General features: G+C 61.5%; 50 protein-coding genes and 1 other RNA gene (1 of these 51 running past the window's edge). 1 reads left to right on the forward strand and 50 read right to left on the reverse strand.

Going from position 1 to position 57,671, the window contains the following annotated elements; genetic code table 11:
- The 5 genes from ssrA to rnr form a co-directional block, all read right to left on the reverse strand.
- Positions 1–310, reverse strand: a transfer-messenger RNA (tmRNA) gene (gene ssrA, locus KGZ40_09065); the annotation flags it as partial.
- Positions 311–450: 140 nt separating this feature from the next.
- Positions 451–921, reverse strand: a complete 471-nt coding sequence (gene smpB / locus KGZ40_09070) for an SsrA-binding protein SmpB (GenBank protein MBS3957656.1) — start codon at positions 919–921, stop codon at positions 451–453.
- Between the two features lie 12 nt (positions 922–933).
- The gene (locus tag KGZ40_09075) at positions 934–2,010 is read right to left on the reverse strand and encodes a M42 family metallopeptidase (GenBank protein ID MBS3957657.1); all 1,077 of its coding nucleotides are present in this window, start codon (positions 2,008–2,010) and stop codon (positions 934–936) included.
- Positions 2,011–2,121: 111 nt separating this feature from the next.
- The gene (gene hemW / locus KGZ40_09080; protein MBS3957658.1) at positions 2,122–3,408 is read right to left on the reverse strand and encodes a radical SAM family heme chaperone HemW; all 1,287 of its coding nucleotides are present in this window, start codon (positions 3,406–3,408) and stop codon (positions 2,122–2,124) included.
- A complete protein-coding gene (gene rnr / locus KGZ40_09085; protein ID MBS3957659.1) occupies positions 3,405–5,399 on the reverse strand; it encodes a ribonuclease R in 1,995 nt (664 codons plus the stop codon). The genes hemW and rnr overlap by 4 nt, the downstream gene beginning before the upstream one ends.
- A 131-nt stretch (positions 5,400–5,530) precedes the next feature.
- Here rnr and KGZ40_09090 point away from each other — a divergent pair, with 131 nt between their 5' ends.
- On the forward strand, positions 5,531–5,956 hold the full coding sequence (locus tag KGZ40_09090) for a hypothetical protein (GenBank protein MBS3957660.1): 426 nt from the start codon (positions 5,531–5,533) through the stop codon (positions 5,954–5,956).
- 85 nt (positions 5,957–6,041) lie between these two features.
- On the opposite strand, the gene KGZ40_09095 is transcribed toward KGZ40_09090, so the two are convergent.
- From KGZ40_09095 to KGZ40_09315, 45 genes are all read right to left on the reverse strand, one after another.
- Positions 6,042–7,229 carry a S41 family peptidase gene (locus KGZ40_09095; protein MBS3957661.1) on the reverse strand — a complete coding sequence of 396 codons (1,188 nt, stop codon included), beginning with the start codon at positions 7,227–7,229 and terminating at the stop codon, positions 6,042–6,044.
- 30 nt (positions 7,230–7,259) lie between these two features.
- Positions 7,260–8,174: a permease-like cell division protein FtsX gene (gene ftsX / locus KGZ40_09100; protein MBS3957662.1), complete on the reverse strand. Its 915-nt coding sequence runs from the start codon at positions 8,172–8,174 to the stop codon at positions 7,260–7,262.
- Complete coding sequence (ftsE, locus tag KGZ40_09105) at positions 8,164–8,850, reverse strand: cell division ATP-binding protein FtsE (GenBank protein ID MBS3957663.1); 687 nt, start codon at positions 8,848–8,850, stop codon at positions 8,164–8,166. The genes ftsX and ftsE overlap by 11 nt, the downstream gene beginning before the upstream one ends.
- A gap of 127 nt (positions 8,851–8,977) precedes the next feature.
- Positions 8,978–9,919, reverse strand: coding sequence for a transketolase family protein (locus KGZ40_09110; protein ID MBS3957664.1), 942 nt, complete (start codon positions 9,917–9,919; stop codon positions 8,978–8,980).
- Positions 9,916–10,773 (reverse strand): transketolase, encoded by an 858-nt coding sequence (locus tag KGZ40_09115; protein MBS3957665.1) that lies wholly within the window; start codon positions 10,771–10,773, stop codon positions 9,916–9,918. The genes KGZ40_09110 and KGZ40_09115 overlap by 4 nt, the downstream gene beginning before the upstream one ends.
- A complete protein-coding gene (locus tag KGZ40_09120; protein MBS3957666.1) occupies positions 10,773–11,672 on the reverse strand; it encodes a YitT family protein in 900 nt (299 codons plus the stop codon). The genes KGZ40_09115 and KGZ40_09120 overlap by 1 nt, the downstream gene beginning before the upstream one ends.
- A 42-nt stretch (positions 11,673–11,714) precedes the next feature.
- Positions 11,715–12,845, reverse strand: coding sequence for a peptide chain release factor 2 (prfB, locus tag KGZ40_09125; protein MBS3957667.1), 1,131 nt, complete (start codon positions 12,843–12,845; stop codon positions 11,715–11,717).
- Complete coding sequence (gene secA, locus KGZ40_09130; GenBank protein ID MBS3957668.1) at positions 12,846–15,611, reverse strand: preprotein translocase subunit SecA; 2,766 nt, start codon at positions 15,609–15,611, stop codon at positions 12,846–12,848. It lies immediately after the preceding gene.
- 384 nt (positions 15,612–15,995) lie between these two features.
- Entirely contained in the window at positions 15,996–19,316 is a 3,321-nt protein-coding gene (locus KGZ40_09135; protein ID MBS3957669.1) for a hypothetical protein, read from the reverse strand.
- Positions 19,317–19,440: 124 nt separating this feature from the next.
- Positions 19,441–20,019, reverse strand: a complete 579-nt coding sequence (locus KGZ40_09140; protein ID MBS3957670.1) for a DUF5317 domain-containing protein — start codon at positions 20,017–20,019, stop codon at positions 19,441–19,443.
- Positions 20,016–21,176 (reverse strand): hypothetical protein, encoded by a 1,161-nt coding sequence (locus tag KGZ40_09145; protein ID MBS3957671.1) that lies wholly within the window; start codon positions 21,174–21,176, stop codon positions 20,016–20,018. Before KGZ40_09145 ends, KGZ40_09140 begins: the two co-directional genes overlap by 4 nt.
- A complete protein-coding gene (locus KGZ40_09150; GenBank protein MBS3957672.1) occupies positions 21,173–22,456 on the reverse strand; it encodes an HD-GYP domain-containing protein in 1,284 nt (427 codons plus the stop codon). The genes KGZ40_09145 and KGZ40_09150 overlap by 4 nt, the downstream gene beginning before the upstream one ends.
- A 266-nt stretch (positions 22,457–22,722) precedes the next feature.
- Positions 22,723–23,403, reverse strand: coding sequence for a hypothetical protein (locus tag KGZ40_09155; GenBank protein ID MBS3957673.1), 681 nt, complete (start codon positions 23,401–23,403; stop codon positions 22,723–22,725).
- Positions 23,404–23,536: 133 nt separating this feature from the next.
- Entirely contained in the window at positions 23,537–24,088 is a 552-nt protein-coding gene (raiA, locus tag KGZ40_09160) for a ribosome-associated translation inhibitor RaiA (GenBank protein ID MBS3957674.1), read from the reverse strand.
- A 108-nt stretch (positions 24,089–24,196) separates the two neighbouring features.
- Positions 24,197–24,919, reverse strand: a complete 723-nt coding sequence (locus KGZ40_09165) for an amino acid ABC transporter ATP-binding protein (protein MBS3957675.1) — start codon at positions 24,917–24,919, stop codon at positions 24,197–24,199.
- A gap of 75 nt (positions 24,920–24,994) precedes the next feature.
- Entirely contained in the window at positions 24,995–25,852 is an 858-nt protein-coding gene (locus tag KGZ40_09170) for an amino acid ABC transporter permease (GenBank protein ID MBS3957676.1), read from the reverse strand.
- 79 nt (positions 25,853–25,931) lie between these two features.
- Positions 25,932–26,780, reverse strand: coding sequence for a transporter substrate-binding domain-containing protein (locus tag KGZ40_09175; GenBank protein MBS3957677.1), 849 nt, complete (start codon positions 26,778–26,780; stop codon positions 25,932–25,934).
- Between the two features lie 130 nt (positions 26,781–26,910).
- A complete protein-coding gene (locus KGZ40_09180) occupies positions 26,911–27,729 on the reverse strand; it encodes a transporter substrate-binding domain-containing protein (protein MBS3957678.1) in 819 nt (272 codons plus the stop codon).
- A 265-nt stretch (positions 27,730–27,994) separates the two neighbouring features.
- The gene (locus tag KGZ40_09185; GenBank protein MBS3957679.1) at positions 27,995–28,672 is read right to left on the reverse strand and encodes a ComF family protein; all 678 of its coding nucleotides are present in this window, start codon (positions 28,670–28,672) and stop codon (positions 27,995–27,997) included.
- A gap of 31 nt (positions 28,673–28,703) precedes the next feature.
- Positions 28,704–29,618 (reverse strand): AEC family transporter, encoded by a 915-nt coding sequence (locus tag KGZ40_09190; protein ID MBS3957680.1) that lies wholly within the window; start codon positions 29,616–29,618, stop codon positions 28,704–28,706.
- Positions 29,619–29,627: 9 nt separating this feature from the next.
- On the reverse strand, positions 29,628–30,863 hold the full coding sequence (gene mtnA, locus KGZ40_09195; protein MBS3957681.1) for an S-methyl-5-thioribose-1-phosphate isomerase: 1,236 nt from the start codon (positions 30,861–30,863) through the stop codon (positions 29,628–29,630).
- 1 nt (position 30,864) lies between these two features.
- On the reverse strand, positions 30,865–32,124 hold the full coding sequence (locus tag KGZ40_09200; GenBank protein MBS3957682.1) for an adenosylhomocysteinase: 1,260 nt from the start codon (positions 32,122–32,124) through the stop codon (positions 30,865–30,867).
- 61 nt (positions 32,125–32,185) lie between these two features.
- Positions 32,186–33,019 (reverse strand): purine-nucleoside phosphorylase, encoded by an 834-nt coding sequence (locus tag KGZ40_09205; GenBank protein ID MBS3957683.1) that lies wholly within the window; start codon positions 33,017–33,019, stop codon positions 32,186–32,188.
- Positions 33,020–33,024: 5 nt separating this feature from the next.
- Positions 33,025–34,038, reverse strand: a complete 1,014-nt coding sequence (locus KGZ40_09210; GenBank protein MBS3957684.1) for a DUF354 domain-containing protein — start codon at positions 34,036–34,038, stop codon at positions 33,025–33,027.
- A gap of 81 nt (positions 34,039–34,119) precedes the next feature.
- The gene (locus KGZ40_09215; GenBank protein MBS3957685.1) at positions 34,120–35,178 is read right to left on the reverse strand and encodes a hypothetical protein; all 1,059 of its coding nucleotides are present in this window, start codon (positions 35,176–35,178) and stop codon (positions 34,120–34,122) included.
- Between the two features lie 99 nt (positions 35,179–35,277).
- Positions 35,278–37,689, reverse strand: coding sequence for a cell wall-binding repeat-containing protein (locus KGZ40_09220; GenBank protein ID MBS3957686.1), 2,412 nt, complete (start codon positions 37,687–37,689; stop codon positions 35,278–35,280).
- Positions 37,690–37,796: 107 nt separating this feature from the next.
- Positions 37,797–38,816 (reverse strand): glycosyltransferase, encoded by a 1,020-nt coding sequence (locus KGZ40_09225; GenBank protein MBS3957687.1) that lies wholly within the window; start codon positions 38,814–38,816, stop codon positions 37,797–37,799.
- A 71-nt stretch (positions 38,817–38,887) separates the two neighbouring features.
- Complete coding sequence (locus KGZ40_09230; protein ID MBS3957688.1) at positions 38,888–39,328, reverse strand: DUF4330 domain-containing protein; 441 nt, start codon at positions 39,326–39,328, stop codon at positions 38,888–38,890.
- Between the two features lie 5 nt (positions 39,329–39,333).
- Positions 39,334–40,641, reverse strand: coding sequence for a hypothetical protein (locus tag KGZ40_09235; GenBank protein MBS3957689.1), 1,308 nt, complete (start codon positions 40,639–40,641; stop codon positions 39,334–39,336).
- Positions 40,631–41,092, reverse strand: coding sequence for a DUF4330 domain-containing protein (locus KGZ40_09240; protein MBS3957690.1), 462 nt, complete (start codon positions 41,090–41,092; stop codon positions 40,631–40,633). Before KGZ40_09240 ends, KGZ40_09235 begins: the two co-directional genes overlap by 11 nt.
- Positions 41,093–41,182: 90 nt before the next feature.
- Positions 41,183–43,477, reverse strand: a complete 2,295-nt coding sequence (locus KGZ40_09245; GenBank protein MBS3957691.1) for a SpoIID/LytB domain-containing protein — start codon at positions 43,475–43,477, stop codon at positions 41,183–41,185.
- A 124-nt stretch (positions 43,478–43,601) separates the two neighbouring features.
- Complete coding sequence (locus tag KGZ40_09250; GenBank protein ID MBS3957692.1) at positions 43,602–44,867, reverse strand: LCP family protein; 1,266 nt, start codon at positions 44,865–44,867, stop codon at positions 43,602–43,604.
- A 233-nt stretch (positions 44,868–45,100) separates the two neighbouring features.
- Positions 45,101–46,366 (reverse strand): LCP family protein, encoded by a 1,266-nt coding sequence (locus tag KGZ40_09255; GenBank protein MBS3957693.1) that lies wholly within the window; start codon positions 46,364–46,366, stop codon positions 45,101–45,103.
- A gap of 106 nt (positions 46,367–46,472) precedes the next feature.
- On the reverse strand, positions 46,473–47,768 hold the full coding sequence (locus tag KGZ40_09260) for a nucleotide sugar dehydrogenase (protein MBS3957694.1): 1,296 nt from the start codon (positions 47,766–47,768) through the stop codon (positions 46,473–46,475).
- A 55-nt stretch (positions 47,769–47,823) separates the two neighbouring features.
- Positions 47,824–48,246 (reverse strand): 3-hydroxyacyl-ACP dehydratase FabZ, encoded by a 423-nt coding sequence (gene fabZ / locus KGZ40_09265; GenBank protein ID MBS3957695.1) that lies wholly within the window; start codon positions 48,244–48,246, stop codon positions 47,824–47,826.
- A 14-nt stretch (positions 48,247–48,260) separates the two neighbouring features.
- Complete coding sequence (gene murA, locus KGZ40_09270; GenBank protein ID MBS3957696.1) at positions 48,261–49,514, reverse strand: UDP-N-acetylglucosamine 1-carboxyvinyltransferase; 1,254 nt, start codon at positions 49,512–49,514, stop codon at positions 48,261–48,263.
- Positions 49,515–49,688: 174 nt separating this feature from the next.
- Positions 49,689–50,105: an ATP synthase F1 subunit epsilon gene (gene atpC, locus KGZ40_09275; protein MBS3957697.1), complete on the reverse strand. Its 417-nt coding sequence runs from the start codon at positions 50,103–50,105 to the stop codon at positions 49,689–49,691.
- 17 nt (positions 50,106–50,122) lie between these two features.
- The gene (gene atpD / locus KGZ40_09280; protein ID MBS3957698.1) at positions 50,123–51,529 is read right to left on the reverse strand and encodes a F0F1 ATP synthase subunit beta; all 1,407 of its coding nucleotides are present in this window, start codon (positions 51,527–51,529) and stop codon (positions 50,123–50,125) included.
- 30 nt (positions 51,530–51,559) lie between these two features.
- The gene (gene atpG / locus KGZ40_09285; protein ID MBS3957699.1) at positions 51,560–52,441 is read right to left on the reverse strand and encodes an ATP synthase F1 subunit gamma; all 882 of its coding nucleotides are present in this window, start codon (positions 52,439–52,441) and stop codon (positions 51,560–51,562) included.
- Between the two features lie 9 nt (positions 52,442–52,450).
- Positions 52,451–54,139 carry a F0F1 ATP synthase subunit alpha gene (atpA, locus tag KGZ40_09290; protein ID MBS3957700.1) on the reverse strand — a complete coding sequence of 563 codons (1,689 nt, stop codon included), beginning with the start codon at positions 54,137–54,139 and terminating at the stop codon, positions 52,451–52,453.
- 422 nt (positions 54,140–54,561) lie between these two features.
- Positions 54,562–55,104: a F0F1 ATP synthase subunit B gene (gene atpF / locus KGZ40_09295; GenBank protein MBS3957701.1), complete on the reverse strand. Its 543-nt coding sequence runs from the start codon at positions 55,102–55,104 to the stop codon at positions 54,562–54,564.
- A 36-nt stretch (positions 55,105–55,140) separates the two neighbouring features.
- A complete protein-coding gene (gene atpE / locus KGZ40_09300) occupies positions 55,141–55,350 on the reverse strand; it encodes an ATP synthase F0 subunit C (GenBank protein ID MBS3957702.1) in 210 nt (69 codons plus the stop codon).
- A 105-nt stretch (positions 55,351–55,455) separates the two neighbouring features.
- Positions 55,456–56,262 (reverse strand): F0F1 ATP synthase subunit A, encoded by an 807-nt coding sequence (gene atpB / locus KGZ40_09305; protein ID MBS3957703.1) that lies wholly within the window; start codon positions 56,260–56,262, stop codon positions 55,456–55,458.
- Between the two features lie 16 nt (positions 56,263–56,278).
- Positions 56,279–56,581, reverse strand: coding sequence for a hypothetical protein (locus KGZ40_09310; protein ID MBS3957704.1), 303 nt, complete (start codon positions 56,579–56,581; stop codon positions 56,279–56,281).
- 241 nt (positions 56,582–56,822) lie between these two features.
- On the reverse strand, positions 56,823–57,671 hold the 3' portion of the coding sequence (locus KGZ40_09315) for an undecaprenyl/decaprenyl-phosphate alpha-N-acetylglucosaminyl 1-phosphate transferase (GenBank protein MBS3957705.1). It continues 315 nt past the right edge of the window; 849 of the gene's 1,164 nt are visible here — the last part of the coding sequence; its start codon lies off the right edge, out of view; the stop codon is at positions 56,823–56,825.

Genomic DNA, 57,671 nt, shown 5'->3' on the forward strand with positions numbered 1-57,671 from the left:
CTGGGAAGCATCTCCAGGCTCAGTCACCGATTAGCATTCGGTCGGGACGTCGCACGGTGACCCGCGAGTCCCTTCCTAGACGGCTTGAGTGTCCCTTGCAAAGCGCCATCAGGCTCCGCTTCGGTAAGTCTCCTTAGTGGCGCCGGGGCCGGTGTCGGAGACACACACCGGGCGGCGTCGCTGCTCTATTTAGGCAGCGAGTGCAAGATCATTGTTGACGCTTATTGGCGTCTTACCCCTGTTTAACGAGGCGAGGAGACCTCGACCTGCTTCTTCCCTCAGAACTATCGTGTCGAAACCAGTCGCCCCCACGGTTGAGTGGGCACGTGTTCCAGCGCTGTCAAGGTGCCCGTGGCGCGGTTGCCGTGTGACCGCTTCGTCAGTATACCCGTGTCGTGCAAGCTCCGTGCCGAAGAGGACACAACGCGGCCGCCGCGAGGACGCGTGGCGCTATCCTTTCTGACGCTCCCTCAGTTCGCGCTGCACGTCACGCTTGTGGTCGCGCTCGGCAATCGACTGCCGCTTGTCATGCAACTTCTTGCCGCGAGCCAGTCCGAGTTCGACCTTCACGAGATTGCGCGCCGAAAAGTAGATCTTGAGCGGAACGATCGTCGCGCCCTTCTCGGCAGTCTTGCCGATCAGGTAGCGGATCTCTTTCTTATGGAGCAACAGCTTGCGCACCCGGTCGGGATCGACGTTTTCCCGATTACCGTGGCTATACGCCGAGATATGCACATGGTGGAGCCACGCCTCCCCGCGCCGGATGAGCGCGAAAGCGTCGCGCAGGGTAGCCTTGTTCTGACGCAGCGACTTGACCTCAGTACCCGTGAGCTCGATGCCCGCCTCGAACGTCTCGTCGATGAAGTAGTCGTGGTACGCCTTTTTGTTTGTGGCGATGATCTTTTCGGTGCGCCCGGCCATCACTCGACCGCCCTAGGGCGTGAAATCGGTGTCCGGGTCGAGCGAGCACACAAACTCAGTGAGGATCGCTATCGCCGCCTCGACATCCGCGAGCGCGAGCACCTCTACCGGCGTGTGCATGTAGCGTAGCGGTACGCTCACAAGAGCGGTCGCTTTGCCGCCCCTGGCCAGCTGAATCGCGCTCGCGTCGGTACCGGTCGCGCGCGGCTGCCCGTCGAACTGGTGGGGCACGCCGGCACGTTCGGCCGCTTCGACGAGAAGCGCGAAAAGTCGCGGGTTGATGTTCGCGCCGCGGCTGATAATCGGGCCCTTTCCGCAGACCGCTTCACCGTGCTTGCGTTTGTCGACATCCGGGTAGTCCGTCGCGTGACCGACTTCAATCGCAATCCCTATGGTCGGATCGACGCCGTAGGCGCTCGTAACACCGCCTCGCAATCCGATTTCCTCCTGAACGGTTCCCGCAGCGACCAGGTCTACTCGCACATCACCCCGTGTTCGGACCTCACGCATGACCTCGGCACAGATGAACGCGCCCATCTTGTCGTCGAACGCACGAGACACGACCATTCCCTCGCCAAACTCCTCGAAACCAACGTCAAAGGTCACCGGGTCGCCCACCCTTACAACCTCCGTCACGCGTTCCGCGCTCATCCCGAGGTCGATGAAGAGCTTGTGGGTCTTGGCAACCTGTTTGCGCTCGTCTTCTTCGAGCAGGTGTATCGGCATCCGGCCCAAAACCCCGAGAAGCGCGCCGTCACGCGTGTGCACGCGCACCCGGCTTCCCGGCATGATCGCCTCATCGACGCCACCAATCTGCTGGAACGCGATGAACCCCTCGGCGGTGATGTAGGTGACCATGAGGCCGATCTCGTCGATATGACCGGCGAGCATGATGCTCACCCTGCGAGCATCACGCTGAGCGTCCGAACCGCGCAAGAGCGCGTGCACCGAGCCCATGACGTTGGTCGTGACCTCGTCCGCGAACTCACTCACGTACTCGCGGAAGACGCGTGCCGCTGGCTGCTCGTATCCGGATGGCGACGGCGCCTCGACAAGTTGCTTGAAGAACGCAAGGGACTCTGGACGCATAGATGATCCTCCTGGACGCATACCATATGTGGAAGGCTCAGTGTACTGCCACGGAAGCCCAGATGCCACAAGCCCTACCGGGATGAACGTGCGCGGTGTGCGCGTGTCCGCTCAGCTGTCCGCGTTCCACACCTCGGCGAATACCTCATTGCCGAGCAACCACCCCGCATCCGTAAGCCGATATCGCCGCTCACCGTCATCGACCGCTTCGACCAGCCCCGTCCCGACCATCCGCGCGAGAACCGCCGCAACGCCCGCCTCTTCGGCCAGAGAGCATTCGATCCCTTCAGCAAGGCGAAGACCGAGCATGGCGTCTTCTCGAGCGGCCTCCCTGCCGCGTAAGTACTCGATCTCTTCGGGCGCTCCGGCGGGGAACCGGACAAAGGCGACGGTGTCGGCGGCTCGTGTGAAGCGAACCCGCGCGGTATCGTGCGGCACGGCGTCAACAACCCTCCCGACACCGGCGACGAGCGGATCGGTCCACGACCGGCACGCGGCGGCGGCCAGAAACATCTCCACGGGGAGCATGCTTGATGACGAGGGTCCAATACCTATGTAGGGACGGCCGTTCCAGTAACCGACATTGTGGATGCACCGCTGGCCAGGACGCGCGTAACTCGCCACCTCGTAGCGCTCAAGACCGTGCGCCGTAAGTTCCGAGTGAGCCAGCTCCATCATCTCTGCCGCCGCGTCCGGCTCCGGAGAAACCATGTGACCAGCACGAATACGCCGCGCGAGCGGCGTGTCATCCTCAACGATCAACGGGTAGACGCTCACGTGCCCAACACCAAATCCTACTGCCCGCTTGACCGTTGACAGCCACGAAGCTTGCGACTGACCCGGAACTCCGCACATGAGATCGAGCGAGACGCGTGCACCGGTCGCCATGCACGCCCGCACCGCGCTTTCCGCCGCCGCCGCGTCGTGACAACGCCCCAGCATCTCGAGCACAGCGTCGTCGAGACTCTGGACGCCCACCGAGAACCTGTTGACGCCCGCATCCACAAGGCGTGCGATCAGGGCTGAGTCTGTCGTATCGGGATTAGTCTCGACAGTCACCTCCACGTCGCCCCGAGACTTGCACGTCCCCAGCACCGCCGTGACTAAATCGACCAGACCGTCCCCGAGCGCTGTCGGGGTGCCTCCGCCGATGTAGACCGAAAGCACGTCTTCGAGAACGGCGAGCTCGCTCCAGTGAGCCACCGCCTCACTGACAGCCCAGCCATAATGCGCGAGCAGCCCCGGCTCTTGCGCCGAAATCGCTCCCGAATGAAAGTCGCAGTAGGCACACTTGCGCACACAGAACGGCACGTGGACGTAGAGGGAGACCGGCCCGCGATCACCTCGGCGAGTGTAAGCCTTGGCCTGATCAGCGGCGCTGTTTGTCAACCGTGTCACGCGCGCCCTTTGTGCTGTGACGCTTTGGTTCGTGCCGGCGCATGGCGGCGTGAAGACGCAGGTTCGAGATCGATGCGGCCCTCAGCAACGTTCACGTCGACGAGACGCACGCGGATTCTCTCGCCGAGACGAAATCCCCGCTCGTGCTTTTCGCCGATGAGCATGAACCGCTCGGGGTCGAGGTGGTAGTAGTCGTCGTCCATCATTGAGACATGGACGAGGCCCTCCGCCGTGTTGTCGAGTTGGACAAACAAACCAAATGAGTGGACTCCTGTGATGATGCCGTCGAACTCCTCGCCGATCCGTGCCGCCATCAGCTGCGCGAGCTTGATGCGAACCGACTCGTCCTCGGCCGCCTCGGCCTCACGCTCCATCTCCGAGCAGTGCTCAGCAAGCCATTCGAGCTCTGGCGCAAGCAAGGCAGCGGGGTCGCGATCGAGCTCACCCGCCAGCTGCGCTTTGAGCAGCCGGTGGACGATGAGGTCGGGATAGCGGCGGATCGGACTCGTGAAGTGGGTGTACGCGTTGCTTGCCAGGCCAAAGTGGGAGTCCAGGTAGTTGACGTAGCGCGCACGCTGCAAAGCTCTCAGCATGAGTGCGTTGATCAGGAGCTTCTCCGGACGGTCGTGGGCGTACGCGATGATCTTTTGGAACGTCACAGGCGACGCGCCGTGCACGTCTTTGATCGGATAGTCGAACTCCTTCAGGATGACCGCAACCTGCGCGAGCGCATCCGGATCGGGATTCTCGTGGATTCTGTAGACCATCGGTGCTTCCGCCCGGGTCATGTGTCCCGCGACCACCTCGTTGGCGAGAATCATCGCCTCCTCGATCATATTGGTAGCTTCGGTCCGCTGGCGGACCCGCACCTCGACCGGGGTAACGTTGTCCTCGGCGAGGATGACCTTGGCCTCCACAGTCTCGAAATCGAGCCCTCCTCGCGCTTGACGGTTCTTACCGATCAAACGGGCGAGGCGAACGAACTCGCCGATGAGCCGCTCGCTTTCCGCGTCGGGATACGCAGCGACCCCGTCGAGCCACGACTGCACCGTGTCGTAGTCGAAGCGGCGATCCGAACGGATCACCGAAGGGGTCAGCGTGTACGCCTCGACGTGGCCACCGTTGGAAATATCCATGATGACCGAGAACGCGAGGCGGTCCTCACCGGGCTTGAGCGAGCAGATCTCGTTTGAGATTCGCTCGGGGAGCATCGGCAAGACCCGGTCGACAAGGTAGACGCTCGTCGCGCGACGGCGAGCCTCAGCGTCGAGCGCCGAGTCCCACGGCACGTAATGGGACACATCGGCGATATGAACCCCGAGACGCACCTCGCCGTCGACACGTTCTACGCTGATCGCGTCATCGAAATCGCGCGCGTCGGCAGGGTCGATCGTGATGGTGAAGATGTCGCGGAGGTCTTTTCTGCCACCTGGCGCCAGCGCAGACTCTATGTCGATTCGAGTCGCTTCCGCCTCATCGAGCGCCTCGCGGGCGAACGAGGTCGCCAGTGCGTGTCCGCGGATGATGACTTCGATGTCGATGCCGGGCTCGCCCTCACGGCCAAGAACCTCCTCGACCACGCCTTGCGCAGCGTTTCGACGGGACGGGTACGCGGTCAGCCGAGTGACGACGATGTCCCCGTCTGAGGCATCTGCTGTCTCACGAGCTGGAACGAAGACCTCGGTACGGATGCGTGGGTCGGTGGGCACCACGATGCCCAGCCGCCCGTGGCGTTCAAACCGGCCAACCACGGTCGTGTTCGCTCGTTCGATGACCTTCATAACCGCCCCCGAGGCCCCGTGCCGTCCGCGAGTCACGCCCACCTTGACTCCCACAACGTCCCGGTGCATCGCGCCGCCGACGTCGCGAGCGGCCACGTAGATGTCGCCCTCCTCGGCTTCAACGAAACCGTACCCGCGCCGATTGATGGTGATGCGGCCAATCACGAGCCCGCCACTGCGGACCTTCTTCATTCGCTTCAAACGAGCCACGCGCGCTCCTTCCGTCAACCCGACACGCTTTCTACCTTACCCGGCCTCAGCGCGTTGGGCCTGTGGTTCGTTTTGACCGTGTCGCGCTATCGATGTATGCTCCTGCTTCACCATCTGACTTGGAGAGTTTCATGCGACACAATCGACCGCTCGCCCCCTGCTTTATCGGCAGCGGAATCGTGGCGAGTCCCCGCGACATGATCCGCGTACTTGAGACGCTGGAATCTGTGTTCTTCTCCTACTCGATCGACGACGATGTGGTTGCCGAAGGCGAGGCTACCCTCGTCAAGATCATGGCGGACAGCGAATCGGCGACCATGGCCGTGAACGGGTGCCTGTTCCTGAACGTGTCGAGTTTCCGCTACCTGGAGTTCGAGACCATCGAGGACGACTTGTGCTCCGTCCGTCTCCACGGTGACGGCGCTGTGTTGCGCTTGCTCGCCGTTCGAGACGCCGAAACGCCTGGAATCACGGTCGGTCAGATGCGGCTCATCGAAGAGTCGGAGTTCGAGCTGTCCAGCTTCGTCGGCGCCGATGACGAGGAAGACGACGACTGACGCTACGCTGTTCGCTCGGTGATCGCTCGGCACGGCGCTCCGCCTCTCACACGCGCGGCACAGGTTGCGCACGACACGGCACCCTCTAGGGAAGCTGCCTCTTCGCCTCCTCGATGGCGCGTTGCAGCTGGATGTCGTTAGCCTCATCCGACTGGACCTCTGGTTCCATCTCCACCACGATGTCGGGCTCAATGCCCTCGGCGTCAATGTTCCGCCCGTGAGGGGTCAGGTAGTGGGCGATCGTGAACTTCATCGCACCGCCAAAGCTTAGTTCCTCGATCGTCTGCACACTTCCCTTGCCAAAGGTCTTCATGCCCACAATCACCGCGCGATCGTAGTCCTGAAGCGCGCCGGCGAGCACTTCGCTCGCGGACGCCGAATTCTCGTTCACAAGCAAGACGAGCGGCGCGTCTGTGATGAACCGTCCGCTCGCGTGGTGCTCATACCGGGGGCTGTCGCGCTCCTCAACGAGCACGATGGGGCCTTCCTGCACGAACAGCGACGCGACATCGACCGATGAGTCGAGCAGTCCTCCGGGATTGTCCCTGACGTCGATGATGAACGCCCGCACGCCCTCAGCTTTAAGCCCCTCGATCTCCTCGGCAAGAACATCGGCCGAGCGCTGATTGAACGTGAGGAGCCGAACGTAGCCAATCTCCCCGTCGATCACGCGCGACATGACGTTGGGAATCTCAATCATCGCCCGCTCGATGGTGAAGTATATGACCTTCTCCGCGCCCTCACGCCGCACACCGATCTTGACGGTCGTGCCTTCCTCTCCGCGTACTCGCTTGACCACCTCATCACTCGTCCAGCGTTCCCGCTTCACGCCGTCGATGCTCACGAACACGTCGTCTGCTTGGACACCGGCCTTTTCGGCGGGCGTTCCCTCAATGACCGAGACAACGAGCACTTCCCCGTCGCGCTCGGAGATGTTGACGCCGATACCGCCGAAGTCGCCCTCAGTGTGCTCGTTGAAGAACTTGAAGTGCTCCTCGTCGAAGTAGAGTGCGTATGGGTCGTCGAGTGAATCGAGGATGCCCTGGATGGCGCCGGCTGTCATCGAGGTGTCAGTGGCGGGCATCAACGCCTGGCGGCTCAGTATCCGGGCGGCTTCACTCACGTGCTGGGCCACGCTCGGCCTGGGCTCAGGAATCTTCCTGAACGCACCCTGATAACCCACTGCCTGCGAGAACACGATGCCGCCGATGAACGCGGCTGCTAGCAGAAGTAGGGCGATGACTGAAGCTCCAGCAATGGTTGCGCGATTCATGATAGTGACCGTCTCTAACGCGAGGGTGGACTAGACTCTGAGGTAGCGGCGCAAAGCGAATCCGGAACCGATGAGGCCGATCAGGATCCCGGCTCCCACGAGCACCGCAGAGAACTGCAGTATCGTCACGGCGCCGATCTCGAACGGCAAGAACGGAAGCGATTCTTGAAGGCGCGGCATGACCGCGGCACGCATGAGCAGGATTGTCCCAATGGCGAGCGCGGCGCCTATGAGGCTTTGCAATACACCTTCAAGCAGAAACGGTGCCCGAATGAATGAGTTCGACGCGCCCACCAACCTCATGATCGCGATCTCCTTGCGCCGTGCGTAGATCGCCAAGCGGATGGTGTTGTTGATGAAGATGAGGCTCACGGCGCCGAGCATCGCCACGAACACCCCACCGATGATTCGCACCATGCGCGTCAGCGCGAAGAGGCGGTCAACTATCTGCTCGCCGTACTTGAGCGACTGATCGGGCTCGTCGGGCCGGTCGCACACCTTCATGAAGAGTTCCTGTGCCTTGATGCGCGACACCATCTCTTGCACGGTGCGCGGATCCTTGAGAGTGACATCGAGGGACGCTGGCAACGGGTTGTCGCGTAGCGAGTCGATCATCGCTGGACTGCTGGCGTACTCCTCCTTGAAGCGTTCGAGCGCTTCTTCCTTCGATACGTAATCGACCGCATCGATAAGTTCATCGCTGAGCAACCACGCCTGTAGCGCCTCAACGTCTTCAGTGGCGGCGCCATCTTTGAGGAAAATCTGTATGGACACCTTGCTCTCTACGTCACGCACGATGCCGGACATTATGTATCCCGTGAGCATCGATACGCCGACAAGGAGGAGCGACAGGTAGATGGTTATGACCGCGCCCAGACTCATGACCCAGTTACGCCGGAAGTTGGTCACCGACTCCCGAATAAAGTAGCCAACGTTAATCGCCATAACCGTAGACTCCTCGATGCTGGTCGCGGACGACACTTCCGTTCTCGAGGGCGATCACGCGCTTGCGCATCGAGTCGACCATCTCCCGATCGTGGGTGGCGACAAGAACCGTCGTCCCCGTCTTGTTGATGCGGTTGAACAGACTCATGATTCCCAGCGACGTCGCCGGATCGAGGTTCCCTGTGGGCTCATCGGCAAGCAGGATCGGGGGTCTGTTGACAAACGCGCGCGCGATCGAGACGCGCTGCTGCTCGCCACCGGAAAGCTCATCAGGGTACGACCCCACCTTGTCCTCAAGCCCGACAAGCCGCAACACCTCGGGCACCTGGGTCCTGATCACGTGCCTCGACTTGCCGATGACCTCGAGCGCGAACGCCACGTTCTCATAGGAGGTCTTGTTGGGGAGCAGTTTGAAGTCCTGAAACACGCACCCGATATTGCGTCGCAGATAGGGCACCTTCCAGCTCTTGAGCTTTACGACGTCTTGCCCGGCAACGATGATCTGGCCCCTTGTGGGCAGCAGCTCACGCTGGAGCAAGCGGATAAACGTGGACTTGCCTGAACCGGAGTGTCCGACCAGGAACACGAACTCGCCCTGTTCGATTTCCACATCAACATCGTGAAGCGCAGGCCGGTCAGCGTTGTAGCTCTTGCTGACGTTGCGCATGGTAATCATAAAAGCTCCTTGCCATTCGTGTGGGCGTACGGCTCACGTCCCGACGGCACATCTTAGCAGACACGAGGCCAAGTGGGCTGGGCCGGACGGTCACTACACGAGAAGGTCACAATCACCGTCCAAAGCCTCACGGAGCACGCGCATCCAAAATCGCGCGCGCCTCAGATGCGATATCTGAACCGGTAAGCCCAAAATGGACCATCAGATCCCTCGGCTCACCCGACGTCCCAAACACATCCCGCACGCCTACTCTGCGAACGGGAACCGGTGCGCTCTCGGAAAGCAGCTCACACACCGCCGAGCCGAGCCCACCAACCACCGAGTGCTCCTCGCACGTGACCACCGCCCCCGTCTTGCGCGCGGATGCGACTATCGTGGCGGCATCGATCGGTTTGACGCTCGTAACGTCGATCACCTCCGCACTCACGCCGTCTTCGGCGAGCTGAGCGGCTGCCGCAAGCGCCTCGGCAACCATCACGCCGCACGCCGCCAGGGTGATGTCCGAACCTTCGCGCAGGACGTAGGCGCGACCGAGCTCAAGCTCGAAGCCCTCCGGATGAATGAGGGGCACCGCCGCCCTGCCGAGACGGACATAGAATGGACCGGGCGTCCGTGCCGCGAGCCTCAAGGCGGCTCGCGCGGCATGGTAGTCGGCAGGGACGAGTACGCGCATGCCAGGGAGAACCCGCATGAGGGCGATGTCTTCGAGCATCTGGTGGCTTCCGCCGTCCGGACCCACCGTGACACCTGAGTGGGTCGGTGCCAGCTTGACGTTGAGGGCCGAGTAACACACGGTGTTTCGAACCTGATCGTACGCCCGGCCGGTCGCAAAGACCGCGAACGAGCCCGTGAACACTACGTTGCCCGCTACCGCGAGACCTGAAGCGACGCCGATCATGTTTTGCTCCGCGACGCCAGCGTTATAGAACCTCTCCGGGAACGAATCGGCAAACGTCGCCGTGGTAGTCGACTTTGAGAGATCAGCCTCCACGGCGGCCACGTTGAGTCCCTCAGCCGCCAGTTCGACGAGCGTCTCCCCAAACGCCTCCCGTGTCGCCCGGCCGCTCACAGGTTCGCTCCTTTCTGAACAGCGGCGGCAGTAAGCTCCTCGATCGCCGCCTGAGCCTGCTCGGGTGTGGGCGCCCTACCGTGCCATCCAGCGTCACCCTCCATGAACGACACACCCCTGCCTTTTACTGTATGGGCGATGAGCGCACCGGGACGAACCGGATCGCGGCGAACGCGCGTGAGCGCCGTCACGATGGCGTCGATGTCGTGCCCGTCGCACTCGTCCACCTCCCAGCCAAACGCTGCGAACTTATCGGCAATCGTGCCGAGGCACATGACTTCACTACAGGCGCCATCGATCTGGAGTCCGTTGTGATCCACAATCGCGACAAGGTTGCCGAGGCGGTAGTGCGCCGCGAACATCGCGGCCTCCCAGACCTGCCCTTCCTGGCACTCCCCATCGCCGAGAAGACAGTAAACGGTACGGGCGTCTGCTGACCCGCCGCGAAGACCGAGCGCGATGCCGCATGCGACGGACAGCCCCTGCCCGAGTGATCCCGTAGATATCTCTACACCCGGAGTCTTCTTGCTGTCGGGATGACCCTGAAGCATAGAGCCGAGTGCTCGAAGCGTACCTAGATGCTCGCGCCCAAAGTAGCCCGCCTCGGCAAGCGCCGCGTAAAGCACTGGCGCCGCGTGGCCTTTCGAGAGCACGAAACGATCACGATCAGGGTCGCCAGGCTGTGCCGGGTCATGCTTTAGCAGGCCGAAGTACAACGTGGCAACGATGTCCGCCGCCGAGAGTGAACCGCCTGGATGACCCGATCCCGCAGCGGCGATCATCTCGACGATGTCGATCCGCATGCGAGTGGCGGCCGCAATCACCCGTGCACGGTCGATGGTGCGCGCACTCATTAGACTCCCATCTCTTTGAAGCCCTCACCAATCGTCTCATGCACATCGGAGATGATGAGCATCGCTCCACGATCGATGTTGTTTACGAGCTGCTTTAGCGTGTCGATCTCCTTACGAGAGACGACCACGAAGATCATCTCCCGCGGAGTGCCAGAGTACATGCCGCGGGCCGCGATCGCTGTTGCGCCCCTGCCCATCTCGTGCAAGATCGCCTCCCCGATACGCCCCGAGTGCTCCGAAATGATGAATGCCGCCTTCTCAACTGACACGCCCTCAAGGACCAAATCGATGGTCGAACCCATCACGAACACGGCGACGGCACCGTACAAGGCCAGTTCGGGGCCGAATTGGAGCGCCGCCAACATAATGACGAACGCGTCGACGGCAAGTAGCAGTTGACCCTGACCGAGAGAGATCCTGCGCGACAACAGCTGCGCGACGATATCCGTCCCGCCGGTATTGCCACCCGCCTTGAACACCATCCCTATGCCCAACCCAGTGAGGGCGCCGCCGTAGAGCGCTGCGAGCAGGTAATCACTCTTGGCGAGGTGCGGTGTGACCGGCGCGAGCAGATCGACGCACACAGACAGCACTACGATTCCGTAGATCGTCTTGGCCGCGTACCGCCAGCCGCGCACACGCAGCGCGAACACCAACAGGCCAGCGTTCATGACGAGCATCATCATCCCGATCGGAAGAGCGATACCCGATTCGAGCACAGCGTAGTGGATGACGGTGGCAAGACCTGACACCCCGCCCGCAGCGAGCTTGTTTGGAATGAGAAACGCGTTGAGCGCCCATGCCGTCAGAACCAGGCCTGCCGTCATCCACGTGTAATCGCGGACCGGCCGATGCTTGAGAACTCGCCCAGGGTGCATGCGATCGAGTGCGGGAACCACTCTACGATGCTCCAACCCGCGCTGTCGTGCGCCGCAACGCGGTCACGATCCGGACCCTGCGGCCACACGCTGCTCTCTGCCGACGCGCCATCGGTGATAGCCAACGACGAACCCGTCGAGGCTCCCATCGAGAACGGCATCGACATTGCCGGTCTCGATCTCGGTTCTGTGATCCTTCACCATCTGATACGGGTACAGCACGTAGCTGCGGATCTGGCTGCCAAAGGTGATGTCACGCTTCTCGCCGCGAAGCGTCTCGAGTTCCTCGCGACGCTTCTGCTCCTCGATCTCGTACAGACGCGATCTTAAGATCGTCATCGCTGTTTCTTTGTTCTTAGTTTGACTCTTCTCGTTTTGGCATGTGACGACGGTGCCCGTGGGGATGTGTGTTATCCGAACCGCCGAGTCGGTCGTGTTCACCGACTGCCCGCCGGGCCCGCTGGAACGGTAGACATCTACGCGGATATCCTCGTCGCGCACGTCGACCTCGATATCTTGGGGCAGTACCGGCAAGACCTCTACGCCAGCGAAAGTCGTCTGCCTTCGTTTCTTTTCGTCTGTAGGACTGATCCGCACGAGTCGATGCACACCGGCCTCCGCCGAGAACATACCGTATGCGTTGCGTCCATGTACCGTGAACACGGCACGGTCGATCCCGAGTTCCACGCCTTCCGGCGCGTCGTGTATATCGATCTTCCAGCGCTTCGACTCGGCGTACTTGAGATACATCTTGAGCAGCATCTCGCTCCAGTCTTGAGCTTCGAGGCCGCCTTGCCCAGGAGTGATCGTCACGATCGCGTCGCCGGAATCAAACTCGCCGGTGAACCACGATGAAACCTCGAGGGACACCATGTCTCGCTCGACACCGGCGATCGCCCGGTCCACCTCGGCGGCCATCTCCCGGTCACCTTCGGAGAGCGCCAGCTCGTTAGCGGCCTGCGCGTCTTCCACCGCGGCGAGAAGATCCTCGTACGTCTTGACCTCCTCGCGAAGCTCCGAGGCGCGCGCCATGACACCCTGCGCCTCGTTTTGGTCGTCCCAGAATCCAGGCTCCGCGGCGCGCGCCTCGAGTTTCACGACATCAGCGCGCTTCGCGTCGATGTTGAGGTACTCCGCCATCGTGGTGACCCGTTCCCGCAGGGTCGCAATCTCATGTGTGCGGTCCTGGATCATCTATGCGTTCGCCCCGTGGCACTTCTTGTATTTCTTTCCGCTCCCGCACGGACAAGGATCGTTACGGCCCACGTTCGCGTACGGATCCTCCTTGTCCTTGACCACCGTGGCGACCTTGGCGCCGCCTCCGGCCGCGGCGCTTGCCGCCGCTATGGCGTCCGGTGAAGGACCAGCGGGGCCCGCGGCCATCGCGGCCGCCTGTGCCGCGCCAGAGAAGATCGTCGACTCCGATGGAGCCGAGTACGAAACGTCCCTAACCGCCGAGTCATCCGCTATCTGCTCGAGCGGGCGCATCACCTGGATGCGGAAGAGAGTCCGCAGAAAGTCCTCGTTGATGCTCGCCACGAGCGCGGTGAACATGTGATAGGCCTCGTTCTTGTACTCGACGAGAGGATCACGCTGCCCCATGGCCCTCAAGCCAATGCCATCTTTGAGGTAATCCATCTCAAGGAGATGCTCCATCCAGCGTGTGTCGATGACGCGCAACATCACCTGCCGCTCGAGCTCACGCAGGTTCTCCGGACCAAGATCAACCTCTCTCGCCTGGAAGACGGCGAGCGCCTCCTCGATCAGCTCCTCGGCAAGCTCGTGGGGATTCTCGATCACACCCTTGTGGCGCAGCGCGGTGTCGACCCCGGTGAGGTCCCGGTACCACGTGGCCATCCCGTCCCACTCCCACTCCTCGGCGTACGCCGCCTCGGGGCAGTACTCGAGCACGCCGGCTAGCACGACCTCGCGCACCATCTCCTCAACCCTGCCGTGGATGTCCTTGCCGTCCAGGATCCGGTTGCGCTCCTGGTAGATCACCTCACGCTGCTTGTTCATGACGTCGTCGTATTCCAAGACGTGCTTGCGAGCAGCGAAGTTCATCGCTTCAACCTGACGCTGGGCGCTCTCAATGGCCTTACTCACGAGCCCCGCCTGTATCGGCATGTCGTCTGGAATGTCGGTCTTCTCCATGAACCGCGAGATGCGATCCATCCGGTCACCGCCAAACAGGCGCATCAGATCATCGCCGAGTGACAGGTAGAACTGCGACAACCCCGGGTCACCTTGGCGTCCTGAGCGGCCCCGAAGCTGGTTGTCGATTCGGCGGGAGTCGTGACGCTCGGTGCCGATAACCGCCAGACCGCCCGCGGCGACCACCTGGTCGTGCTCCGCGGCGGTGATCGTCTTGGCGGCGCGCAGCGCATCAGCGCGCTGCTCATCGCTCGCGTCCTCCGGCTGAACTCCTCGCTCTCGCAATACCTCATCAACTAAGTACTCGGGATTCCCGCCAAGTATGATGTCGGTTCCTCGGCCAGCCATGTTGGTGGCTATCGTGACCGAGCGGAGTCTTCCGGCCTGCGCGATGATTTGAGCCTCACGCTCATGGTGTTTCGCGTTGAGTACCTCATGCTTAATGCCTTGTTTCGCCAGAAGCCGAGAGAGGCGCTCTGAGTTCTCGATCGATATCGTGCCAACGAGACACGGTTGTCCGACACGGTTGCGCTCGGCTATCTCATCTGCGACTGCGGAGAATTTCGCCTCAACCGTGCGGTAGATCAAATCGTCGCGATCATCGCGAACCATTGGCATGTTGGTAGGCACCACCATGACCGGCAACTTGTAAATCTCACGGAACTCGGAGTCCTCGGTCACCGCGGTGCCGGTCATTCCGGCAAGCTTCTCGTACATGCGGAAGTAGTTTTGCAGCGTGATCGTCGCGAGGGTCTGGTTCTCCTCACGGACGTGCTGCTTTTCCTTTGCCTCGATGGCCTGGTGCAAGCCTTCCGAGTAACGGCGACCGTACATCAGGCGGCCAGTGAACTCGTCGACGATCATTACTTCGCCATCCTTGACGACGTAATCAACGTCCTTCTTGAAGAGAAACTGCGCCTTGAGCGCTTGCTGGAGGTGGTTGACCAGCTTGCCGCTCGGGTCATCGTAGATGTTCTCGATGCCGATGGCTTGCTCGATCTTGTTGATGCCTTCCTCAGTAGGAGCAACCGTTCGCTTGGCTTCATCAAGTTCGAAATCGACGTCAGGACGAAGCCGTGGCACCACCCGTGCAAACTGCTTGTACGTATCGGCGGACTTGGTGCCCGCGCCCGAGATGATGAGCGGCGTCCTTGCCTCGTCGATGAGAATCGAGTCGACTTCGTCGACGATGGCGAAATGGCGACCTCGCTGCACCCGGTTCTCGGGTCTGACAACCATGTTGTCACGCAGGTAATCGAAACCGAACTCCGAGTTGGTACCGTACGTGATGTCCGCCTCATACGCTGGCTTGCGCCGTGCGGGCTCCATCTGCGCCTGGATGAGACCGACCTCCATGCCGAGGAACCGGTATACTTGTCCCATCCACTCACTGTCACGTTTCGCAAGGTAATCGTTGACCGTCACGATGTGAACACCATTACCGGCTAGTGCGTTGAGGTACGCGGCGAGTGTCGCGACGAGCGTCTTACCTTCGCCCGTCTTCATCTCGGCGATCTGCCCAGAGTCGAGCACCATGCCACCGATGAGTTGTACGTCGAAGTGGCGCATGCCGAGCGAGCGGCGAGCGGCTTCCCGGCATGTGGCAAACGCTTCGGGCAAGAGTTCGTCGAGTGCGGCACCCGCGCTGACACGGGAACGAAACTCCTGCGTACGCGCGCGAATCTCCGCATCGGACAACCGCTCAAGGTCGGGTTCGAGAGCGTTAATCTGAGCGGCGACCGTCTCGAACTGTCTGAGTTGACGGCCTTCGCCCATCGTAAACAGTCTGGCGAGGATGCTAGCCATGTATACACCTTCCACATAACGTGGGATGAGACTTGGAGGGGGCCTGAAGCACACAGATTCTAGCACAGCCAGTGCCCCGTTTTGGGCAGGGCACGTGTCGAACCGGTAACACCGATGCAACCTGCACCCCGGCGCAAGGAAGAGGGGCCGACAACGCTCACGTCGGCCCCTCGATGTACACGGATCGGCTGGGCCCGCCCGACTCGGCAGGCCGACACTTGCCCTACCGATGCCCCTCAGGAGTCTCCCTCTCCTCACCGCCGGGCAACGTCGCTCAACCGCTTCGCTCCGCTCTGGAGAGCCGAGCAACCCCCTCGATCCGCTGTCCGCAAGGCGCGCGCCCTGCGTCCGAAACCACCGTATCAGGGGAGTCTTACCCAGGTCTTACCGAAACTCGCCTTCCGTGGCGCAGTCCTCCATTGACAACACTTGCTCATAGAGCCGGACCGTCTCGGCGGATGGGTCGAGACCCAGATCCTCAACGAGCCTCGATCGGCACGAGAAGTACGTCTCTACCGCGGCGGACCGCTGTCCAGCCGCGATCTGCAACCGCAGGATCGCCTGGTAGAGGTCTTCCCTCCATGGATCAGCGCCTATCGCCTTTCGAAGCAGACGCGATGCTCCTGCGGAGTCTCCTTTGGCGGCGAGCATATCGCCGGCGGCAAGCATCGCGTCGCCGAAATCATGACGGTATCGATCGCGGTCCTCGACGAACCACTCTTCGTAAATGTCGCCAGGCAAGAGCTCGCCCCGGTATATCTCGGCGAGACGCTCAAACGCCGACACCGCCCCCTCCACATCACCGTCACCCCTGGCTTTGCGTGCCTCGCGATACAACTCGTCGAACTCCTGGGTGTCGGAGCGGACGAGATCCGGATTCGACCGGCACACGCCCCCTGTGCTGCTCATATACGGGCACGGCGTGCTCTTGCCGAGCCCCGGTGAGAGCACCGCCTTCATCGAACTCCAGATGACGTAGAAGTTGTTGCGCGAGCTCGTCTCGTCCATCTCAGGCCACAGGTGCTCATAGAGTTGCTCACGCGGTGTCTCTCGGCCTTCTTTCAATACCAGGGTCGCGAACAGCAAGCGGGCTTTACGCTTCGCCCACTCACGCTCAGAAACACGGCGGGATCCAACGGTCAGCTCGAAACCGCCGAAGAGGCGTACCCTGCAGATCGGAGCGGTGGCGAGTGCCTCGATCCGGGCCTGGCTTTCTCCATCTCCAAGAACCCGCCTCGCGAGAACGCGCCACGCGTCCTCTTCCAGGTGCTCCCTCGCTGCCGAAAGCGAATCCTCAATATGGTGCCCGACCAGCATTTTCAACATGTGCGCCGGGATTCGATCGGGCCCCAGAACAGAAGCGATCATGCCCAGGAGATGCGGAAACGATCGCGCGTACATCCCAACAAGCCAGTTGGCGTTACCGGACAGGAGATAGTCTTTTTGCCTAGAGACGCAAACCAACGCTTCGTCCATCATGCCTTTGCGACGGGCAATCTCAGCGAGGACAAGTTCCGCTCGCAGCAGGTGCTGCGCGCCACGCTCTTGAGTGCATATCTCCCTTGTCCGCACTGTACGAGCCTCAGCCTCTACCAGATCGTCAATGCACAGAAGGCACGCCGCCAACTCCGTATCCACGAAACACCGAAGATAGGGGGATTCCGATGTGACGTCGCGCTCAAGCGAACGTTCGATCTCGACAACCGCCTCGGATACTCTGTCCTGCGCCCTCAACATCATCACGCGCTGAAGACGCACGAGCACCTCGGCGACGCGATCACCCGCAGCCGCAAGCCGAGCGGCGGATTGCGCACTGAACTCCAGGTAGCGGCTTTCGCCGGTCAACCCGAACTGGATGGTTCCCATGGCTGCGCTATACGTCGCGTGACACAGATCGAGTCCGCAATCACGGGTGATTTCCAGAGCTTCATTAATCACTTCGAGAGCGTACTCGGCGCTTCCCGTCTCTGCGAGCATTGTTGCGTAGTTGCCAACAATCATCGCCCGGAGTCCAGTCGATACTCCCGAGAGCGCATAGGCCTGCTGCAGGTGCACTCTCGCCTCGAAGATATTGCCCATAAGGAAACTCGCCGTGCCGATTTGCGAGAGCAGCCGGGCGGTGGTCTCGGGGCACGAGGCCATATCGTCTAAGCGCTCCCTCGCGCGAGTCAACGCCGCAGTGTAGGCGCTCTCATCAAGCAGCAACGCGCTGAAGGTGGTCATGAACGCGACCGCTGTCGCCTCAAGCTCGCGTGATACCGCCGTCTCTGGCAGTGATAGCAGCTTCTCGAATGTCTCGGCTGCTCGCAGAGGCGAGCTATCATCCATGTAGTTTCGCGCAATCAGCATCAAGGCCTGGGCGCTTGCCTGCAGGTCGCCTTCGCACTCAGCGATACCTTGGGCAGCGGTCGCTTTGACAAGACTTGCCTGCCGGTCATACGTGTCCAAGTCGATCTCGGCAGAGAGCAAGAGAAGGCTTGGCCTGGTGACGAGCAGCTCCATCGAAATTGCGTCAAGTGCGGCCTTGAGAGGCAAACGAAGACCATTTCTGACCATCGCCGAACCATTGACCTCAAGCCAGTCGAGACAACGCTCAGTACTCTGATCCAAAAAGAGCAGCTCGATCACCCTGTCGAAATCTCCGCGAGCTTCGAGCAGTGAAACGCATCCGTCGCGAATACGAGCATCCGTGACGGAGTTCAGCAGTGACCTGAACCGTCTTGATCCAAAGACCTCCTGTGCTAAAGCATGTGCCGTCAGTACAAACGAGCCACCCAGCCCCGTTGCGACAACGGTGACAAGCGGGATTCGATCCGATATCGCTTCAGCGCACCCCAGATCGAGTTCGAGACCCAACTTCTTCGACTCCGCGGAAGAAAGATTTCCCATCAGGGCAAGGGCGTACAAAAGTTCATGCGTCGAAGCACCCGATTGGTGATCAGCGAGGCGAAGCAGTAAAGCGCTGAGATCAGTATCTCCGCGAGGGCGCCCAACCGAACCTAACGCCAACCGTTTAGCAAGGACCGAGAGGAGCGCCACGTGGCCCATGCCCTGCCTGGCGACTTGCTCCAACTGGGCGTCGTGCTCATCTGAGCCGACGAGCAGTCCGACTAGCGCCATCGACTCTTCTTGCGTCATTCGTAGATCGGCGATCCCAACCTCAAAAAACCCGGAGCCCAGTCCAGACCCGCCTTCCCCTGACATCCTGTCATCCCCCCTGGATGTCACGAGCAACACCGAGTCCTCGCTTTCCTGCTCAACAAGGTGCAAGAGAAGAGATATCTCGGCACCGGCACCCGCAAGGCATAGGTCATCGAGAACGAAGCATGTGTTTTGAGAAATCCACCCGTGACGGAACGCGTCACGCAATATGACAAGCAGATCACTTGCAGGGGACTGCATCGGAGGAAGAGCGAACTTTGCCGGGAACCGGCTCTTGGAGTGGTCTATCGTCGCGGAGATCAACTGGGATAGCACGGCGCCGCCGGTGAGAGCGCGAGAGCCGCACGACACCCATATCACCGCATCAAACTCATTCATGTGTGCGTACTGGGCGGCCAGGTACGTCTTCCCGTAGCCCGATGGCGCACAGACAAATATGCCGCTCGGCTGCAACCTCTCAAACGCGTCAATCAACCTCCGGCGAGGCAACCAGGGGCCAAATCGAGGAGCGCCCTCGAATCGGCCCAGTCTCGAAGTCGTCATGAATCCTCCGAATTTCCTAGGCCTCCTGAGGGGCACGCTGACACAGTATCAGTCTAAGTGCATAGCTGATAGCCTTTGCTCGAAAGTTTTTGCACGACGGACCCTCTTGATCAGGATTATATGCTCACTGACCCTGCGCGCGCATCCCTGTTCGTGAAAATCTTCCAAAACGCCCGGAGGCGCCGCTCATCTCAAGAATCACGCTGACCACTCCAACCATGAGAAGCACGTCACCAAGACTCACCACCGTGCGCATCAGGGCAGGTCCGGGAATCGGCAGCACGTCCGCAAGCACCGTAAGCACACTGCCAGCATCGGCGGGATGGTACATCGGGTTGACTGTCGAGAACAGCTCCCCCGAATCGTAGACGCCGAGGTAGCCAAGTGCGGCCACCGATACAGGCATGCCTCCGTTTAAGAGGATCACGGCCGCGTTGCACATAACACCGAGCCCGACAAGCCAAAATCCAAAGACCCTGCGGTTAGCAAACGAGACGGCAATCACAATCAACCCACCGAGCACCCAGGTGAGCGCGGCCACAAAGGGGGATTCCGGTGACAGTCTTGGACCCAGCACCTGTACCCCTACACCCACAGGTAGCCAGACTTCATGCTGAAGGCGCGCTGATCGTAGCGAGCTGAAACTGCCCCCGAGCGCCACAACAGCGAGCAGGGCAAAAATTACCGCAACGGCAAGTATCACAGCACTGCGACTTTCGCTATCGCCCGCGTGAAAGCAGCGTCAGCCCTCTTGCGCTCCCCGTGACTCATCATGTTTCCGATGCGCAACGTCGCGCTGAGCTCATAGCCCTGTTCGTGAGCGAATGCCCGTGAGACCAGGTACGCGGAGACCAGATCGCCTGCACTATGCTCCTCGAACCCTGACTCATCGCGCACCAGTCCCAAAATCGGCTGAACCGGCTCCAGAAACTCAACTTCAGACAGTGGTGTTGCGGCAAGACTCTCGCTCCCCGGTTCCCTGCGATGAAACGACAGTCCGTAGTGAAGGAGCAATGCGGCGTAGCTCATCTGCTCAACACGCTTGCCAACCCAACCATACTCTCCCGCCGCGATTCGCGCGAGCCTGGCTGTGCGCTCGCCCTGACCTCGCTGTTCCGGACTTTGAATCTCCATGGCGCTGATAAGCGTCTCGATAGTCGTCTGGTATGACCTCCTCACATCCAGAAGGAGTGCGAACGACTGCCGCATAGCCGCTACCAAGAAGAGTGTCACAACGAGGGCCCAGGCGCCCATCTGGTCGTATATGAGCACGGTGAGCACTGCGACGGACACGCCGGCCACGAGAATCAAGCCCTGTAGGGCGATGTTGCTTCGTAGCGCACGCAATAACGAGTCGCCTCGTACGATCACATGCTCAAGCTGGCCCACAAGCAACTGAACCGTGACAAATACGGCTCCAAGCCCTGCGACTTCAACGTATGGACCGGGCAGGGAGAGAGGTGACGAGGACAGCATCCGGATCATGACGGTCGCCGCGATGATCGCCGCGGCCCGCTTGGCAAGTACATGGATCAGCTCCCCAAGACCGGCCCGGCCACTTCGCACCGCCGACGCGACACATCGAGATAACACAACGATGGCTAGAGTTGCCATCGGTCCGAACAAGTACAGTGACGCGATAACCAACGGAGTGTCGACGTCGACGCTCCCGCCATGCGGCAAGTACACGTCAAACAAGTTCAACACCGTTATCACTAGCAGGAATTGAAGGACTCCCTGCCAATCCTGATGGAGCGCCCACGGTTCCACCGACAGCACCGTCGTCACAGGCAGGGCGAGAAAGATCACCGCGACTTGCGCTACCCTCACCACTGCGGTTCTAAGCTTTGCGGACCTCACGATGAAACCTCCGGCCGTACCGATGACCAGCTCGTGAGGAAGTGCTCCACGACGAGCGGGTCATACTGACTCCCTGCGCACCGCGTCAGCTCAGCCAGGGCCTCTTCGATCGACATAGCGGCACGGTATGCCCTTGACGACGTCATCGCGTCGAAACTATCGGCAACCGCGAGAATTCTTGCCTCTAGCGGAATCTCCAAACCAGAGAGTCCAGCGCAGTAGCCCTGACCGTCATAGCGCTCGTGATGATAGCGGATGGCCGGAACGAGATCGGCGAATCCGTGAACGTTGTCAACCAGATCCGCGCCGACCACGGGATGCTGTCTGACGAGATCGAACTCCGCAGTCGTCAGACGGCCGGGTTTTGACAGAATCTCGTTCGGTATTCCTACTTTGCCGAGATCGTGGAGTTGTGCGGCAAGCTCAAGCTGCTCCGCACGCTTATCAGACAATCCAAGTGACTTGGCGATCGCGGATGAGTATTGTGCGACCCGTTCTGAATGGCCGGCCGTATACGGGTCCTTGGCTTCAAGAGCGGCAACTAGTGATCGTACGGTGTCAAGGTAGGATCGCTTCAGCGCGGCGTATCTCTCGTATACCTGACGTGAGACAAGAAGGGGGAACAAGAACAGCGCGAGACCGGCCACGTGCACCGCCATGACCTGTGCTATCGACACGCCCACTACCGTCAGTGACAACTGCATGGGAAACAACGCGCCCATATGCCGATCCCACACTGAAGACAGTGATGAACCGCTCCTGATCGTATATCCCAACACCACCAAGAACGCATTCGCCACCGAGGCAAAGACACCTAGCGCGAAGAGCGGCAGTATGACTTCTGGAAAGTCACCTGATGCGAACGGCTGGGCGCCGTGCGGTTCGCTCCACAGGGGCCTGCCGCCGACCACAAGATAGAGCCACCCGGATCCTACATGAGCCAGCACAACCTGTCCGGTATTGAACGCTACTACAAGGGGTGATGTGCGTTGCCTGACGTCGTCAAGATTCGCAGCTGAGCAAAGGGCCACCAGACCTGCCGCGGATGGCCCCAGCATGACGTTAGCGGCAACTGACAACGGAAACGCGAGTGACGCCACCAGTCCGCGTGACAACACCAACGCGGCATTCTCGGCAAGGACAGCGGCGGCTGCGAGCAGCAGAAGGGACGAGTGCCACGGCAATGGCATCAGGAACAGGGACACGGCGAAGCAGGCGACACCTAGAGCGGCCACCGCGATCGAATACCGCCTGAACAGGCGAAGGGCACGCTCACTCATGAGCAATGCCCTTCGCCAACTCAACTGACTGCGCGTAGAAACAGACCGTGATGACTAGCGAAGCCTGAAGTTCGCGCCGCCGGCAATGAGTATCATCGAGAGGGAGCTCAGGAGAATGATGATGCGCTTCATTGTAAGAAGACCTTTCTCGTTGAGGAAAACCGGTCTTCTGCCATCCCGCTGGTGATGGAAGAACGCTGTCCGCTCCGCTCGGGTCTTCGCGTACAGTGTTCGTGTCGGCGGTCAAGACGTCAGTCCTGTCGCAGCTATGCCGTTGTCAAAAAGCCCATTCGCCGATTGATCGCGTCAAGGGTTGCCCTGACGATCGAATCCTTCTCGTTCTGCCGCACCATTGCCGACCCCGTAAACGACTGCTCACCGAGTGGGGAGACAATCGTCACGCACGATACGGCCACTTCTTCGCGACCGAGCCGGATGATGGCGACATCTTCGAGGGCGAATGTATGACTTCCGTTTGTGACCATACTCACCGCATTGAGCGTCGCCTGTGCGATGATCCGCTGCCTGCCCGTCTGGCTCGACGGCGCTGACGCGCGACCGTCATACAGCTCTCCCCCAACTTCAAGCGTCACGGCGGCGTCAGAGTAAAGACCACTAACCGATGCGTTTATCGCGTGTATCCGTGGCCGCGCGCCTTGCTCGTCGCGACCGGGCACCGGCGCCTCATCAGAAGCGGCCGACGTGTCACCGCCCAGTTGAGCGATCGAGATCTTCTTGTGGTCAACCGCGATGTTGAACCCTGCCATCAGGGTAGATTCGATGTCGCGCACGAGCTGTTTGGGCGACTTCAGAGTCGTCGAAAGCACGTGTATCTCGAGGATTCCTCCATCTGGAGATGCGACGACCCTGGCCGCAGTCACCTCGGCGATCTGGCCGAGCGAGGATTCAATCTCCTCTACTGCGAAGTCCGCTATCCGCTGACCCACGTGCCGCCCCTTGCTTCGAAGTAATGTTTGCGTCTAGCGTCGGCGTGAGCATGACCCTCGGAGGTCAGCACCTACTGTATGTCTGGTGAAATCACCCTGTCAACACGAAACGCTCAAGTACGCTGCGGAACTCCTATCCAACTCGTGGCTCGATAAGGCCGTAGTCACCATCATGACGCCGGTACAATACGTTGACCGTGTCAGTCTCGGCGGATGTGAAAACGAAGAAGTCGTGGCCGAGCAGTTCGAGCTGCAGCATCGCCTCTTCGGGGGTCATGGGCTTGATCTCGAGAACTTTGCTCTTGACGATCGCGGGCTCTGGCTGTTCATCGGCGAGCGAAGCCGCCTCCGGCATCGGTGGCATCGGTGCCTTCGCCGAGTGACGATCCTTCATCTTGCCCTTGTACTTGCGAAACTGCCTCTCAAGCTTTTCTGAGACGAGATCGATTGCCGCATACATGTCCGGCGCGGCCTCCCTCGCCCGGATGATAGGCCCCTTTGTCCAGACGGTGACTTCCGCGACCTGACTCTTCTCTATCGACGGGTTCTTCTCGACGAAAAGCTCAACCTCGGTGGTCATATGATCACCGTCAAGGATCTTGCTGACCCGGCCAATCTTCTCCTCGGCATAGGTATGAATCGCGTCAGTGACCGCCATGCGACGACCTTTGATGATGAGTTTCATAGTGAACCTCCTTGTTGGTCGGACTACTCTGAAGATACCCATGCCCGCGTCCGTCCGGGCACCGGCAATGGCCGTCCGTGAGATGCTACGGGATGCTAGCGGGCGATGCTACCTGATATGGCCGAGGAAGTCTTTTGTCCGCTCGTGCACGGGTTTGTCGAAGACCTCATCCGGCGTCCCCTGCTCGACGATGAGACCCTCATCCATGAAGATGACGCGGTCCGCGACGTCGCGGGCGAAGCCCATCTCGTGCGTGACAACCATCATGGTCATCCCGCCCCGCGCGAGCGCCTTCATAACCTCGAGCACCTCGCGCACCAGCTCGGGATCGAGGGCCGAAGTCACCTCGTCAAAGAGCATCACGTGAGGGTCCATCGCGAGCGCCCGCGCAATCGCGACTCGCTGCTGCTGGCCACCGGAGAGCTGGATGGGATAATAGTCGATTTTGTCAGCAAGGCCTACGCGCTCGAGTTGCTCGACTGCGGCACAAGCCGCCTCATTCGCCGTGAGACGAAGCACCTTGCGCAGCGCTACCATGACGTTCCCCTTGGCTGTCAAATGAGGGAACAGGTTGAACGATTGAAACACCATGCCGACCCGCTCACGCACGCGGTTGATGTTGGTCCCTGGTGCGTTCACCATGACGTCCTCGAACCAAACCTCACCCGCCGTCGGCTCCTCAAGTCTGTTCACGCATCTGAGAAGCGTAGATTTCCCTGATCCTGACGGCCCAAGGATGACGACGACCTCGCCTTTCGCTACCTCAAGATCCACGCCTCGCAACACCTCCAGATCCCCGAACGCCTTCTGAAGGTTCTTGATTCGAAGAATCGGCTCCGCCGCATCGACACGTGCCGCACCGGTGGCATGCTGTGAACTCGGTCCGCTCGCGGTCACTGCTTCACCTCACACCCTTCCTGTAACGCCCTGCACGGTCTCTATACGTGGAGGAACATCATCCTGATCGTCACTATCAGAGTTTGTCGCTGGCCTCGGTGCTCCACCTCGGCCTTCAGAAGCTGCAAGTCTCTCCTCCATCTTGGCGACTATTCGGCCAAGCGGGATCGTAAGCGCCAGGTAGAAAAACGCCGCAAGAACATACGCTGAAGGGTTGAACCTGGCTGCGGCGACCTCGCGAGCACGGAGGACGACTTCTGGAATACCAACGGCTGCGAGGAGCGCCGTGTCCTTAAACAGCAAGATGAACTCGGACATCATGGTGGGCAGAATGCGTCGCACCGTCTGAGGGATGATGATGAAGAACATCGCCTGGAGTGCCGTCATACCAAGAGAGCGAGCCGCCTCCATCTGCCCACGGGGAATCGACTCTATGCCCGCGCGGAATATCTCGCACATATACGCTGCCGAATTTGCGCTCAAGACAAGGAAACCCCTTAGGTACAACGACCAAGAGATTCCAAGGATCGCAGCCTCGTTCATCCATGGATTCGCCTGGATCATGCTTTTCCAGAAGGGAAAAAGCGGTAGGCCAAAGAACACGAGGAGTATCTGAAGGAAGAGCGGCGTTCCCCGTATCACGTCCACGTAGAACGTCACCGGCCATCGAGCAAGACGCCTGGGTGACATCTTCAGGAGCGCGAGAAGCAAGCCTATCGGCATGCCCAGGACAAAAGCGCCGAAACCGAAGAGCAGTGCCACCGGGAACGCTTGCAGCAAGACGGGAAATGCCTCTGCCATGATCGCCGGCGACAAGAATAGATGAGTTACGGGATTCGACTCCCACCACTCAAGCAAACCCTCCACAATCGCGCTCCTTGGTCACGAGACAGAAAAATGGGGCCGACGGCAGGTCGTCGGCCCCACTCTACCGCACCATCTTGGCCTAGTCGCCCTTGACTACTGCGAGCGACTGGTTCGAATTGATATAGGGGTCAGAGAAATCGACGGACTGCGCGCGCTTCTCGGTGATGGTCATCGCGGAAGCGACCATGTCAAACGAGGTTCCAGCCTGCAGGTCGGTGATCAGAGCATCGAACTTGTATGTCAGGAACTCGACCTCGAAGCCGAGCTTCTCGCCGATTGCATTCATCATGTCGACATCGAAGCCCACGATCTCCCCACCCTCGACGAACTCGAAGGGCGGATAAGCAGTGTCCGAGCCGACGATGATCTTGCCCGGGGTAAGCGTCACGATGTCCGCGTCGTCCGGCCTGTCACCGTCATACGCACCCTCGGGGATCGACATCGGGGGTGCACCGAACCACTTCTCGTAGATCTCGGTGTACGTGCCGTCCGCAATCACCTCGGCGAGCGCCCAGTTGACTGCGTCGCGCAGGCCGGTGTTCTGCTGGTTGAATGCAAAACCGTACTGCTCTCCGGTCTCGATCTCCTCGACGACGTGGACGCCGCGCGTCTCGTCAGCGACGATCTCCTGAGAAATCGGCAGATCATTGATGACGCCAACGACGTCGCCGGCCTGAAGCGCCGCGAATGCGGCAAGGATATCATCGTACGGGACTACTTCGACGCCTTTGGGCTCAAGATTCTCCTTCGACCAGATCTCTCCAGTCGTACCCGACTGCACACCGATCTTGTCTCCCTCGCCGAGGTCGGCAACGCTCGCGATGACTCGCGTCTCCCCGCCTGCATCGCCGCAACCGGCAAGACCCATGACACCGACAGCCAACGTCAGTGCGAGTGCCAGAAGAAGCGGTTTCCTAACTCTGTACATCATTCCTCCTTGAATTCAACGGTCGCACCCCCGACAACGAGGGCACCCCTATGAACTACCGGCTACACACGATACACGAAATGTGTCTTGTTGTGAAAAGCCTGTTACTCCATTCAGCATCGTGCGTATTCTATGCATCTTCCTCATGTGTGGCCTCAAGTTCCGGAAGGTCGCCGACCCACTTCGCCCTGATCGTATCGAGCACGCCGCCCGTCGCAAGTCCGTCGAGAACCCCGCGCAACGCCGTTGACAACTCCTTGGCGTCCAAGGGCACAGCGATGCCAATCTGCGCGGGCGCGGCAAACTGGGAGTGGAACACGATGCCTTCGAAGTCCCGTGCAATGTACGAGCACGTGAAAGCGTCGCCCGCAACCACGTCGGCCTCGCCCGCTGAGACCGCCTCGAACGCTTCCCGGAGGGTGGGAAACGCCGTCACCCGATCCTCTCCGTAGTCATACACAAACTCCCAGTACGCCGCCGAGCCTTCCTGAACCGCAACTCTGAGCGTCCCAAGCCGCGCGGGCGTGACGGTCTCTTCTGCCGACGCGAACAGCGCGGGACCTGTAGTTGCGTAGAACCCCGCGAAGGACATGTCGAGCACAACCTGCTCGTCAAGCGGGACAGACATCACCGCATCGACCGTGCCGGCCTCAAACGCAGCGGCCGCACCGGCGGAATCAACCTCGACAATCTCCAGCTCAAGGCCCAGTTCACCGGCTATCGCCGAGGCGACATCGACGTCAAGTCCTGCCTCGCGGCCATCGTCAAGCCCCCCGAACGGCGGGTGGCGAAGATCGATTCCTACACGCAGCACGCCGGCCTCGCCGATAACTGGCGGAGCAAGCAGTGGTTCGACGCCAGGTTCGGGCGCTTCTTTCGAACCGCAACCAGACACTCCGAAGAGCAGGAGCACGATCAGAGCCGCCCACACGATCCGCACGCGCAACATCCGTCCCTCCAGTTCAACATCGATGCTTTCACTCGGCTGACCTGGTCTTTGACCCCACACCCGCGTACTGGAGCGGTCGCTTGATGTCATCTCACTACTAGCCCTCTCGCCCGAGAAAGCAAGGCGGTACGGCTTACCCCTAAGGCGCGCCATGCTCGTCCGGAAGCTTGGCTTCCGGCTTACGTGGGTCCTTTCGGCCGCGCCTACCTTGGACTAAGGCGCTTGCGCGCCCGCAACCACAGACCCGAGTGAAAGCAGGCGTATTCTACCACGCGCGAGCGACGGCGCCGACGCGTACCTCATCAGCACCGGCGGCAAGAAGCGCTCCTGCCGCGGTGTCGAGCGTTGCGCCTGTGGTCATCACGTCGTCGACTAGAAGCACCTTCGCGGGCACGTGCACGCCTGGCATAACCGTGAACGCGCCCGCCACGTTCTGCGCGCGCTCAACCCTGCCGAGCCGACGTTGATCACGTGCGGGTCGTACACTGAGCGCCCGAATGGCAACGGTATCCAGTTCGCGGGCCACTCTCTCGGCCAGCATGTACGTGTGATCGAAACCACGCGTCCTGAGAGCGTGCGGTGACGCCGGTACCGGCACTACCGCATCGGGCCATCCACTCCAGACCGAAAGGTCTGCCGCAAGCGCCTCTCCCAGTACCCGCCCGAGCCTTCGCTCACCCGCGTCCTTGTACAGTGTCATGCAGCGCGCAAGAGGATGCTCAAGCGAGCCGAAGCACACGGACGCCGAGAAGGCCAGCTCTCTGTGCCAGCACTCGGTGCACACGAGGTGTCCGAACGGGGCTCCGCACCGGACGCACGCGCTTGCGCGCTCAATTTGCGGAAGCGCCGCGTGGCACGAACCGCACAGCACCTGGCCGGGCATGTCGCACCCGGCACACCGGGTGGGGCAGAGAAGCTCGAGCAAACCTTCCAGCAAGCCCACAGACGCCCACTCCTTCTCAGCGGGCGCGACATCAATACATGAGCACCTGCATAAGCGGGATACTCACCACCGACGCGACGGTGGTAGCGACGACCGCCGACGCGAGGAACCCGGTGTCGAGCCCGAAACGCGTCCCGAACACGATCGACAACATCATGACCGGCATCCCCGCTTGGAGAACCGCCAACCGGAGCGCATCTACATCGCCAAGCAGGAACGATCCCGCAGCGAACGCGATCAACGGAGAAAACACCAGTTTCACCACTGCAAGACAAACAAGCGCGCGCTTGTGCTCGGTAAGTCGCCTGAGCCGTAGCGTGAGACCGACCGAGATCATGATGAGCGGCACGACCAGAGTAGCAAGAGCGTCTATCCCAGAACTGACCGCACTCGGAATCTCCACTGAACGCAGCGCGAGCGCAGCCGCCAGTGCGATGACCCCCGGGAAAGTGAGCACCTCGCGCAAGGGGTTGGGAGGCGGACCGTCCTGTGCGCCGAAGCGAGATGCGACGTACACACCGACGGTCAGAAGCGCCCCAACCGTGCCAAAGATATCGTAGAAGATCGCTCGGACGAGACCTGTCTCTCCTAAGAGCGCCTGCGCGACCGGATAGCCGATGTAGCCCGTGTTGCCAAGACCGGCGAACACGATCAAACCGCCCGCTATCCTCCCCGGTAGGCGCAGTAACCGCGAAAGCACGAACGCGACGAGCGCCGATGCGGCAAACGCCGTCCACGCGACAAGAGCGATAGCCGGAAGCTCGGGACCCAGCTTGGCGCCGTGAATCGAACTGAACACCAGAGCGGGTAGACCCGCGTAGACGATGACCGCGTGGATGGGGCGCGCGTCGGAACTCGTGAGCACTCCGGCCACGCGGAGTGCCCATCCAACCGCCACCAGGCCGAGCAGCGTCGCGATGATTCGCGCAAGCTCGACCGCGTCCATCTGCCGCGCCTATCCCCGGCGGATCTCGTTGAGCGCGCCCGCTCCGGCGCACGCTTCGACAAGCGACGCAGCGAACTCCGGCCGAGCCACCCCGCACTCGGTGATGATAGCGGTCACATACGACGCGGGGGTAACGTCGAACGCCGGATTGTACACTGGCACCTCCGGGGGCGCCATCCTGAACCAGCCATCAAAGTGGTACGCACCGCCCTTGCGTGATATCTGCATCTGGTGGCCTCGCGCAATCGGCAGATCGTACGCACCGTGCTCGGTGAGCGAATCGAACGCGGCTGCGGCGATAGGGGACTCGGCGGTAAAAGTCCCCGAGACCGTAAACCCCGTCACCTCGCGCTCATCACGCTCTTCGATGACGATTCCGTCGCCGCTCGCGAGCGTGAGATCGACAGTTGACGTGGGAGCCGCCACGTAAAACGGGATACCATGCTCTTTGGCAAGCACCGCAAGTCCGTACGTTCCGATCTTGTTTGCGACGTCACCGTTTGCGGCTATGCGATCAGCCCCGACGATGACAGCGTCAACGGCCCCGGCCCGCATGACATGGGCGGCCATGCTGTCGGTGATGAGTGTGTGCGGAATGCCGGCGACACGAAGCTCCCACGCCGTGAGACGCGCACCTTGAAGCACGGGACGGGTCTCGTCGACCCATACACCTGCGACCTTGCCCTGCTCGGCGGCGGTGAAGATCACGCCGAGCGCGGTGCCAAAGTAAGCGGTGGCAAGCGAGCCAGCGTTGCAGTGCGTCAAGATGCGCGAACCGGGCGTGATCAGCTCGGCGCCGTTCAAGCCGATGGCGCGGTTGCGCGCCTCGTCTTCCGACTGCATCGCAAGCGCTTCGGTCACGAGAAGATCCTTGAGCGCATCGAGTGGTAAATCCGCGTTGTCGTGAGCGGCCGCCCTCATCCGCTCCGCGCCCCAGAAAAGATTGACCGCGGTGGGCCGCGTCGCGGTGATCTCGGCGGCCACCTGATCGAGGGCGGCAAGAAACTCGTCTGCCGTCTCAAGGTGGTCTGATTCGGTCACGATCCAAAGCGCGATCCCGAGAGCGGCGGCGACACCAAGCGCGGGCGCCCCGCGCACCGCAAGCGAGCGGATGGCCGTGCACACGCCTTCATAGCGGTTGCACACGAGCACATCACCCACGAGCGGCAGGCGCGTCTGGTCGACGAGCCTGACCGTGCCGTCCTCCCACCAGATGGTGCGGGGCATGTTGTCGAGGTTAGCCATATCAGACGGTGCCTTCCTGCCACGAGGCAAGGTATCGCTCCTGCTCAGCGGTGAGAGTGTCGATCACGATCCCCATCGTCGCCAGTTTGAGCGCAGCGATCCTCTCGTCGATGTCGCGCGGAACCGGGTGAACGCCGGGCTCAAACGAGGCGGCGTTTCTAGCCATGTACTCCGCGGAAAGCGCCTGGTTCGCAAAGCTCATGTCCATGACGCTCGCCGGATGACCTTCGGCGCACGCGAGGTTAACGAGCCGACCGTCGGCGAGCAGGTAGATGAGCCGGCCGTCGGGCATGGTGAACTCTTCGACGAGCGGCCGCACCTCGCGTGTTGCGACGGCATTATTGCGTAGGTGAGCGATGTTGATCTCGACATTGAAGTGTCCCGAGTTGCAGATGATGGCGCCGTCTTTGAGCGTCTCGAACATCGGCGCGTCGATTACATTGATGTCGCCGGTCACCGTGACCCAGATGTCACAGTGGGCCGCCGCCTCGACCGCAGGCATAACGCGGTAGCCGTCCATCACGGCCTCAAGCGCGCGGAGCGGGTCGACCTCACAGACGATGACGTTGCCGCCCAACCCGCTCGCGCGCATTGCGACCCCGCGGCCGCACCATCCGTACCCCGACACCACCACCGTGCGCCCAGCGACCAGACGGTTGGTGGCCCGGATAATCCCGTCGATCGTGGACTGTCCAGTGCCGTAGCGGTTGTCGAAGAGGTGCTTTGTCTCGGCGTCGTTGACGGAGATGATCGGGTACTTGAGCGCTCCGTCAGCAGCCATCGCCTTCAGGCGGATCACGCCGGTCGTGGTCTCTTCGGTCCCGCCGATGATGTCTTCGAGCGCCTCGGGCTTCTCGGCATGGATGCGACCCACCACGTCCGCGCCGTCATCCATCGTGATGTGCGGACGGTGGTCGATCGCCGCATCGATGTGCGCGTAGTACGTGGCGGTATCCTCACCTTTGATCGCGTAGGTACGGATTCCGTAGTGCTCGACAAGCGCGGCGGCGACGTCATCTTGCGTCGAAAGCGGGTTGCTCGCGCACAGCACGCACTCCGCGCCACCAGCGGCGAGGGTGCGCATGAGGTTCGCGGTCTCGGTGGTCACGTGCAAACACGCCGAGATGCGCATGTTTTCAAGGGGCTTTTCGGCGGCGAACCGCTCGCGGATGCTCGCGAGGACCGGCATGTCGTGGTCGGCCCATTCGATCCGGGCCTTGCCGGTTCCGGCGAGCGCGGGGTCCTTGATGTGATGGAGCATCGTAATCGTTCCCTTTCAGTAGATCCCTGTCCAGGTGTGGCAAGTAGGCCCGTACAGGGTATCAGGTCGCCTCGCACGCCACCGAGACGAGCGCGGTGACGAGAGTCGCCATACGGGCCGCCCCGGCCTCGCCTGCGGCGAGCACGGCCTCATGGCCACCGTCATCGTGAGCGCCAGCCGTGTTAGTGATGAGCGAGAGCGCCACCACGCGCACTCCGGCGTGTCGCGCCGCGATCGTCTCGAACACCGTCGACATACCCACCGCGTCAGCTCCAAGGCGGGTGAGCGCCGCGACCTCCGCCGGCGTCTCGAACGCCGGTCCAAGGACGCCGGCGTATACACCCTCCGCGTACGGGATTCCCTCACGTTGGGCCACCGCACGTGCGTGTGCGCGAAGGTCCTCATCGTATGCGCCGGCCATCACCGGAAACCGCGGACCCAGGTTGTCAATGTTTGGCCCCGCAAGCGGGCTCGTGCCGGTAAGGTTGATGTGATCCGAGATTCCCATAATGTCGCCTGCGCACAGCTTCGGAGCCAGACCGCCTGCCGCGTTGGTCAACACGAGCGCCTCTACGCCGAGCCTGATGAGCGTGCGCACCGGGTGGACAACGACGTGTGGCTCGTGCCCTTCGTAGAGGTGCACGCGACCCCTCATCACCACACTCTCCACTCCGCCGACACGGGCAAACGCGAGCGAGCCGACGTGCCCTTTGACGCCGGAAACGGCGAAACCAGGTATCTGGGAGTAGTGAACCTCTTCGACATCAGCCGCCGCATCGATGACGCCGCCGAGTCCCGAACCGAGCACGACGCCCACCTTCGGGCGCCTGCGGCCCGCCAGACCAGTGAGAGAGGCGACCGCCTCATCGAGCACCCGCTCAATACCTTCCCTCATGCCGCTCACTCCTTCACCATCGAATAGATCTCGTCAAGAATCACTTGCCGATTCTCGGCCAGCCATCCCGGCACCTGACTCTTTCGACGTATCGGGATGTCTTCCGGCGAGTAGACGCGAGAAAGCGCACCGCGCGCGACGAGATCAGCATCGACCGCTCCCATCGTTCCGGCGAACACCGTGTACGCCGGCGTGCCGAGCGCAACCGCCTCGCGATTCATCGTGCCACCCGCCGAGACAACCATATCCGCAGCGGTGATGAGCGAAGGTCCGTCAAGCACGCGATCAAGGATGATCGCGTTTGAAGGCAGCGCGCGCGCGAGATCCTCGCGCTGTTCTGGGGTGCGGGGCACAATGACCATCCGCACCCGCTCATCGGTGCCGAGACGGGCGATGACTTGCGTGAACAAGTCGTTGTCCATCGGATGGTACGCCGACATCGTGGCAGGAGGGCGCACCACCGCAAGCACCGCATCTTCAGGGATGCCGAGTAGCCCGCGCACATCCTGTGCCTTGCCGCTGGCGGGTGATAGGTAGACGTGCTCCTTGAGACCGGGAAAGTGTCCCACCTTCTTTGGATGCGCGCCGTGCGCCACGATCGCCTCCGCCGGGATCGCCTCCGGCACGAGAATGCGTGTAGCGAGCCGCGCGTTGACGGCGTAGCTCAGATTCGCGTGCTCATAGTCGTGCACGATGAGGTGCGGCAATCGCAAGAGCCACGCCGCAACGGCAAGGTCGTTTGAGTTGTGGCTGAACGCGACGTCAAAGCGTCCGCGCGCGCCAAACATCACAAGGGCGATCGAACGGCTCACGAGTCCCCACGCCTTTTTCACGCGGCTCTTGCCCCTGTGCCTGCCGATCAGATGATGCTCGATGTTCTTGGCGTTAAGCAGGCCGACGGTCTGAGCGTAGTCGCGGGCGGTCACTTCGACCTCGTGCCCAGCCGCGCGGAGTTCCTCAACGAGGGGTTCAAAGAACAGGACGTGCGGTGAATTGGTGATGTCGATCCATACGCGCACCGGGCAGGCCCTACCTTCCTCTCGCGCGGGTGTCAACGCAACCGCGCAAGTATATCAGGCAAGACGCGATGAGAGCCGGTGTCACCGGCCCCCGTTCCCAGGACCGAGCGCTTCGAGCATCCGCACCACGGTGCGTTCGAGGAGCCAGCGGCGCTCAGCGACAATCGGGCGCTCCCACTTCTCGGCCGCCTCCTGGAAACGCATGTCACCCGTCAGCGCGGCAAGTGCGAGCAGCTGCGATATGTGAAGCCGGTAATACCCGCGCGCCCAAGCCTCCTCGACAGTAAGTTGATACCGGATCCACCCGTCTTGTTCATAACGATGCAGGTTGTCGGCAAGCGTCTCCGAGACGTCCTCGAACAGCCGAGCGACACGCTCGTCACCAGTCGCCTGCATCAGGTCGTAGAGACCGAACAGTGAAAAGATCATCCCGTTGAGCACATGACTCGGGGGCTCCTCGGGGTACTCTTCGAGCCAGACGCCTCCCGAGTCATCGATGTACATCACGCCGCCCTCGTCAAAAGTGCGCGAGAGGGGTTCGAACGCCAGCCGGGCGGCCTCGAGATACCGCTCATCATCTGACTCGTAGTACGCGCGCACCAGTACTGAGATAGCCTGACCCTGGGCCATCCCGGAAAGCCACGGGGCGAAGAGATCCCTGCCAGGGAGATCGAACTCGTAGTAGATCCCCCCGTCCGAAGCCATATTCTCCACGAGCCAATCCGCCTGGATGAAAAAAGCATCGAGGGAGCGATCCTCGCCATTTAGGTACTCGCCATAGAGCGCGAGCCCGTACTGGGCGGTCGTGATCGGGTTGTACGCCCGGGGCTCGTTGGCACCCGCGACTGGATTCGTAGCGTAATCAACTACCGGGACACCACGCGCATCGAGGGGAGGATCGGCATAAACTCCCTTCCGGACACCCTTAGCGATGTTGCTCATGTCGATGAAGTAGTGTCGCGGCCGCGCCGAGTCGTAATCCACCAGCACGGGAGGTTGATAACCCACCGAACGAGCAATCGCCAGCCGTTCGAGATCGGTCTCGAGCAGACGGGGCTGAGCCCATGCCATCGCCGATAGCGCCGCGAGCACGAGCGCCAACATACCGCAGATGATCCAGATGACGCGTGCACGTGACATAGGGACACGACCTTTCGGGGTGCGCAAGTGCAAGACCAGCAAGTTCACCGTATCGGAGCCGCTTAGTGCGAGTCAAGACGGTCAGGCGCACCGTCGGCATCACCGGCCGAGAGCGATCCTTACCTGACCCCGAACGTAGTCGGAGATCGCAGAGGGGCCTCCTACGAAGGTGCAGCTGAGCTGATCGCCACGTCGGCCCACGAGGTAGTCCGCGACGGGGTCAGAGCCACCGATCTCTTCGCCGTCGATGAGTACGACCATGCGACCCTCTTTGCCCGCCACGGGGCCGAGCGCGAGCGCATCGGGCCAGTTGCGACCGGTCACGAAGTAGAGGTTCGCATCGTCCATGCCCGAGAGGGCCACACCAAAGTCGGCCGCGAGCAAGGCGGTCTCGTAGCGGCCGCCACCTGCGAGACGAGTGTTGACATTCGTGGCCCCGTCACGGACGCCCGGCACGCGATGGCCGGCGGACTCGAGCCACTCTTCGACCGTCGTACTGACCGCCGCGGTTCCGCCGATGATCGTCACGTGCTCAACCTTTAACGTTTTGAGCGCCTCTTGGATATCGACGGGTATCGATCCAACGCGCACCGGAAGGATCGGAACGCGCGCTGCCGCAGCGAGTGAGCCGATCGCGAGAGCGTCGGGGTAGTTCTGTCCACTCACCACGAACGCGGTGCGGGCGAAGACACCTTCATTGGGAGTGCCGACCCTCTCGGCGATCGCCCGGGCTGTCCCGAAGCGGTCGTTTCCCGCGATCCTGTCGACCGTCACCGCGACTCCGGCAGCGGACAGCGATCGGACCGCCTCGGCAATAACCGGCGACGGGACGGCATTTTCTCCGCCAACAACAACTAGCACGCCGCTCGCGCGTCCGTTAAACAGGCGGCGAAGCTCAGCCAAGATGCCCGCCGTCAGGGCCGTCCGGGGTACGAGCAACACGGGCGCGTCGAGTGCTCCAGCAAGCGGGGCGGCAGCGAGAGCGTCAGGATAGTCAGTGCCCGTGGCAAGCACGACCGACCTGCTAGCAGCAACACCTGTCGGCCAGCCCTGCTGCGACAGGCGCACGCCCGTTTCGTATCGATCAGTTCCTGCCAGCCTCGTTCCGATGACCGGACGGTTGCTAGCCCCGACAAGCGTCTGTTGGCCCAGTCGTGCGCCCGACATACGCGAGCCGCTCGATTCGATATGAAGCATGCGCTCGGCACCGACCCACCCGTTACGGAAGTAGTCAAAATACTGGTACGACATCCGGATACTCCACGTCCCTGCGCGCGGATTCTGAAGGGGCACTGTGTAGCTCTTGTGCGTGTATGACCACTCGGGAGGGAGCGAACACAGATTGTCATATGCCTGCCCCGAGTAGACGAGCGTGCCGGCAGGGTCTCTTACTTCGATTCTCAATGGACCTCTGAGGGAAACCCCGCCCGTATTGCGAACGGTCTGATCGACATAGAGCGTTTCGCGCGTGTACCAGGCGGATCCAGTCATCTCGACCGCCTTGCGCAGGTGGGTATAGCCGCCCGGGCTCCCCGCCCATCTGACCGAGTTTACGAGCACGCGCCTGGCCACGCTTGCCGTGCGGGCGTCCGCCGCCCACCCCTCACTGATGAGGTCGTGCATATGGAATCCAAAGTAGACGAAACGGCCGAAATAGTACTCCGCTGTCCATCCCGCAAGATGACCGGACTCGGCGTCATCCGCAGGCGTCCCGTTCACAAGCGTGTTGTAGCGGTAGAGAGGGGTAACGTTTCTCACCCCCGGCATCGTGTAGATAATCTCGTTGTAACGGTTGGGTTTGTCGACGAGCAGGCGCGACTCTCCGGTCGAAAATCCGTTAGTCAGTATCCAATGCGAACCTGTGTGCTCAAGATGATATGGACCTGAAATGAGCGGATCATTTCGAAACTTGACGTTGTATATCTCGGATATCTCGCCCCATTCCCAGGGCTTGAGCGCGGCGGAGCTCGGCGGCCATGTGTAGACTCCGGGATGACCGTGCATGCCCAAAAACGGCAGGTAACCGAATCTGTAGGAGGGATCGGCGTCCCAGCGAGACAGGGCAAAGCTGCCGACGATTCCCCCGCCTTCACTCGCATACGCCCTGATGGCGGTTCGCTGAGCAGGAGTCGTCGCAAGCGTCATCGTAAAGACAAGCACGTCGAACTGTTTCAAGGTCGCAAGTGACGCTAGGTCCGCGTCGTTGACGTACGCACTCACGAACCCGTGCGAATCGAGGAGCCTCTTTACTTGATCGACGCGGAAGTCGTAGTGAGTGTTAAGCGGGGTGCCGCTCAGATAGTCTCGGGTGTCGGCGGCGGCTTGCGTGCGCACAATGCCTACCCGCACCCCGGATGGATGCGTGACTGCGGGCTCAGCGGCGGCGAGCAGTGTGCCGGAGTACGCGGATCCGCGATCCGCGTCCAGGGCCACGGCGACACCGGTGCCCCCCTGTGCCCCCTGCAAGATCACCACAGCCGCGATCGCGACACTCAGCACGCGCTTGAACATCGTGTACGGTTCCCTTCATGTTCCGATTCACCCACTTAGAGTGTATCGGCAGGATGCGCGACCAAGTGCACCTGGGTCGGACGAGTGGCTGCTCACGTGCGGCCCTCCTAAACGCACGCGCTCCCAATTGCCTCAAGCAGCTCCGCGGCCTTGGTGCGGGTGCCGTGTCCACGCGCCGCGGCAATGCACCGCTCCCGGTAGGTGTCTGGCCCCTCGGCAAGCACGTGCGCAAGCCCCTTCGCCAGCGCGTCCGCGTCACCTGGCTCTACGAGCACACCGGTCTTTCCGGTGAGCACTTCCGGCACGCCTCCCACTTTGCTAGCGACACACGGCGTTCCGCATGCCATCGCCTCGAGGAGCACGAGGCCAAGTCCTTCGTTTCTGCTCGGCAGGGCGAGGACATCGGCGGCGGCCATCCACTGGGCGACCTGTTGCTGTTCCATGTAGCCCGTAAGCGTCACCAGACCGGCCACATCGGCGTTCTCTGCCCAACGGCGCACGCTCCCTTCGAGCGAGCCGCACCCCACGATCACGAGCCGATCTGCGAGATTATCCGCCACGAGCCTTTCAAACGCCGCCTGCAAGACATCGATCCCTTTGGTCGGCACGAGATTGCCTACGAACAAGATGATCCGCTCGGTAGCAGCAAGCCCAAGCGCACGACGCGCATGGGGGTCGGGCACAAACACGTCTTCATCGATTCCCATGTGGATCGGCACTACGGGGATGCTCTCGGGCACGCCGAGATCGTCCCTGACAGTACGGGCAAGCGCCCGGGACACCGTCACTACAAGGTCCGCCGAGCGTAGCGCCCGTCTGGCCGCCCACGCGAAAGGATCCTTGCGGTGCACGGAGCGAACATCCGTGCCATGAACGACGAGCACAAGCGGAGACCCTATTGAGCGGGCGGCTACACGTGCGATCGCCGCTGTCGGATACAGGTAGTGACCGATCACCGCATCGTAGGACCTGCCGCTCGCGCCGGCGCGAACCCGACGCAGTAGCCGAGCGTACTTGAGCGTGCTGGAAACCGCCCCGGGGTGCGGATCCTCGTTGGCGATGACCTCGACGTCAGCACCACACCTTCGCAGGGCGTCCACGTTCCTGGCGACGAATCCGCCGAACACCGGGTGAGCCTCGCTCGGCCACATGTTCGAGACTACAAGGAGTCGCAAATGTGTGTGCGCCGCTTGGCGTGTCACTCGGCGTCAACAACCCGCATCTCAGTGATTATCCCGCTGAACTGGACGAGCGGGGTCAGGTATCTGGTGTCGTTGTTGACGTAGACGATCTCGTCTTCGAATAGGTAGCCCTGCTCGGTCGCAACGGCCTGTCCCTTGATCGTGACATTGATGTCGACAGTAATAGGCGAACGTGTTTCGCGCAGCACGCCAGCGCTATCGGGTACCGCTATTCGTGATTGCTCAACGTCAACGCCGGTTATCGTGCCGAGCACGGTTCCGCTCTCCCTGATCCGAACCGTATCGCCCACGCGAAACGACTGCTCGGTAGGAGGTGTCGCCCCGCGCACCAGCAGCTGCAACTCCATGGGCTCAGGGGTCCCGGTAGAGGCTCGAGGGCCGCATCCCGCAACCACCAATACCGCACACACGACGATCATCCCGAAGATCCTGCTCACAACGGTCACCTCGGCTCCAAAGTCGAATACAACGACGGTACACGGCGCACGATGAATGCGTCCACTACACAAACGAACACGGCGAGCGCGATGAACGCAATGGTGTTTGGATTGTGCACCCCTGCATTCACGCCGTTGATGACGTAGCTCGCCAGGATCACGAACGGGGGTATCAACCACGGCGCCCCCGTACTCCGCGCCTGCAGGTAGCCAAAGAGCAATCCCAACAGCAGCATCTGGCCCACGACGCCGGGGACACCCCAGTCGGCGTATGGAGCGCCGAGAAGCGTGGGAGCGAGACTCACCGACCGCTCGATGCGCTGCCCTCCGATATCGAACGCCTCCCGTCCACCGAGATACCGCCCGAGCTGGTAGTTCGCATACTCACTGTCCAGGCCAGGTATCAGCGCGAGAGCGCTGTCCTTGAGAAGCACGCCGCCGTACACACCAGTCACGGGGGTCATGCGGACTATGCGATCAAGGTTATACGTAGTACCCGCGCTGTCCGCGTACGTGAGCGCGACCGGGACCTTCCACGTAGCGGCCAGGCCATAGATTCCCGACTTCGAAACGGCTCCTATGACGCCCATGGCAAGCACCAGCATTAGAAAGAACGCCACTCCAGCTTTGAGCATTGTTCGCGGCTTGAGCACAAACCCCAGGCCAAGGAATGCCGAGATAATCAGCTTGGCGGGCAGGTGCCGGGCACCGAGCAGTCCGAGAGAAGCGACCGTAACCCCAAAAAGTGCAGCCGCGAGAATCCGCTGTCCTCGAGTGCGCGCAAACACGAACAGTCCTGGAACAAACATGATGTTGAGTGCGGCGATAAACACGAGCACGGGACTCTGCTGCCAGCGCGTCGCGATGTCAAACAGGCTCGCGCGCCCAATATAGAGCTGAAGTGCATTGGCCGAAAACGCGAGAGCCCACCCGGCGAGCATAATAGTGAAACCGAAACCATATCTTTTGAAGAGAACACACGAGCCAATCCGTTCCCAGAGCATCCTGGCGCGGGCATCGATGCCCCCGCTGGCGGACGATCCCGCGACTTTGGACATCCGTCGGGCCAGACGCGCACCCAACAGGTTGCCAAGGACGAGAAGCAGGGCCCCGTACGCATAGAGGAGGACCGTGTGAATCGTGGGTTGGTAACCGATCATCCTCAAGCCAAGATTCATGAGCTCCCAGTAGACGAACTCGTAGATATCGCTTAGCCCCAGGAGAAAGTACACGGTGTAGACGTAGAGCAGCACCGCAAAGGGTGAGAAAAGTCTGTTCGGGTGCGACGAAATACCGTGAGTCTTAACGAACATCGATCTTCGCAATCCGTCCCCGCAGCTGATACTCCCTGCTCACGACTGTGAACGGCATGCCCACCTGCACGACTTGACTCCCGATCGCTATGACCTCGGCGCTCTCGCGCCCCCGTGTTGCGATGACGAGTGTAATCTCCCGGGTGAGCGGATCCTCCGAAACCCGCATCACTCCAGAATAGTCAGGATTGGCTCTCATCATCGGACCAACAGAGACTTCCGTAATCTCGCCAACGTACATAGCCGCTGGATCACTGAATACCGAATCACCTACTCGTACCGTATCGGCGAGCTCGGGATGTGCGCTCGGCACGATCACCACCATGCGGACCTCGCGCCATTCGCTCAGGTCGGCCCCGACACCAAACGCCATGAACGCGGCGGCGGCGGCCAGCGCAACAACCGAAAGTACGGCGATAGCCAGGGTCGTCCAATCGCGGGGGGGATTCATCCGTGAACTCCAGTTCGACGAGTCTAGAAAGTGACTATCCACGCGCATCGAGCCGATGCGCGCGAAACAATAATGCCACTCAAGCACGCACTATTCCAATGCGCGCTCGATCGATGCCTCCACGCCATTTCCAAGAGCACCCGGACCGCCGAGCATACGTACCGCCGTCACCTGGGCCGAGCGAGCGCGTAGCGCATCCGCCGATGAGTCGGGCAGCGCGTGAGTTCTGGCAAAGAAGATCGAGTGGCGCCATCCGCCAGCGAGCGGGGCGGCGGCGAGGGCGTCAAGAAGGCTCAACCCTGAAGCGACGTACGATATCTCTCGTCTGAAACTCTCGTTTGCGACCGCCCACTCCGCGACTCTGACGGCGGTCTCATACCGGTCAGACCCTTGCGCCACCCGCAGCGGAGCTTGAAGAGATGCTACGACGTCGTCTGACACTGCGCCAGCTCCGCCAACCACCAGCGTGCGCGTGATCGCTGGCCTGTCGAGGACCGCCGCTGACTCGGCAGGTATAGATGCGGATCTTACGGGAATGATCGGGATTCTGCGCGCATACGCAACGGGAGATACCGCCAACGCGTCGACCAGGGTCTCGCCATTTACCACAAAGACACGGTCTGACGGTCCGTTCATCTGCTCGATACGATCCGCAAGCAAGGCCGCGGTCCCGTAGCGGTTTTCGCCTCCGATACGCTCGACGCTCTCAGGAGCTGAGAGCGTCGGCAGCATCCTCAGCTCATCGACCACCGCCTCACCAACCGCGCGATTTCCACCGATCACATACACTCGTGACGCACCGAGACGCTCGATCTCAGCCTGGGTCGCCTCGCTGAGCCGACCCGGATCGGTCAGCAGGATCGGTGCCCCATGCACAGAGCCGTTAGGCAAAGACGCAGCGAACGCCGATGCCGCCAGCGCGTCGGCGGGTGCCGAGCCTCCCACGAGGACCACGCTCTGCGCTGATCCAAAAGCCCGTTTGCTCACCTCAACCGCTGTGCCATAGCGATCAGGACCGGCAATCCGCGAAGATCTGGGATTGACGTATATCCATGTCGTGTTCCATGTGCCGTTCGAGACCCCTGTGCGAAGCCGTCTCACATCTGACTGGGCAGTGAACGTCCTGTGATCACCAGCCGAGCTGAGCAACTGAAACGCGAGCACCCTCCCAGAAACGCCCCGCTGCAACACACGCACCCCGGTGATCACGCCAGGAAGCTGTGCGCTCGTAAATCCCGCGGCCAGGAGTCTGGAACGTAGCTGAGTCGCGGTCAATCGGATATCCGCGAGAGTGTGACTCGGTGAACCAGCGAGGTGCTCGTAGGGGTCCGGCACACCGCGAACATAGGGCAGGGCGGCCGACCATACGTTCTCGCTGTTTTCCGTGAACCCTCCGGATGTTGAGAAGAAGTATGTCGCAACCGGCGACCCTAGATGCGTGACAACCCTGTTACGGGTCGCGTCAACCTCGGCGTCACTGTGCCAATCGCCGCCCACACCAGGAGACGTCTCATTGTGGCGAACGGGATGACCATTCAGCCAGCGACCCCATCCGTTGTAGACCTGGCTTTGCGTCGTGCACCACACGTCGAACGCAGCCGTTGGCCGCTTGCTCGTGAACGCATACGAACGAGCCGCCACGGCTTGCGCTTTGACTACCTCGGTCGGCCAAGATGCCGGTACCTCGCGTGGAACGACACACTTCACGTAATCCTCAAGCTGTACCAGGTTGCGAAGGTGCAACTCGTCAGCGGCGCTCCCCGATCCTCGGTCGAGGCGAATCCACCCCGGGTACAACACGTTGGTCCATGACTGCGGTCCGCTCGCCTCGTGCACACGCGTCAATCCTGTGAACAGGGGCTTGGTCGTGTCCCGTTCCCAAAGATGCACCCAAGACGTGTCGAGCAGCGTGACCACAGCGGCTCCGGAGTTGACATCCGTGATCGTGACAGCGCTGGTCGAACCGCCGGTGGAAACTCGGTAGGTGACACCTTGTTTCAGGCGGATATGCTCAGCGCCGCCCCTGCCGGACCAGTCGAGCCACAGCGGCGCCTGATGCGCGGTAAAGGTCCACGAGCGCGCCGGAATATCCGTCGCTTGCAGCGCGACGCGAATTGTGTTCCCTTCGGGCACACTCCCGAGCGCCGTGCCAGTATAGTAGTGCCGCAGGATTGCATCGAACGAGTAGCCCTGCAGCGCAAAGCCGCGGGCGCCAAACTGGCTCATGCCCACCCCATGGCCGTTTCCACGGCCACGGAATGTGAACTCCGTCTCAGCCAGAGCGGCAACCGGCATGGACGCCGCGACGAGAATCGCAAGTGCGACGGTTATGATCAACCTGATCGGGGCTGTGCGCCAATCGGCGCTGCGAGGCTGCTTCAACATGACTGCGAACCCTCCTGGATCGATCCGGTGCTCGCCGGGCCCGTACCGGCGCACCCAAGCGCATGGTAGCAGACCACGCGTTGCGGGAACAGGCGACGAGTACAGGCGTGGAGAACAAAACCGCTTAGTGCTCCAGTGCCTGCCGTTCCGGAGATCGCGCCCCTCCAGGACCGACGAGCACGACAACGTCGGCTCGCCGCGAGATGGCTGAGCTTTCCCTCATCACCGGCCAATCTCCAAGCACGTGCGCTATGAGGGCAGCCTCCTCAGCATGGGTGGCGCTCCGATAGATGACCGCCGAGCGACCCCCCACCCCTTCCATGTCAGAGAGCACCTCGGCCACCGAGAATCCGCGTTGCTCGATCCTCCCGGCAAACCTACGTGCGACCCCGTCGATCTCAGTCCCGTTAACCACGGCGATCGAGAAATCAAGATCGGTGCCGAGAATCTCCTCCTCGGCAGGGAGTTCGCCTCTTTGCAGGGCGTCGGCGAGCGCAATAAGCGCGCCCTCATCAGGAAGCACGTAGCTGACCCCGCCTCTGGAACCAGTCGAAGAAGGAATCGTGTAGCCCTTGATGTTCCCTTCATCGAGGCCTTGGAACATCTGCGCCAGATCGAGGAGTTCCCGAATCGACATGTCCGTATCGATATGTGTCGCGATCGAGGACGCGACGCCGGGGAGCTTCGTGATTCTTGCGGGCTCAAGCGCCTGCCGAATGAACTCGATCATAAATGTCTGTTGGTTGCGCATCCGGGTGTAGTCGCCATCCGCGAACGACCTGCTCCGTACAAACGTCAGCGCACGCGCTCCGTCGAGCGTCTGCTCGCCAGCACCGATCCTGGACGCTGAGCGAACGTAGTCGGCGGCTTTGGGATCGTAGATCGAACGCTCCACGTCGATCGTGATTCCCCCCATCGCGTCTACTCCGTGCTTGAAACCCTCGAAATCGATCTCCAAATAGTGATCGACCGGCAGACCAGTTAGATCGCGCACCGTACGGATCATCAGGGCGGCGCCGCCAAACGCAGTGGCCGAGTTGATCTTGTTGACTCCATACCCTGGGATATTCACTCGTGTGTCTCGGGGTATCGACACCATCGCCACCGTTCGCCGCTCAGGATCGAGTCTCGCGAGTATGATCGTATCTGCGCGCGCCCTGGACTCACCCGGCCGCGCGTCGCTACCCAACAAGAGCACCCACAGCGGCCCAGGACCGCTCTCCGGCTGCTGTGATTCACTCGCGGAGAGCGCATCGGTGATCGCCTGCGCCTCTTCGCCAGCAGGCTTGATGCGCTCCGTCAGACTCCAGTACGTGTAGCCTGCCCACACCATCACGCCACCGAGAGCAGCCGCGACAACGATGAGCGTGATACCTGCCGCACGGCGCAACGTCCGGCTTCTGCGCCTAGCCGCGCCCCGGCGCCGCCGGCTCCGCGGCAAAGCGCCTTCGTTGCTCACTATGTCTCCGTCCCTGCGTCTCATACACCCTGCCTACTGCGACAACAGCCGGAAGCATAGCGAACCCCACGCCCGGCGGCCATACTCTACTCAACCACCGTGACCTTCCCGTAACCGTGGCAGACCCGGTCGCCGAAACCAATCACATCTACCGACAACACACGCTAAGGCGCGCCCCAATCCTTGCCGACCACGACGAGAATGTCCGTTTGAAACGCGTACATACCACGCGACGGTACCGGTTTTCCCTTGCCGAGCACTCCGGTCACAAGTTGCGCCGTCGCCTCACCTCCGGTGCGGTAGACGACGAGCGTCTCATCGTAGACGAACTGATTTGCATTGCCCACTTCGCCCACGTCGAAGCCATTAGCTTTCAGACGCGCTGACGCGGCTGCCGCGACGCCAGGCACACCGGCACCATTGTGGATCGTCACGGTAACGCTCGCGGGATCGATGTCTACCGTATCATCTTGAACAAGGGTCATGGGTTGTCCGGCCTGCATCCGGGCGGTCATGTCAGCTAGCGCCACGGTGTCGGCGACCACGTACGATGCGCCACCAATCACCTGCGCCTCTCCCGGAACAACGGCCATATCGACATCGTCGAGCGCTCCAGACAGTGCGCGAGCGACAGCCGCAAGCTGGCCGATGTCCAAATCGGTGTCGATGCTGCGCGCACCGGATTCGGCCAGGGACTTGATACGCAGTGGATTGCGTTCCGCTAGCGCCTGCTCAACGAGTGCCCGAAGGAAGATCTGCTGGTTTGCGATTCGATCGAGATCCTGACGGGGCAGAGAGTACCGCGCCCGAACGAACGTCAGTGCGTGCTTGCCGTCAAGGAGCTGGCGGCCCGCCTCGATGATACGTGCCTCGGGGTACTCGCTGGCCGCCCTTCGGTCATCGATGCGCATCGGCACGTTGACCCACACTCCGCCAAGCGAATCGACAACGTCTTTGAAACCGTAGAAATCGATCTCCATGTAGTGGTTGACCGGAACACCGGTCAACTCCTTCACGGTCTCGATCATGAGCGACGCCCCGCCAAGAGAGCCCGCGGCGTTGATCTTCTTGGTCCCGTGCCCCGGAATCTCGGCGCGCGTGTCCCTGGGTATCGAGAGCATTGCGATCGTCTTGGCTTTCGCATCGATTCGGGCAAGGATAATGGTGTCAGGTCTTCCCGCGCCCTCACCCTCCCGCCGGTCGGTTCCCAAAATGAGCAGATAAAATGGCTCCCGGCCGAGGTCGCCTGCCGGATCGAGAACGTCACGGATACGGGGGTCGCTTGCCAGGCCGCTCTGAAGTCCGGCTCGAACCTGAATGTACGTCACCGACACCGTGATGATCGCGAGTCCAAGTAGCGCCCCGGCGGCGACGCCCACCATCCGAAGCCGCCTTCGCCTGCGCTGGGCCACACGCGCACGATCGAACACGCTTCGCCTTCGCGATGAGTCGCCCTCTGTTGGCGCCGCGCCGCGCCTCGTCGCGCCCGGCAATGGATCGCGCACGTAGAGCGGTCGTTTCCACCTTCGTGCCACGCTACAGCCGGACCACCTTGTTGTCGTCGAACGCGGCGAGCGCGTTGCGAGTGTCGAGTATGAGTCGCGCGTTTCTCACCACGAGGTGGTAGTCGATGTTGTTGTGACTGGTGACCACCACCACCGCGTCAGTGGCCGCAAGCTCCGACGCGCTGAGTTCTACCGCGGGAACGGGGACACCTCCTGCGGCGAAGGATGCGACGTACGGATCGTGGTAGACGATGTCGGCCTCCTTCTCCATGAGCAGCTCGGCGATGCGAATGGCCGGAGACTCGCGAACATCATCGATATCCGACTTGTACGCTACACCGAGTAGCAAGATGCGGGCGTCCGCGAGTGGCTTGCGCTGCGTGTTGAGAGCCTCCATCAGGCGCTTGACCACGTAGTACGGCATGTTCTCGTTGATCTTCCCGGAAAGCTCGATGAACTCGGTATGAAAATCGTACTCGCGCGCCTTCCATGACAGGTAGAACGGGTCTATCGGAATGCAGTGTCCACCGAGCCCGGGTCCTGGGTAAAACGGCATGAATCCAAACGGCTTGGTTTTCGCCGCGTCGATGACCTCCCACAAGTTTATGTGCATGCGTTCAGCAAGCATGAGAAGCTCGTTTACGAGCGCGATGTTGACACTGCGGAAGATGTTTTCCAGCAGTTTGGTCATCTCGGCGGCGCGGGTCGACGACACCGGTATCACACTGTCGATGAATCGTTCGTACAGCGCAACAGCGCGACTGGTGCACTCAGGTGTCACGCCACCCACGATTTTTGGCGTGTTCCGGGTGTGATGAACCGGGTTGCCAGGATCCACCCGCTCAGGCGAGAACGCCAGATAGAGGCTAGATCCCACCTTGAGGCCGGATGTCTCAAGTATCGGCTGGATGACCTCCTCGGTCGTTCCCGGATACGTCGTCGACTCAAGGGTCACCAAGACACCGGGTTTGAGATAGGGCGTGATAGAGTTCGCGGCCGCCTCCATGTACGAGGTGTCCGGCTCTTTCATCTCGTTGAGCGGCGTCGGCACGCAGATGACGATCACGTCGCACTCCGACGCTCGAGAGAAGTCATCCGTCGCGGAAAGAAGACCCCGCTCAACGAGCGGAGCGAGTGTCTCGGCGGCCACGTCAGGGATGTAGCTGACGCCCCGGTTGAGGAGGTCGATCCTTTCGGCGGAGACCTCAAACCCCACCACCTTGTGACCAGCCTCCGCCATCTCGACGACGAGCGGCAGGCCCACATACCCGAGACCCACCACGCCAAGAACTGAGTTTTCGCCGTAGTACTGCTGACCGTTCACCATCGCCAAGCCTCTCATGTCATGTCCGCAACTCGGTGCTGCGCGAAGTACAACCGTGTCATTGTATAGCGAACATCAACTCGCCGACGCACGCGGCCACTCCATCGACCGTAGCGACGGCTTCTCCAAAGCCGATCGGCCCCTTGCGTCTGGTGATCTTCACCTCGAGACGGAGGGTGTCTCCGGGGCGAACCTGCCGCTTGAATCGCACCTTCTCGATTCCTGCGAAAAGCACGAGCTTTCCCCTGTTCTCCTCGACGGACAGCATCGCGACCGCTCCTACCTGGGCGAGGGCCTCTACGATGAGAACGCCCGGCATGACCGGATAATCGGGGAAGTGGCCGGGCGCCCAGTAAGCTTCGGCTGTCACATCGAGGTAGCCGACAGCGCTCTCGCCCGGAACAAGCTCTTCGACTCGGTCGATCAACAGAAATGGATCACGGTGAGGAATGATCTCGCGTATCGCATGGGCGTCTAGCATCTGAGTCCTTTCGGTCATCTGCCCGTCCGAATGTCGGCGCCAAGCGCCGCAAGCTTGTCGACGAAACCTTCGTACCCTCTGAGGATATGCTGCGTGTCGCCGATCTCGCTCTCGCCTTCAGCCACAAGTGCGGCCAGCGCAAGAGCTGCTCCGGCACGCAGATCTGGACAGAGCACCGGCGCACCCGAGAGTCCCCGGACCCCTTTGACGAGCGCGTGGTGACCCTCGATACGGATGCTGGCCCCCATACGTACCAGCTCTCCGGCGAACATGAAACGGTTCTCAAACACGTTCTCAGTGATCACACAGTCACCGTCGGCAATCGCCATGAGGGCCATGAACTGCGGTTGCATATCCGTCGGGAATCCTGGAAACGGCAGCGTCTGAATGTCCACAGCACGCAACGGGCCCGACCGCGACACGGTCACGGCGTCGGCCTCAGACACGACTGTGCACCCCGCCTGCTCGAGTTTCATCAGCACCATCTCAATGTGCGCGGGATCTATGCCCGTCACACGTACGGAGCCTCCCGTGATGGCACCGGCCATGAGGTACGTTGCCCCCTCGATGCGGTCGCCGATCACGCGGTGACGCGCCGGTGCGAGGCTCTCGACACCCTTAACCTCGATGGTTGCGCTCCCCGCGCCACTGATGCGGGCTCCCATCGCCGAGAGAAACTGGGCCAAGTCGACGATCTCCGGCTCGCGTGCCGCGTTGTCGATTACCGTCGTGCCCTCCGCGAGAACTGACGCCATGAGAAGATTCTCCGTAGCTCCCACGCTCGGAAACTCAAGCACCACATGGGCGCCACGCATCCCGCCGGGGGCGCTGGCGACGATATTTCCGTGGTCAAGCGTGAAAGACACTCCCAGCGAACGCAAACCGCTGATGTGCATGTCCACTTTGCGTGATCCGATATTGCAGCCCCCTGGCATCGCCACACTGGCGTGACCGAGACGGGCAACGAGCGGTCCGAGCACGGAGATAGACGCGCGCATCCGCGAGACCATGTCGTAGGGCGCCTCGACCGAGGTGAGTACCGTCGCGTCAATCGTGACGATATCGCCATCTCGCTCGACTAGTGCGCCGAGTCCCGAGATGACCTCGACCATCGTGTCAACGTCGCTGATATCCGGCACGTTCTCGATGTGCGAGACTCCCGGCGCCAGAAGTGCGGCGGCCAGCAGCTTGAGTGCCGAGTTTTTCGCTCCTGATGCGGCAACTTCGCCGGAAACGTGCGCGCCGCCTCTGATGATGATGGGCTCCAACTCTGAGCTCAATCCTTCCAACTCCCGGTTCTCACCTGCTCCTAATCACAACCGTAGTGTAGTCCGGACAACTACTCAACAGCTTGCCCTCGGACGTCATGCGACGGTAACGGGAACGCGAAGGGCGGCGACCGCTCGCGCGTCCGCCGCCCGAAGTCGATACCGCGGCGTTCGCTACGTTGCCTTCTTGGCCGCCTTGAGCTGAGCCTCGCACCACTTCAGATCCGCAACGCACGCGTTGATCTCTCCCTCGGCGTCCGAGGAGAGCTCACTCATGCGCTGTCGTGTGTGCTCGATAGCCTGCCGGGCACGCTCGACATCGATCTGGGAAGATGCCGCGGCCTGATCGGCAAGTACGATCACTTTGTCCAAGTGAACTTGGATGTATCCGCCCGAGATCGCGAACCACTCGACCTTGCCATCGTCGTACATTACGCGGATCTCACCCGGATCAAGGGCGCTCACGAGCGGAGCGTGTAGCGGCAGGATGCCGATCTCGCCATCGATCGTGGGGGCGACGACCATCCGCACTTCGTTCGTGTAGACGATGCGCTCGGGTGTAACAATCTCGCACAGGAGGGTGCGTTCCATGTGGCCCGTCAACCTCCCTATGCGGTCGCTGCCATTTGCTCGGCCTTCTCAAGGACCTCTTCGATTGTGCCGACGTACCGAAACGCCTGCTCGGGCACTGAGTCGTGCACGCCAGCGACGATCTCTCCAAACCCGCGGATCGTGTCCTCGAGCTTGACGTACTTGCCGGCCATCCCGGTGAACTGCTCGGCCACGAAGAATGGCTGAGAGAGGAACTGCTGAATCTTGCGCGCTCGGGAGACAACGAGCTTGTCCTCTTCGGAAAGCTCGTCCATGCCGAGGATCGCGATGATGTCCTGCAGGTCCTTGTAGCGCTGGAGCACCTGCTGGACGGCGCGCGCCACGCGGTAGTGCTCCTCGCCCACAACCTCCGGCGTGAGAGCTCGCGAGGTGGACGCGAGCGGGTCGACCGCCGGATAGATGCCGAGCTCAGCGATCGAACGCGAAAGGACGGTCGTGGCGTCGAGGTGGGTGAACGCTGTCGCCGGTGCCGGGTCGGTGAGATCGTCAGCAGGAACGTAGATCGCCTGCACCGACGTGATCGATCCGCTCTTGGTCGACGTGATGCGCTCCTGCAGCTCGCCCATCTCCGTCGCAAGCGTGGGCTGGTAACCCACCGCCGAAGGCATGCGGCCAAGAAGCGCCGATACCTCAGAGCCAGCCTGAGTGAATCGGAAGATGTTGTCGACGAACAGAAGCACGTCTTGCCCCTGATCGCGGAAGTACTCGGCGGCGGTCAGGCCAGCGAGCCCAACGCGCAGCCGCGCTCCGGGAGGCTCGTTCATCTGACCGTAGACCAGCACGGTCTTCTCGATGACGCCAGACTCACTCATCTCGAGGTACAGGTCCGTGCCCTCGCGGGTACGCTCGCCCACGCCGGTGAACACCGAGGTCCCGCCGTGCGCCATGGCCAGGTTGTTGATGAGCTCCATGATGATGACGGTCTTGCCAACTCCCGCTCCGCCGAACAGACCCGTCTTCCCGCCCTTGATATAGGGTTCGAGCAGGTCGACGACTTTGATGCCGGTCTCGAACATCTCGGTTTTGGGCTCGAGATCCTCATACTCAGGGGCCTCGCGGTGGATGGGGTAGTAGTCCTCTGGCTTAACATCTCCCTTGCCATCGATCGGCTCACCGAGAACATTCCAGATGCGGCCGAGTGTCGACGGACCTACCGGCATCTTCATCGGGCCGCCTGTGTCAGCCGCCTCCATGCCGCGCGTGATGCCGTCTGTCGACGACATCGCCACGGCACGCACCTGATTGCCGGGCAGATGCTGCTGCACCTCGGCTACGGTCGCGACGTGACCGATGGGGCTTACCGCGTCGACCTTGAGCGCGTTGTAGATCGCGGGCATCTGGTCCGGAGCGAACTCAACGTCGAGGACCGGACCCACGACTCGTACTATACGTCCGACGTTCATTCGGGATTCCTTACCTTCCGTGGCTGCCATCTACTCCTCCAGTGCCGCCGCGCCGCCCACGATCTCGGCGATCTCATTGGTGATCGCAGCCTGGCGGGCGCGGTTGTAACTGCGCGTCAGGCTCGTGATCATCTCTGACGCGTTGTCTGTGGCCGACTTCATCGCGGTTCGCCTCGCGCCGTGCTCTGACGCGGCCGACTCCATGAGCGCTCTGAAGACGAGCGTCTCGACGTAGGTCGGAAGAAGACGCTCGAGCACACTCACGGCGTCGGGCTCGAAAGTGTACTCGGCGCTCACGTCCGCGCCCTCGGCGGCGTCATCAACAACGCGGCGCTCAATGGGCAGGAGCTGGTGGATCTCCGGCCTCTGCTCGGCCACGCTCTTGAAGCGATTGAATACCACGTATACGCCGTCAATTTCCTCGGCCGAAAATGAGCCGATCACGTGTGATGCGATGGCCTTGGCGTCAGCGAACGTGGGCTTGTCCGAGATGTCGCGGAAAGTCGCGAGCGGCTCGATGCCCCGGTACTTGAAGTACCCCGCGGCCTTCTTGCCAACCGCGATCACGTCAACCTCGACGCCGCGCGCACGTTCCTCACTGATGACGCCTTCGGTAATGCGGAGGATATTGCTGTTGAACGCCCCGGCAAGACCGCGGTCCGACGTGACCGAGATGAGCACCACGCGTTCACGCTTTCCATGCCGCTCGAGGAGAGGGTGCTCCGCGCCCTTGGCGTAACGGGCAACATTGCCGAGCACCTCCATCATCGAGATGGCGTACGGCCGAGCTGCTTCAATCTTCTCCTGGGCTTTCTTGATCTTGGCGGTCGCGACCATCTCCATGGTGCGCGTGATCTGGCGGGTCGATTCGACGCTGCCGATCCTCTTTTTGATGTCGCGAAGATTGGGCATGCCCGGCCCCTAGCTCGCCGAGAACGAAGCGGAGAACTCTCTGATCGCTTCTGCAAGCTTCTCGGAGGTCTCGTCCGACAGGACCTTCTCGTCCCGGATCGCCGCGGCGATGTCCGGGTACGCGCTCGCCACGAACTCAAGCAGCCCTTCCCGGAAGCGCTGGATGTCCTCGACCGCGATATCGTCGAGAAACCCCTTGGTTCCGGCGAAGATTGCGATGACTTGCTGGTCCACCGGATACGGAACGTACTGTCCCTGCTTGAGGAGCTCAACGAGGCGTGCGCCGCGGTTGAGCGTGGACTGGGTCGACTTGTCGAGGTCTGAGCCAAACTGCGCGAACGCCGCGAGCTCGCGGTATTGCGCAAGATCGAGACGCAGTGAGCCCGCGACCTGTTTCATCGCTTTGATCTGCGCGTTGCCACCTACTCGGGAAACCGAAATCCCCACGTTGATGGCGGGGCGCACACCCTGGTAGAAGAGGTCAGTCTGCAGGAATATCTGGCCGTCGGTAATCGAGATGACATTGGTCGGGATGTAAGCCGACACGTCACCAGCTTGCGTCTCGATGACGGGTAGCGCGGTGAGCGAACCAGCGCCGTTCTCATCCGACATTTTGACCGCACGCTCGAGCAGACGGCTGTGCAGATAAAAGACGTCACCCGGATATGCCTCGCGACCCGGAGGCCGACGCAATGTGAGCGACATCTGGCGGTACGCGACAGCCTGCTTGGAGAGGTCATCGTAGATGCAGAGCACGTGGCGGCCCGGGTTGTCCTTGCTCGCGGGCTTCCCGTCTTCGCCGTTGTACATGAAGTACTCGCCCATCGCGCATCCGCCCATCGGGGCGATGTACTGAAGCGGGGCGGGATCAGCCGCGGTCGCCGAGACGACGATCGTGTACTCCATGGCCCCGTAGCGATCGAGCGTCTCAACAACACTCGCCACGGTGGAGGCCTTCTGGCCGACCGCAACGTAGACGCAGATGACGTCGTTGCCCTTCTGGTTGATGATCGTGTCGATGGCGACAGCGGTCTTGCCCGTCTGACGGTCGCCGATTATGAGCTCGCGCTGCCCTCGTCCGATCGGGATCATGGCGTCGATAGCCATAATGCCTGTCTGCATCGGCTGATGCACTGGCTGGCGCTCGATGACGCCCGGCGCCCTGAATTCGAGTGGACGGTACCCCTCGGCGGCGATAGGTCCCTTGCCGTCAAGCGGCTCGCCGAGCGGATTGACGATACGGCCGAGCATGGCTTTGCCGGCAGGAACCGACACGACGCGTCCCGTGGTTCGCACGGTATCGTTTGCCTTGATGAGGGTGGTGTCACCCATCAACACGGCACCAACCTCGTGTACTTCGAGGTTGAGCGCCATGCCGTACACGACTTCGCCGCCCTCGCCCGCGAACTCCAGCAGCTCGCCGGCCATCGCGCCACGCAAACCATCGACGCGAGCAATACCGTCACCGAGCTGGATGACCGTGCCGACCTCGCGCACGTCGACCTCGGCCTGAAAGCGCTCCAGCTGCGCTTTCAGTACATCATTGATGGCGCTTGCGGTGATCTCAGGCACCTTGCGCCTCACCTCCCTGCGATGCGGCAGACAGCGCCACGCGCACAGCTCCAAGCTGAGACGCCAGGCTTCCGTCGAGTACGCGGCCTGCGACTTTGATGACGACTCCGCCGACGATCGAAGCATCAACCCGCTCACGCAGCGTGACGGGGCGCTCGAGCGAGGCGACGAGCTTTTGTGTGATTGACGCGCGCAACGCGTCGTCCAGCGGCAGTGCGGTCGTGACCTCGGCCACGACAACGTCCCTCTCCGCCTCGGCGATCTGGCCGAATACGCGAGCCATCTCGTCGAGGACGCCGGTGTTGCCACGCTCTACGGCGAGCGTGACCACCAAGACGACCTCTGGGGCGATTGCGGCACCGAAGATCTCGCGCAAAATCTCACGCTTCTTCTGTGCGGGTACACCTGCGTCCGCAAGTGTGTTACGCAGGTCGATATGACCACGAACGGCTCCGGCCACGGTGCGCAAGCCCTCGTCGGCCGCGTCGACCGCGTCGGCGGCGCAGGCGAGGTCGAAGAGGACCCGGGCATAGGTCCTTGCGATCTCGCTAGTTGTCATTGAGGCTCCCCACTTCGGAGAGGTACCGATCGATCAGCGCGGCGTGATCGGCCGCGGAAAGCTTCTCGCCTATGAGCTTGCCGGCTACCGCCACCGAGAGATCGGCCACGGATGCCTGAAGCTCAGCCATCGCTGCCTTCTTCTCGGACTCGATCGCCTCGCGGGCCTTCACGAGCATCTCAGACGCTTCGGCGTTGGCCTTCGCGACGATCTCTTCCTTCATCGACTCGGCGACCTTGCGGCCCTGCTCGATGACCTTACCGGCCTCAGCGCGCGCCTCGGCCATCTGCACCTTGTACTCCTCGAGCAGGCGTTCCGCCTCGACCTTGGTCTCCTCAGCGCGCTCGAGCGACTCGCGGATCGTGTCGGCACGCTTCTCAAGCATGTTGCCGATCGGACCAAAAGCGAGCTTCTTGAGCAAGAAGAACAAGATGAGAAACGCGATGATCGACGGCCAGATCTCTGCGAGAACCGGCACGACAGAGATCGCGGGCCCGCTCTCCTCAGCTGCGTATGCAACTCCTACAAACATGGCTCTCTTACCTCCACTCTCGCGGTGAACGGCCGCTTAGGCGCTGAGGATCAGAGCCAGGACGAAACCCAGAAGCGCGAGCGCCTCGGTGAAAGCGATCGCAATAAACATCGTGGTCTGGACCTTGCCAGCCATCTCGGGCTGGCGAGCCATCGCCTCGACGGCCTTGCCGCCGACGATACCGATGCCGAGACCCGGGCCGATGGCCGCGAGGCCGTAGGCGAGACCGGCGCCAAGAACACTCAGAGAGCCTTCCACCAGTGATCCTCCTTCATTTCCGAGGCCTTCCGGCCCCTTGCTGCCTCTCCGATGCCGGACGGAATCCGGCAATGTACCCGTGCGGTGTCGATACTAGTGGTCGTCAGCGTGAAGCGCACCGCCGATGTAGACCGAGGTAAGGAGCGCGAACACATACGCCTGGATAAACGCGACGAAAAGCTTGAAGGCGTACATGATGAGCAGCATGACCGTGCTCAGTCCCGCGATCGCGAAACCGCCCGCATTGAGCTGAGCGACTCCCAAAATGACGAAGATGCCAAAGATACCGAGAATCATGCCTCCGGCGAACATGTTCGCAAAAAGACGCACGGCAAGCGTGAGCGGCCTGAGAAAGTGCCCGACAACCTCGAGGACGAAAACGAACATCCCAAGTGGAAGCTTGGCGCCCCAGCCCATCTCCCGGATTCCTGAGGGGATGAGGGTCTTGAGGTAGCCGATAAATCCGTACTTACGAAAACCGATGTAGTTGTAGAGCACGAAGACCATCACCGCGAAGGTGGCGGTCACGCCGATTGTCCCAGTGCCCGGCATCGCTCCCGGGATGAGACCGACCAAGTTACTAAAAAGGATGAAGAAGAAGAGGGTCGCGATGAACGGGGCGTACTTCGGACCCTCCTTGCCCATCGCGTCATTGCACATGTTGCGGATGAACTCGTATCCCGCCTCTGCGATGTTACCGAGTCCAGAAGGAACGAGCGCGAGCTTGCGCGTGGCCATCAGCATGAAGCCGAGGGTGAGAAGGAACGAAACGATTAGGAAGAAGATATAGTTCGTCAGCACGAACGCCTCGGCTGTATCGACCGTGCCGTACAGGTCGTTCCAAGGCAGCACCGCATAGTGGTGGAGCTTGGACGCGAGCTTGTCAGAGAAGCCTTCCACGCGTTTCCTTCCTCCTTCACCTGGAACGGACGAGAACCCTGCCGTACCTCGTCAGTTCGATGGCGTACAGAACGAGAAAGCCGCCCGCCACTCCTGCGGCGAACGGCACGAACCCATCCGGGACGAAATGCCTGTAGGCAAAGAGGACGCCTGCGGCGATCGCCATCCGCGCGAAGAGCGACACGGCGGCGAGAGCAAGTCCGGCCTCGGGGTTTTCCGGTGTCATGGCCTTGAAACTTGCGCGCGACGACAGCACGAGCGCGGCACCGATGCCGACGCCCAGCACTGCGGCGACGGCCCAGTGAGCGAGCAGTGTCAAAACGCTATCCACAAGTGCGGGAGACAGAGACCATACCCCCTGATATGACACCAGAACCGGTCGACCGGGACGCAGCGCGCTCACCCACAAGAAAGCCCGTTAGCCTGTGCGTGCCGGCACACGGTCACGGATGTCGCTCGTGCTGGAGCCCCGGAAAGCGGCCCTATCGTACACGAACCCCAGCACCAGAACAAGCGCACGATTCAGTTAAGAAGTGACACGCCCTAAACCGGCGACCCGCCTAGAAGTCGCCGTTTTCCCGTCGCCCGACCACGTCAGACGCGGCAAGTCCGGACTCTTCCGGATCTTCTTCCGGATCTTCTCCCGGCTCCTCATCGGAATGGTGATGAGCGGCGTCGAACAAGCCGAGCCACGAGGCCATGAGAGCCGAGAGCCCGGCAAGGACGATGAACGTGAACAGCTTGATCGAAGTCGCAGCGTAGCGAACCGCGTATCCCCCGACCGCGAGCGCCGCCGACCACACGTAGATGATGAGCACCGTCTGACGCTGATCGAAACCACGACCGAGCAGCCGATGATGGATATGTCCTCTGTCCGCCTCCTGGATCGGCCGCTTGTGCCTGATGCGGCGAACGATCGCAGACGCCGTGTCGAAGATCGGCACGCCGATGATGAGCAACGGTACCGCGAGCGTAATGGCCGCTACCGACTTCATGACGCCGAGAAGGGATATGGTCGCAAGCGCAAACCCGAGGAACATCGCGCCTGAATCCCCCATAAAGATGCTCGCCGGATTGAAGTTGTATCGCAAGAACCCAATGCACGTGCCAATGAGCGCGGCGGCGAGCACTGCCGCTACCGGCTGATTCGATTGCATTGTGAGCGCGAGAAACGTTGCCGCCGCGATCGCCGTGACACCAGCCGCCAGACCATCCAAGCCATCAATGAGATTGATCACGTTCGCGAAGCCGACCATGTAGATAAGCGTGATCGGGACGCCGAGCAACCCCAGCGCTATCAGTCCACTGCCAAACGGGTGGCCGATAAAGTCGATCCGAACGCCAGACCCGATGACGACGAGAGACGCTACGATCTGTCCGATGAGTTTGGGACCCGGATCAAGCGTGAT

The organism is Clostridiales bacterium (assembly GCA_018333995.1).
Taxonomy (GTDB): domain Bacteria; phylum Actinomycetota; class Coriobacteriia; order Anaerosomatales; family SLCP01; genus JAGXSG01.

What these genes read in the sequence shown, in the direction of transcription:
- KGZ40_09180 (MBS3957678.1), bottom strand. Translation starts at nt 27,729, where the DNA reads ATGTTGCGCGTGCGGATCGTGTGGGCGGCTCTGATCGTGCTCCTGCTC.
- KGZ40_09205 (MBS3957683.1), bottom strand. Translation starts at nt 33,019, where the DNA reads ATGAGGGAAGGTATTGAGCGGGTGCTCGATGAGGCGGTCGCCTCTCTC.
- atpA (MBS3957700.1), bottom strand. Translation starts at nt 54,139, where the DNA reads ATGCTTCGATCGTCGGCGGAGTCGTCATCAAAGTCGCAGGCCGCGTAC.
- atpC (MBS3957697.1), bottom strand. Translation starts at nt 50,105, where the DNA reads ATGGAACGCACCCTCCTGTGCGAGATTGTTACACCCGAGCGCATCGTC.
- fabZ (MBS3957695.1), bottom strand. Translation starts at nt 48,246, where the DNA reads ATGCTAGACGCCCATGCGATACGCGAGATCATTCCTCACCGTGATCCA.
- atpG (MBS3957699.1), bottom strand. Translation starts at nt 52,441, where the DNA reads ATGCCCAATCTTCGCGACATCAAAAAGAGGATCGGCAGCGTCGAATCG.
- ftsX (MBS3957662.1), bottom strand. Translation starts at nt 8,174, where the DNA reads ATGGCGATTAACGTTGGCTACTTTATTCGGGAGTCGGTGACCAACTTC.
- KGZ40_09150 (MBS3957672.1), bottom strand. Translation starts at nt 22,456, where the DNA reads ATGAGTGAGCGTGCCCTTCGCCTGTTCAGGCGGTATTCGATCGCGGTG.
- prfB (MBS3957667.1), bottom strand. Translation starts at nt 12,845, where the DNA reads ATGATCCAGGACCGCACACATGAGATTGCGACCCTGCGGGAACGGGTC.
- KGZ40_09215 (MBS3957685.1), bottom strand. Translation starts at nt 35,178, where the DNA reads ATGTCACGTGCACGCGTCATCTGGATCATCTGCGGTATGTTGGCGCTC.
- KGZ40_09245 (MBS3957691.1), bottom strand. Translation starts at nt 43,477, where the DNA reads ATGTTGAAGCAGCCTCGCAGCGCCGATTGGCGCACAGCCCCGATCAGG.
- KGZ40_09135 (MBS3957669.1), bottom strand. Translation starts at nt 19,316, where the DNA reads ATGACGACTTCGAGACTGGGCCGATTCGAGGGCGCTCCTCGATTTGGC.
- smpB (MBS3957656.1), bottom strand. Translation starts at nt 921, where the DNA reads ATGGCCGGGCGCACCGAAAAGATCATCGCCACAAACAAAAAGGCGTAC.
- KGZ40_09260 (MBS3957694.1), bottom strand. Translation starts at nt 47,768, where the DNA reads ATGGTGAACGGTCAGCAGTACTACGGCGAAAACTCAGTTCTTGGCGTG.
- KGZ40_09220 (MBS3957686.1), bottom strand. Translation starts at nt 37,689, where the DNA reads ATGTTCAAGCGCGTGCTGAGTGTCGCGATCGCGGCTGTGGTGATCTTG.
- KGZ40_09075 (MBS3957657.1), bottom strand. Translation starts at nt 2,010, where the DNA reads ATGCGTCCAGAGTCCCTTGCGTTCTTCAAGCAACTTGTCGAGGCGCCG.
- KGZ40_09200 (MBS3957682.1), bottom strand. Translation starts at nt 32,124, where the DNA reads ATGCTCCATCACATCAAGGACCCCGCGCTCGCCGGAACCGGCAAGGCC.
- KGZ40_09095 (MBS3957661.1), bottom strand. Translation starts at nt 7,229, where the DNA reads ATGAATCGCGCAACCATTGCTGGAGCTTCAGTCATCGCCCTACTTCTG.
- KGZ40_09175 (MBS3957677.1), bottom strand. Translation starts at nt 26,780, where the DNA reads ATGTACAGAGTTAGGAAACCGCTTCTTCTGGCACTCGCACTGACGTTG.
- raiA (MBS3957674.1), bottom strand. Translation starts at nt 24,088, where the DNA reads ATGAAACTCATCATCAAAGGTCGTCGCATGGCGGTCACTGACGCGATT.
- atpD (MBS3957698.1), bottom strand. Translation starts at nt 51,529, where the DNA reads ATGAACGTCGGACGTATAGTACGAGTCGTGGGTCCGGTCCTCGACGTT.
- atpF (MBS3957701.1), bottom strand. Translation starts at nt 55,104, where the DNA reads ATGTTTGTAGGAGTTGCATACGCAGCTGAGGAGAGCGGGCCCGCGATC.
- KGZ40_09190 (MBS3957680.1), bottom strand. Translation starts at nt 29,618, where the DNA reads ATGGACGCGGTCGAGCTTGCGCGAATCATCGCGACGCTGCTCGGCCTG.
- KGZ40_09115 (MBS3957665.1), bottom strand. Translation starts at nt 10,773, where the DNA reads ATGAGTGCGCGCACCATCGACCGTGCACGGGTGATTGCGGCCGCCACT.
- KGZ40_09090 (MBS3957660.1), top strand. Translation starts at nt 5,531, where the DNA reads ATGCGACACAATCGACCGCTCGCCCCCTGCTTTATCGGCAGCGGAATC.
- ftsE (MBS3957663.1), bottom strand. Translation starts at nt 8,850, where the DNA reads ATGATTACCATGCGCAACGTCAGCAAGAGCTACAACGCTGACCGGCCT.
- mtnA (MBS3957681.1), bottom strand. Translation starts at nt 30,863, where the DNA reads ATGGCTAACCTCGACAACATGCCCCGCACCATCTGGTGGGAGGACGGC.
- KGZ40_09235 (MBS3957689.1), bottom strand. Translation starts at nt 40,641, where the DNA reads ATGTTCGTTAAGACTCACGGTATTTCGTCGCACCCGAACAGACTTTTC.
- secA (MBS3957668.1), bottom strand. Translation starts at nt 15,611, where the DNA reads ATGGCTAGCATCCTCGCCAGACTGTTTACGATGGGCGAAGGCCGTCAA.
- KGZ40_09240 (MBS3957690.1), bottom strand. Translation starts at nt 41,092, where the DNA reads ATGAATCCCCCCCGCGATTGGACGACCCTGGCTATCGCCGTACTTTCG.